This is a genomic window from Streptomyces sp. URMC 127, assembly GCF_051386535.1.
In the GTDB taxonomy this organism is placed as follows: Bacteria; Actinomycetota; Actinomycetes; order Streptomycetales; family Streptomycetaceae; genus Streptomyces.
The window spans coordinates 1-45,311 of record NZ_JBPQTW010000035.1 but is presented as its reverse complement, the minus strand read 5'-3'; the positions used below and the strand labels follow the sequence as shown (position 1 = coordinate 45,311).

Sequence of the window (45,311 nt, the reverse complement as noted above, 5' to 3'; positions counted from 1 at the left end):
GGGACGCCCCCGGGCACGCCGTACGGCCAGCAGCCCCCGGCACCCCAGCAGCCCTGGGGCGTCCCCCCGCAGCACCAGCAGCCCGGCTACCCGGGCGGCCAGTACCCCCCGCCGGTCCCGCCCCAGAACGGCGGCGGCAAGGGCAAGGCGATCGGCATCACGATCGGCGCGGTAGCGGTCGTGGGCGCGCTCATCGCGGGAGCGGTGTACTTCATGGGCGGCGGCGGTGACGTAAAGCCGTACACGATCGTCCTGCCGGACAAGCTGCTGGACGGGAAGTACACGAAGAACAGCGTTCCTTCGTCGGCCGCCAAGCAGCAGTCCGACACGAAGGACCTCGCCGACAACACCAAGGCCAAGGAGCTCGGCATCTCCAACGGCACGGGCATTTCAGGCGCCTACGCCAGCCCCGAGAAGCAGATGCTCTCCATCTCGGGCGTCTACGGAGAGATCTCCGACCCGGAGAAGACCCTCGACGCCGTCATCGCAAAGATGGAAGAGGACCAGAAGAAGTACGAGTCGTCCTCCCAGGGCATCAAGTACGAGACCGTCGCCCCGTGGGCGAACTTCACCCCGAGCGGCTTCGACGGCGCAGCCATGAAGTGCGCGACCAAGAAGACGACGTACTCCATGGGCACCATCTCGGGCGGCACGGAGGCCACCACGTGCATCTGGGCCGACTCCAGCGCCGTGGCCTCGGTCCGGCACGCGGTCTCGAAGTCCAATAGCCCCTACGGGGGAGAAACGGCATCCTCCGGCAACGTGATGTCCGCGAAGGAGATGTCCGAAGCGACGGTCAAGGTCCGCAACGACGTCCGCAAGGAGAAGTAGGAGCACTGGGTGGCGGCCGCGGTGCGGCCGCCACCCGTCCCCCTCGGTTTACCTCCCCCACCTACTGGCGGCGTTGGCGGCCTGAACGTGGCGCTGAGCAGCTCGGCCTCGGTGGCGGGCCGGACCATGCCGGGGTCCGCTTCCCAGTCGCTGCCACCGGAGAGCGCGCGCAGCAGGAGCTGCGAGCCGGCGTTGCGCATGACTTGCCCGACGCTGCCGTCGCTCTTGTCCACGGCGAACGCACCGATGGTGGGGCGTGGTTGATGTGCTCGGTCGGAGCAGGTGCTACGAACCACACGAACCGCGTAGTGTGCCGATGTGATCGAATTCGTTCCCGACATCCCGCGCTGGCGTCAGGTGGCCGATGTGATCCGACAACGCATCAAGGACGGCACCTATCCACCGCGTTCACGCGTCCCGTCCGTCAATCAGCTCACCGAAGAGTTCGGCATCGCGGCGGCGACGGCCCACAAGGTCCACCGCGGACTGCGAGCTGACGGCCTCATCTACACCGAGCCCGGCATGGGTTCGTACGTCTCCCCGCCGTCGTAAACGAGCCGCCCTCAGCTCATCTCGGTGCCGTTGATGTAGTAGACCTCCACCGTCGCCGTGCCGTGGAGGAACTGCTCGACGAGGGCGCCCGTGCGGTCGCCGCGGTCCCAGGCGGCCTTCGCCTTCGGGCTCAGTTCGCGAAGGCCGAGGCCCTGGCTCGCCGGGCGGATGAGGAGGTCCGCCCAGCCGGCGCTGCGCAGGTACTTCTCCAGCTCCGAGCCGGCGCTGACCTTCGACTCCAGGTACCGGTGCGGCGGCAGGCCGTCGCGGTTGCCGATCGGCCTTCCGGCGAGGGCGTTCGACAGCACCGCACGCGAGGCCGTGTTCCAGCCGATGTTGCCGTGCTGGAGGGGCGACCACGTGGCCTTCTTGCTGGTCGCGATGGTCAGGTCGGTGTTGCTGATGCTCTTGAGGATGAAGTGGCCGGCCATGTCCTTCTCCTGAAGGTCGCAGGGTTCGTCGTTCCGAACCCCCGCATGCTCGCCCACCCCGCCGGACCCCTACCAGAGCCCGAACCGGCCACCGGGCCCCATCCGGCCGCCATACACGCATGGTTGACGGTTCGCCCCTTCTTGCCGCGACGCACCGCGCCCAGCGGCTACCAGAGCAGCGCGTCCTCGACGTCGCCCTGCCAGTACGTCACCGCCGCCTTGCTGTCGACCCACGTGCCCTCGGGGAGCTTCACCGTGCGGGCGCGGCTCTGCGTGCCGTCGCCCTCGTCGAAGCTCACGCGCAGGACGCTCGCGTAGCGCCCCTCCGTGCCGGAGCCGTCAGCCGCGGACAGGTTGATGCCGGCGTAGGCGGACTGGCCCGGCTCCAGGGTGACGACGGCCTGCGGGATGGAGTCCTCCACGACCGGCACCACGTGCTGCGCGGCGTCGAAGGCCAGGTGCGGGTGGCCGTAGGCGAAGCACCGCTCGCTGCCGGTGTTGGTGACCGTCAGCAGCTGGTGGTTGATCGGGCGGGGCACGTTCTGCACCGTCGTCTTGGTGTTCTCAACGGAGCAGGCCGGGACGGGCGCCGCCTCCGCGGTCTGCGCCGCAGCGGTCGTGGCGGCGGTGCCGGCGAGGAGCGCGGCCGTGAGGGTGAGGCCGGTGGCGGCGAGGCGGGCGGTACGCATACGGGTATCTCCAAGGTTGCGGAATTCACCCTTGGGGCGGGATTCCCCAGGGCGTGCCGCCAGCCTCTCCAGGGGCCCTCGCCACCCACAAGCCCCACCGTCCCATTCGGGACACCGGAACGCTCCCACCCCTCTGACCTGCGGAAACGCCCCGCCCCTGGAACGCCCCGCTGGAACGGGACGCTACTCCCCGCCCCCTCCGCCAGCGTCTCCAGTACGCCCACCGCCTCCTCCGCCCGCTCGTACGGTACGAACAGGTGGTCGTGGTGGTAGCCCGCCACGACGTTGCAGCTGAGGCCGGCCTGGGCCAGGGCCTGGGAGACGGCCGCCGTCAGGCCGACCGCTTCCAGCGCGGAGTGGACCCGCAGGGTGATCCAGCCCGCCACGTACTCGTACGGCAGCCCGGCCGCGTCGGCCTCCTCCTGGCTGACGACGAGCGTCAGACCTTCCGGCTCCCGCACCGTCACGACGGGGGCGACGCCCTCCGGGGCCTCGCCGTCCACCGTCGCGTACACGTACCGCCCCGCGTTGAGCACCGGCTTCATGCCGCTGAGCAGCTTCGTCAGATCGCGTTCTCCTGCCATGCGGCCACCCTACGCACGGGCATACGGAAGGGCGCCCGGCACTCGTCCGGACGCCCTCTTCTACGGTACCGCTCGCCGCTCAGCTCTCTTCGACGAAGATCTCCTCCGCGCTGTCGACCGAGAATGCCCGGTCCAGCCAGCGCCCCAGAGTACGCAGGTCGGTGCAACTCGTGATGCGCTCCCTTGTCACGTCCTGCATGGCGATGCCTCGCTTATCCAGGACGCGCAGCACATTCTGGGCGCGTTCCTCGGCTCGGCCTTCCGCCTTGCCCTCCAGGTACAGCGTCTCGACGGCAGTGCCCCGGCCCGGGAAAATGGTGCGTGAGCTCATGAGGTTCCTCCAGATCTCCTGTGCCGGGGTCTTATCCCCCAGAGCGATTTCCAGCATGTCCGAGTAGTAGGAGAAGACCTCCTCATCGACCGTGTCCAGTGCACGCGCCAGCGCCTCCAGTATGGCCGGAGCCTCGTGATGCCTGCCATGCGCCATGGCCGAGAAGGTTGCCAGTGTCAGATCCCGAGCGGCTTCCTCCTCGTCGGTGATCATGGGTAGGTTGCCGGGACCCACCACCAGCGGGTGCAGAGACAGCGCCGCCCACCCGTCCGGGCCGAGCCGGAACGGGCCGACCGCCCAGTCCGCGGTCGCCTTGTCCTGGCAGATCACCAGGAGGAGTGCCGGACACTTGTACTTCGCCTTGAGATAGGCCAGGTAGTACGCCCAGCTGACGACCTTCTCCTCGGCTCGCTTCCCTTGCGCCTCGATGGCGAGCATCAGCCGCTCACCGCCCGGCCGCCCGACCCGGAGCACGGTGTCCACTCGCCGTTCCAGCGGTCTGATTTCCGTGACGTCCGCTGACAGAATCTCGACGTCGGCGTTTTCCGGCAGAGGCACGCCCAGGATCCGGAACACCGGCGCAAGCAGATCCGGACGCTCCTGGAAGATCCGGTGCGATGCCTCGTGTTGCGATGTGACCATGGTCCGACCGTAGGAGTGCAAGCCGCACCCCATCCGGCAATCCCCAGCCGATCACTCGTTCGACACCCGGGCCGTTCGTCCGTTCGACGAACTCGCGGCAGCAAAAAGGGCGCCCGGCACAATGCCAGGCGCCCTCGAAGCTCAGCTCAGCCTCGAAGCTCAGCGCAGCGTCTACGCGCTCTTCTCGTGTCGCTCGTCCTTGCCCACGATCCGCGGCTCCCGCGGCACCAGCGTCGGGTTGACGTTCGAGTGGACGACGTCCGCGGTGATGACGACGCGAGCCACGTCCTTGCGGGACGGGACCTCGTACATCACGGACATCAGGACTTCTTCCATGATGGCGCGCAGGCCGCGCGCGCCCGTGCCGCGCAGGATCGCCTGGTCGGCGATGGCCTCCAGGGCCGGGCGGTCGAATTCCAGCTCGACGCCGTCGAGTTCGAACAGGCGCTGGTACTGCTTCACCAGGGCGTTGCGCGGCTCGACGAGGATCTGCAGGAGCGCCTCGCGGTCCAGGTTGTGCACGCTCGTAATCACCGGCAGCCGGCCGATGAATTCGGGGATCATGCCGAACTTGACCAGGTCCTCCGGCATGACCTCCTGGAACTGGTCGCTGGCCTCGATCTCCCGCTTGGAGCGGATCGTGGCGCCGAAGCCGATGCCCTTCGCGCCCGCCCGCGACTCGATGATCTTCTCCAGGCCGGAGAAGGCGCCGCCGACGATGAAGAGCACGTTCGTCGTGTCGATCTGGATGAATTCCTGGTGGGGGTGCTTGCGGCCGCCCTGGGGCGGAACGGAGGCGGTGGTGCCCTCCAGGATCTTCAGCAGGGCCTGCTGGACGCCCTCGCCCGAGACGTCCCGGGTGATCGACGGATTTTCGCTCTTACGGGCGACCTTGTCGATCTCATCGATGTAGATGATGCCGGTCTCGGCCTTCTTGACGTCGTAGTCCGCGGCCTGGATCAGCTTCAGCAGGATGTTCTCGACGTCCTCGCCGACATAGCCGGCCTCCGTCAGGGCCGTGGCGTCGGCGATGGCGAAGGGGACGTTCAGCATGCGGGCCAGGGTCTGGGCCAGCAGCGTCTTGCCGGAGCCCGTGGGGCCCAGCAGCAGGATGTTGGACTTGGCGAGCTCGATGCCGTCGTCGCGGTTGTGCGCGCCGGTCTCACCGGCCTGCACCCGCTTGTAGTGGTTGTAGACGGCGACGGAGAGGGCCTTTTTCGCGGCTTCCTGGCCGACGACATAGCCTTCGAGGAACTCGTAGATTTCGCGGGGCTTGGGAAGCTCTTCCCAGCGCACCTCGCTCGTCTCCGCGAGCTCTTCCTCGATGATCTCGTTGCAGAGGTCGATGCACTCGTCGCAGATGTACACACCAGGACCCGCGATGAGCTTCTTCACCTGCTTCTGGCTCTTGCCGCAGAACGAGCACTTGAGCAGATCGCCGCCGTCACCGATGCGTGCCACGAGGTGCTTCCCCTTCGCCTGGGATCCGCCTTGCACTGCGAACCCGGGTGCTTGCCTATCGACGGTACCTTGCCGGGCCCCCCGAGCGGGCCCCCCTTGCCCTTACTCGGTCAGTGCAAGGGGGATACCAGCGGCACGGCGATCAAACGTTTACGGAACTCTTGCGGGTAGAAACGATCTGGTCGACCAGGCCGTAGGCGAGCGCGTCCTCGGCCGTGAGGATCTTGTCGCGCTCGATGTCGTCCCGGATCTTCTCGATCGGCTGGGTGGAGTGCTTGGCCAGCATCTCCTCCAGCTGGGTGCGCATCCGCATGATCTCCTTCGCGGCGATCTCCAGGTCGGAGAGCTGCTCGCGGCCCGTCTGGCTGGACGGCTGGTGGATCAGCACGCGGGCGTTGGGCAGCGCCATGCGCTTGCCCGGGGTGCCGGCCGCGAGGAGGATCGCGGCGGCGGAGGCGGCCTGGCCCATGCAGACCGTCTGGATGTCCGGCTTCACGAACTGCATCGTGTCGTAGATGGCCGTGAGGGCCGTGAACGAGCCGCCCGGGCTGTTGATGTAGATCGAGATGTCGCGGTCCGGGTCCATCGACTCCAGGCACAGCAGCTGCGCCATGACGTCGTTGGCGGAGGCGTCGTCGATCTGCACGCCCAGGAAGATCACGCGCTCTTCGAAGAGCTTCGCGTACGGGTCGTACTCGCGGACGCCCTGGGAGGTGCGCTCGACGAAGCGCGGGACGACGTAGCGGGAGTCAACCTGGGGGCCGGTGTACAGGCCGCTCGGGGACGAGATGTTCATGCGGTTTCTTCACCATCCTGGTGGCGGTCGGTGGGCCGGGAGGGGCAGTCTTCCCGGCCCGGGTGCGGGCTGTCTGGCGGTACGTACTGCGCCGGGGCGTCAGGCCCCGGTGCCGCCGCCGCCCGGAACGCCGGAAGCGTGGGTGATGATCTCGTCGATGATCCCGTACTCCTTGGCCTCCTGCGCGGTGAACCAGCGGTCGCGGTCACCGTCACGGATGATCGTGTCCACGGTCTGGCCGGTGTGGTGCGCGGTGATCTCGGCCATGCGCTTCTTGGTGCGCAGCAGCTGCTCGGCCTGGATCTTGATGTCCGAGGCGGTGCCGCCGAGGCCCGCGGACCCCTGGTGCATGAGGATGTCGGTGTTGGGCAGCGCGAAGCGCTTGCCCGGGGTGCCGCCGGTCAGCAGGAACTGGCCCATCGAGGCCGCGAGGCCCATGCCGATGGTGACCACGTCGTTCGGGATGTACTGCATGGTGTCGTAGACCGCCATGCCGGCCGTCACCGAGCCGCCGGGGCTGTTGATGTAGAGGTAGATGTCCTTGTCCGGGTCGGCGGCCAGGAGGAGCATCTGCGCCGTGATCTTGTTGGCGATGTCGTCGTCGACCTGCTGGCCGAGGAAGATGATCCGCTCCCCGAGCAGCCGGTTGTAGACCTGGTCGCCGAGGCCACCACCGATGGCGATCTCACCGGCGGCGGAAGGCATCAGATTCGTCACGTATCCACCTGCTCGTCTCTGACGGCAACGGGCCGTCTCCGCGTCTTCTCCGGGGACCGGGGTACGGACGGCGCGGCCGGAGTGCTTCCGGCGGTCGCCAAGTGGTCCCCTGCCCTCGTATCTACGGACCCTAACGCGCTGTTCGGCGGGCGCCATCCCGCATCAGGAACTGTTCGCTCTGAGCGCAGGTTCACTGTGCTCCTGGTGCGGGACCGGCACGGGGATCCGCAGGTCGCGCAGGCGCGGGCGGCGGGCCCGGGGCATGCCCGGCGGCGGGCCCGGGGACACAGACGGGCCCGGACGTGCGAACACGTCCGGACCCGTTCTGCAGCTGCCTCACGGGCGCCGTGCGGCGCCTGCGCGGGCGACCGGGGCTCAGGCCTCGGTCGTGCCCTCGGCGGCCTCGACGGCCTCGGTGGCGGCCTCGACGGTCTCGCCGTCCTCGTCCTCGTCGTCCAGGCTGATGACCTCGCCGGACGCGTCCTTGACGGTGGCGGCCTCGACGACGGTGGCGAGCGCCTTGCCGCGGGCGACCTCACCGACGAGCATCGGGACCTGGCCGCCCTCGACGACCGCCTGGGCGAACTGGTCGGGGCTCATGCCGGAGGACTGGGCACGGCGCATCAGGTGCTCCGTGAGCTCGTCCTGGCCGACCGAGACCTTCTCCTTGTTCACGATCTCGTCGAGGATGAACTGGGTCTTGATGCCCTTCTCGGCCTGCTCCTTGAGCTCGGCGTCGAACTCCTCGGCGGTCTTGCCCTGGATCTCCAGGTACTTCGCCAGGTCCAGGCCCATCTGGCCCAGCTGGTGGTGCTCGAGGTTGTGCTTGCGGGTGTTGACCTCGTCCTCGAGCAGCTTCTCCGGCATCGGGACCTCGACCAGCTTGATCAGCTCGTCGAGGACCTTCTCCTGGGCCTGCGTGGCCTGGTCGAACTTCTTCATCCGCTCAAGGCGCTTGCGGCTGTCGGCGCGCAGCTCCTCAAGGGTGTCGAACTCGCTCGCCAGCTGGGCGAAGTCGTCGTCGAGCTCCGGCAGTTCGCGGGACTTGACGGCGGTGACGTCGACCTTGACCTCGGCCTCCTTGCCCTCGGCGGAGCCGCCCTTGAGCTCGGAGGTGAAGGTGGCGGTGCCGCCGGCCTCCAGGCCGGTGACGGCCTCGTCGATGCCGTCGAGCAGCTGGCCGGAGCCGATGGTGTAGTCGACGCCCTTGGCGACGCCGTCCTCCAGCACCTCGCCGCCGACCTTGGCCTCCAGGTCGACGGTGACGATGTCGCCCTCGGCGGCGGCGCGCTCGACGGGGGCGGTGGTGGCGAAGCGGTCGCGCAGCTGCTCGATCGACTTCTCGACGTCCTCGTCGGTGACCTCGACGGAGTCGACGGTGACCTCGATGCCGGAGTAGTCCGGGATCTCCAGCGTCGGGCGGACGTCCACCTCGGCGGTGAAGGCCAGCAGCTCGCCGTCCTTCAGCTCGGTGATGTCGACCTCGGGCTGGCCCAGCGGGTTCAGCTCGGCCTCGTTGATCGCCTCGGTGTAGAACTTCGGAAGCGCGTCGTTGACGGCCTCCTCCAGCACCGCACCGCGGCCGAAGCGCTGGTCGATGACACGGGCCGGGATCTTGCCCTGACGGAAGCCCTTCACCGTGACCTGCTGGTTGATCTTCTTGTACGCCGCGTCGAGGCTGGCCTTGAGCTCCTCGAAGGGCACCTCGACAGTGAGCCGAACCCGAGTCGGGTTCAGGGTCTCCACGGCGCTCTTCACGGTTCGGTCTCCTTGGGGCTGACTTCTGGTGATTCTGCTGAGGTTCAGCGGATCGCGCCCGGTAGGCAGACTCGAGTAGTGCAGACACACGGGCACGCAGCTTGCATAGTAACCGCAAGCAGGATGAGCCCCACAATGTGATCTTGACCGTGGCCCGCGGTTCCGGCGGGAACCGCGGCCGTTCGTGTGGTCCGTGCGGATCGTGTGGATCCTGTGGTCGGGGTGGCCGGATTCGAACCGACGACCTTCCGCTCCCAAAGCGGACGCGCTACCAAGCTGCGCCACACCCCGTAAGTGCGAGACGTAGGGTACATGCCCGCGGAGGGGGCGGCGTCCGCACGGACGGCGGCGCCCGGGAGCGCGGGGCGGCGCGGGACCGGCGCACGGATAAGGCGCACGGACAAGAGGGGGGCCGAAGGGGTGACGTGCGGCGGACCGCCCGGACCCGCTACGATGCACACCGTGCCGTACGGCCCGTCCGGGTTCGCGGCGCGCGCGGGCGTAGCTCAATGGTAGAGCCCCAGTCTTCCAAACTGGCTACGCGGGTTCGATTCCCGTCGCCCGCTCCACCGACGCCTCCGGCCCAGCCGGAGGCGTTTGTCGTATGCCGTACGGTCCGGCAGTGGTCACCGTCCCGGAACCGGTCGCCGGCCCGTAAGGGCGCTCTCAGAACTTGATGCCGTTTATCGTTTCGGCGATCGAGTTCAGGAACCTCTGGATCGACGGTGCCATTCCCGTCGAGGCGAGGAAGAAGCCGAAGAGGATGGCGACCAGGGCCGGGCCGCCCTTGATGCTGCCGGAGCGGAAGAGCACCACCAGCACGATCGCCAAGAGCAGCACCACTGACAGCGAAATGGCCACAACTGATCACACCCTCGGTCGGATACTCACCGGTCCACCCACTGGTCGGCCCGGGAGACATGCTCCCCGCGGCCCTCGCCCGTCAACCATCGTGCCACCAACTTGCCGGTTTCTGTGGGCCCATGACATTTCATCGGCACTTCGTCCGGAAACTGTCCGCAAAGCCGTGGTCAGTGGATATCGGGCGACTTGCCGGGCCGCGTGGCGGTCGCGGCGCAACGCCGCTAGGGTGCGTCGGATGTCCCCCGCTGTCACACCTCCCGCCCGCGCGGTGATCCCCCCGGGGCAGCCCGGCCCGGCGGCCGCATCCGCCGCCGCCCCGGCACAGCGCGACCCCTTCTTCGACAACGCGAAGTACCTGGCGATCGTCCTGGTGGCGCTGGGGCACGCATGGGAGCCGCTCTCGCATTCCAGCCGTGCCGCGATGGCGCTCTACATGACCGTGTACACCTTCCACATGCCGGCCTTCATCCTGATATCCGGCTATTTCTCCCGCGGCTTCGATATGAGCCCGGCCAAGCTCAAGCGGCTGCTGACGGGCGTGGTCGTGCCGTACCTGGTCTTCGAGGTCGCCTACACGTACTTCCAGCACTGGGCGGAGGACGCCCCGCCCGAGCCGATTTCCCTGCTCAACCCGTGGTACCTGAACTGGTTCCTCGCCGCGCTCTTCGTCTGGCGGCTCACGACGCCGGTCTGGAAGCTGATCCGGTGGCCGGTTCCCGTCGCCTTCGCGGTGGCCGTGCTGGCCGCGGTCTCCCCCGAGGTCGGCGGCGACTTCGATCTGCAGCGCGTGCTGCAGTTCCTGCCGTTCTTCGTGATCGGCCTGCACCTGCGGCGCGAGCACTTCGAGCTCGTGCGGCGGCGGTGGGTGCGGATCGCGGCGGTGCCGGTGTTCGCGGCGGCGGTGGCGGTCGCGTACTGGCAGGCGCCCACGCTGGACACCGGCTGGTTCTACCGCAACAGCGCCGTCCAGGACCTGCACGAGCCGGTCTGGACGGCGCCGGTGATGACCCTCGCCCTCTTCCTCTGCTCCGCCGTGCTCACGGCGGGGTTCCTCGCCTGGGTCCCGCGCCGGGCCGTGTGGTTCACGTCGCTGGGCGCGGGGACGCTGTACGGGTACCTGCTGCACGGCTTCCTGATCAAGCTCTCGCGCTGGTGGGAGTGGTACGACGTGGCGGCGTGGGTTCGTCAGCCGGTCGGCGAGGTGCTGGTCACCGTGATCGCGATCGTGGTGATGACGGCGCTGTGTACGACTCCGGTGCGGCGGGTGTTCCGGTGCGTGATGGAGCCGCGGATGGAGTGGGCCTTCCGCACTCCGTCCGCGGGCAGCAAGCCCCGCTGACGTTGCGGCGGGCAGATTTCTCCCGCCGCAGCGGCGACCAGCCACGACGGTGCAGCCCGGCGGTGCCGGACCCGGCCGCGCCCCTACGCCTCGATGCCCAGCAGCGCCCGCATCCGCGCGTACTTCGCCGCCAGGCGTTCCCGCGTCGGCTCGTCCAGGGCCGCCGCGCGGGCCGGGTCCGCGTTGTGGGCCAGGTCCGACTCCTTGACCAGGAGGGCGCCGGGCGTCGCCAGGATGCGGGCCGCGTACTCCTCCGGGGCCTCGCCGGGGCGCTTGGTCACCGCGAGGATCATGTCCTTGACCGCCTGCGGCAGCTCCGACTCCGCCAGCCGCTCCTCGCTCACCGCGCCGTCCTCGACGGCGTCGTGCAGCCAGGCCGCGGCGACCTGCTCGTCGCTGCCGCCGCGCTGCCGCACGCCCGCGGCGACGGCCGCCAGGTGCTCGGCGTACGGGCGGCCCGCCTTGTCCGTCTGACCGGCGTGGGCGCGGCGCGCCAGTGCCTCCACGGCGGCGAGATCCAGCGTCATGGTTCCCCTATCAGTGCTCAGTGCCGGCAGATCAGCAGCAGGGCGCGGTCGTCGTTGACGTCCTTCGCTACGGCCTCGATCAGGTGCCAGGCGGCGCCCTGGAAGCCGGCGGAGACGTAGCGGTCGGCCTCGCCGGTGAGGCGGTCCATGCCCTCGGTGAGGTCCCGCTCGGCGGTCTCGACGAGCCCGTCGGTGAAGAGCATCAGGACGTCGCCGGGCCGCAGACTGCCCTTTATCGGGTCGAACTGGGCGCCGTCGTAGACGCCGAGGAGCGGCCCTTCCGCGCCCTTCTCCTCCCAGCGCCCGGTGCCGGCGCAGAGCTGGAGGGCGGGCAGGTGGCCCGCGGAGAACATCTCGTAGTCGCCGCTGTCGAGGTCGAGGACGAGGTGCACGGAGGTGGCGAAGCCCTCGTCCCAGTCCTGGCGGAGGAGGTAGCCGTTGGCGGCGGGCAGGAAGTCGTGGGGCGGCAGGGAGCCGAGGAGGCCGCCGAAGGCGCCGGAGAGCAGCAGGGCGCGCGAGGCGGCGTCCATGCCCTTGCCGGAGACGTCGGTGAGGACGACCTCCAGGGTGCGGCCGCCGTTCGTGCGGGCGGCGACGACGAAGTCGCCCGAGAAGGACTGGCCGCCGGCCGGGCGGAGCGCCATCTCGCGGTGCCAGCCGCGCGGCAGCTTGGGCAGCTTGCTCTGGACGCGGATGCGTTCGCGCAGGTCGAAGAGCATGGTGCCGCCGCGCCGCCAGGGCACGCCGACGCGGCTGCGGAACTGGGCGATGAGCAGCCCGAGGAAGCCGACGGCGGCGACGACGAGGATCGTGCCGGGCGTGACGCGGACGCCGTCCCCGCTCGCCTCGGCGTTCAGCACGCCGGCCTCGGCGATGAGGGCCACGGCGGAGGCGGCGTAGAGGGCGAGCAGGCTGGCGGGGCGCAGCAGCAGCCCGCCGGCGACGATCGGCAGGACGAGGGCGGTGGGCACGCACCAGGCGGGCAGCGCGATGGTGGTGAGGGCGAGCGCGGGGACGGTGAGGAGGAGGGCGGCGAGGGCGATCCAGTCGGAGCCGTCGCCGCGGAAGTAGTCCACCCCGGCTTTGCGCACGCTTGTGCGGGCCCGGTGCCATGCTTTGCGCATCCGTGCCGTCGGGGTCTCCGCACCGCCAGTCATTGCATCGTGACCTTATCCACCCATTCGGCGGTGCGTCGACTCACGCCGCGCCGACGCGGCCGGGAGCGGTACGTCCCGTGCGGCAGGGTCGGCCCCATATGTGAAATTCCTTCGCGTACGGGGCCGGAACGCTGCTAGGGATGGGGCATGACGACGGAGTTGCGAGTCCTGCGCGATGCCGATTTCGACGCCTGGTACGCCACCCTGGAGCTGGCGTTCGGCGGTGTTCCCGAGGCCCCCGAGGAAGCCGCCCTCTGGCGGGAACTGGCCGGGTTCGACCGGTCGATCGGGGCCTGGGACGGCGCGGAGGCAGTGGGTACGACCGGGGCGTTCGCGTTCCGGATCACGGTCCCGGGCGGGGAGCAGGTTCCCGCCGCCGGGGTGACGATGGTGTCCGTGCGGCCGACGCACCGCAGGCGGGGCCTGTTGCGGCGGATGATGCGGCGGCAGCTGGAGGACGTACGGGCCTGGGGTGAACCGCTGGCCGTCCTGACGGCCTCCGAGCCGGACATCTACGGCCGGTTCGGCTACGGCATCGCGACCCACTCGCTGAGCGTCCGTATCGATACGGCCCGGGTGCGGCTGTCCGTCCCGCCGGGCACGGAAGGGGTGCGGCTGCGCTTGTCGGAGCCCGGTGCGGCGCGCGACGCCTGCGAGGCGGTCTACGCACGCCGGGTAGCCGCCCGTCCGGGCATGCTCGCGCGGCAGCCGGGCTGGGAGGCCCTGCCGCTGCTGGACCCGGCGGGCAGCCGCGAGGGCGCGTCACCGCTGCAGTGCGTGCTCGCCGAGGAGGGCGGCCGGACCGTGGGGTACGCCCGCTATGCCGTGCGGCCGGACTGGGGCGACTCGGGCGCGAACGGGACGGTGCTGCTGCGCGACGCCGAGGCGCTGACCCCTGCCGCGTACGCCGCCCTGTGGCGCTATCTCCTGGAGACCGACCTGACGTCGCACCTGACCGCGCACAACCGGCCGGTCGACGATCCGCTGCTGCACCTGGTCAGCGACGTCCGCCGGTGCGAGGCGCGGGTCAAGGACTCGCTGCACGTGCGGCTGGTGGACGTGGGGGCGGCGCTCGCCGCGCGGAGGTACCGCAGCGCGGTGGACGTGGTGCTGGAGGTCGCCGACGACTTCTGCCCCTGGAACGCGGGGCGCTGGCGGCTGACGGGCGATCCGAAGGGTGCGTCCTGCGAGCGTACGGAGGACGCGGCCGAGCTGGCCCTGTCCGTGCGGGAACTGGGCTCGGCCTATCTGGGCGGGGTGTCGCTGGCCGCGCTCGCGGGGGCGGGCCGGGTGCGGGAGCTGCGCGAGGGCGCGCTGGAGGAGGCGTCGGCGGCGTTCGGCAGCGACGTGGCGCCGTGGCTGCCGCACGGCTTCTGATCTCCTCTTCCGGCTCCGACAGGCGGGTGACGGGCTGTCAGCGCTGCTGGCAGCCCGGGCACCAGAAGAGGTTGCGGGCGGCGAGGCCGGCGGTGCGGATCTCCTCGCCGCAGACGTGGCAGGCCATGGCGGCCCGGCGGTAGACGTACACCTCGCCGCCGTGGTCGTCGACGCGCGGCGGGCGCCCCATGGCCTCCGGGGTGTGCTCGGGCCGCACGGTGTCGATCCTGTTGTTGCGCACGCCCTCGCGCATCAGGGCGGCCAGGTCCGCCCACATGGCGTCCCACTCGTGGCGGGCGAGGTCGCGGCCGGTGCGGTACGGGTCGATGCCGTGCCGGAAGAGGACCTCGGCGCGGTAGACGTTGCCGACGCCCGCGACGACCTTCTGGTCCATGAGCAGGGCGGCGATGCTGGTGCGGCTGCGGGATATGCGCTGCCAGGCCTTGCCGGGGTCGTCGCCGGGGCGCAGCGGGTCGGGGCCGAGCCGGTCGTGCACCGCCTGCTTCTCGGCGCCGGTGATCAGGGCGCAGGCGGTGGGCCCGCGGAGGTCGGCGTACGACTCGGGGTTCGCCAGGCGCAGCCGGACGGTGTCGGTGGGCGGCGGCACGGGGGCGCCGCCGAGGGTGTACTTGCCGAAGAGGCCGAGGTGGATGTGGATCCAGTCGCCGCCGCCGAAGCCGAGGAAGAGGTGCTTGCCGTGGGCCTCGGCGGTTTCGAGGACGCGGCCGTCTATCAGCGCGGCGCCGTCGGAGAACTTGCCCTGGGGGCTGGTGGCCCGTACGGGTCGCCCCGCGAACAGGTCGCGGTGGTCCGCGGCGAGGCGGTGGATCGTATGCCCCTCGGGCACGGTCGTGTCTCCTGTGCGTGCGCTGTCGTCTGCGGGCGGCTGTTCTCGTGATCGCGCTGAACGCGCTCGTCCTCGAACGCCGGACGGGCTGGTCTTTCAGCCCGTCCGGCGTTCACGACGTGAGGTCAGCCCTCCTGCGGGTGGTGCGCCGGGATCGGCGGGAGCTCGCCCGTCTCCTCGTAGCGCGCCAGCATCTCGATGCGGCGGGTGTGCCGCTCCTCGCCGGAGTACGGCGTGGCCAGGAAGATCTCGACGAACTTGGTCGCCTCCTCCTGGGTGTGCATGCGCCCGCCGATGCTGATGACGTTGGCGTTGTTGTGCTCGCGGCCGAGCGCGGCCGTCTGCTCGCTCCAGGCCAGGGCGGCCCGGACGCCCTTGACCTTGTTCGCGGCGATCTGCTCGCCGTTGCCGGAGCCGCCGATCACGATGCCGAGGCTGCCCTCGTCGGCGGCGGTCCGCTCCGCAGCGCGGAGGCAGAACGGCGGGTAGTCGTCCTGGGCGTCGTAGATGTGGGGACCGCAGTCGACGGGCTCGTGGCCGTGGGCCTTGAGCCACTCGACGAGGTGGTTCTTCAGTTCGTAGCCGGCATGGTCGGAGCCGAGGTACACGCGCATGCGTCCGAGTGTGGCACGTCCGGGGACGGTGATCGGACAACAGGTGGGTGGTAACGCTGAGTGAACACAACGAATTGGATTCGGGTCTTCCTAAAGTCACCTTCGAAAAGTTCTAATGCGGGAACTCGTAACCCGAGAACCTAAGGAACAACCCGAAGGAACGTGCACATGAGCGCGACACCGCCGACCATGACGAAGGGGTCGACGACCGGCGATCCCGGCCACGCCCCGGAGGCGGGCGGGGACGGCCTGAAGGCCGGGCTCAAGAACCGCCACCTGTCCATGATCGCCATTGGCGGTGTCATCGGAGCGGGCCTCTTCGTGGGTTCGTCGTCCGGCATCGCCGCCGCCGGCCCCGGCATTCTCATCTCCTACGCCCTCGTCGGCGCGCTCGTCGTCTTCGTGATGCGGATGCTCGGTGAGATGGCCGCGGCCAACCCGACGTCCGGCTCGTTCTCCGCCTACGCGGACCGCGCGCTCGGCCGCTGGGCCGGCTTCTCGATCGGCTGGCTGTACTGGTTCTTCTGGGTCGTCGTGCAGGCGGTCGAGGCGACGGCGGGCGCCGCCATCCTCAACGGCTGGATACCGGACGTCCCGCAGTGGGCCTGGGCCCTGATCGTCATGGTCGTGCTGACGGCGACCAACCTCGCGTCGGTCAGCTCGTACGGCGAGTTCGAGTTCTGGTTCGCGGGCATCAAGGTCGTCGCGATCGCCGGCTTCGTGGTCATCGGTCTGCTGGCCGTCTTCGGCCTGCTGCCGGGCTCGGACAACCCGGGCGCCGGGCTGGACAACCTCACCGCGCACGGCGGCTTCCTGCCCAACGGTGCGGGCGCGATCCTCACCGGTGTGCTGATGGTCGTCTTCTCCTTCATGGGCAGCGAGATCGTCACGCTCGCCGCCGGTGAGTCCGAGGACCCGCAGCGCGCGGTCCGCCAGGCCACCAACAGCGTCATCTGGCGCATCGCCGTCTTCTACCTCGGCTCGATCTTCGTCGTGGTCAGCCTGCTGCCCTGGGACAGCAAGGAGATCGCGGAGAAGGGCAGCTACGTCGCGGCGCTCGACTCGATCGGCATCCCGCACGCCGGCCAGGTCATGAACGTCATCGTGCTGACCGCCGTGCTGTCCTGCCTGAACTCGGGCCTGTACACCGCCTCCCGCATGGCCTTCTCGCTCGGTCAGCGCGGCGACGCGCCGAAGTCGTTCGCCACGGTCAACAAGCGGGGCGTCCCGCAGGTCGCGATCCTCGCCTCGGTGGTCTTCGGCTTCCTGTCGGTGATCTTCAACTACGTGTGGCCCGACACCGTCTTCAAGTTCCTGCTGAACTCCTCGGGCGCGGTCGCCCTCTTCGTCTGGCTGGTGATCTGCTTCACCCAGCTGCGGATGCGCGGGATCATCCTGCGGGAGATGCCGGAGAAGCTGACGGTGAAGATGTGGCTCTTCCCGTACCTGACGTGGGCCACGATCGGCATGATCACGTTCGTGCTGGGCTACATGCTCTACACCGGTGGGGACAACCGCCAGACGGTGCTCGCCTCCTGCCTGGTGGGCGTGGTCGTCGTGGCGATCGGCCTGGTGCTGGACCGCCGTCACCGCGCGATGCAGCGCTAGCTCGCGCATAACGCAGCGGCCAGGGCCAGGTACGGCACGCCGACGGCGTAGATGATCGCCGAGCCGAGGGCCATCGTGCCCGCGGTGCGCAGGACCGAGCGGTCGGCGCCGCGGCGGGCGAGGGCGCCGACGACGGTCGCGGCGAGCAGCATGCCGAGGACGTAGCCGAAGGAGGGGAACGCGGCGCCGGAGCGGGCCTCGGCGAACCACGGCATGCCCGCGATGCCCGCGACGGCGTACAGGGCGAGCGAGAGGAAGCCGCGGCGGGCGCCGAGGGCGGTGCCGACGAGCAGGACCGCGAAGGTCTGGCCGCTGACCGGGACCGGGGAGCCGGGCACGGGGACGGCGATCTGCGCCGCGAGGCCGGTGAGGGCGGCTCCGCCGAGGATCAGGGCCGCGTCGCGGACCCGGGCGCGCCCGTCGGTCGCGGCGGGGAGCAGATCGGCGAGGACCGTACCGGTCCGGGGAACAGAGGCAGCGGCGGTGGCCATCGTTACTCCGCAGGTGGTGGGGACAAGTGACTTTGTGACGTTAGCCGAGGGCTCCCGGCCGGACAGCGCGCGGCAATGACAAAGGCGGGCCGTCCGCCTTGGAGACTTCCCAGCGCGGTTCCCGCCGCAGACGGAATTACGCGTGATGCTTGTCACTGGAATCCCTTGAGGCTTGGCTCCGGGCGCCTCCCCGGGAGAATGTGGAGTCACCTATATCTCTTTGCGCCCGCTTCTCGCGGCCGTGCGAAGACCCCCAGCGCTTTTCGCGCGGATCCGAGAGTACGAGCCCATGCACGACGCACCCCCCGCCGCCGATTCGCTCGCGGCCGAGAAAGAACCCCTGTCGGCCGGGCTCAAGCAGCGGCACCTCACGATGCTCGGACTGGGCGGCGTCATCGGCGCCGGCCTCTTCGTCGGCTCCGGGGCCGGCATCGCGGTCGCGGGCCCGGGCATCGTCGTGTCGTACCTGATCGCGGGCGCGCTCGCGATGCTGGTGATGCGCATGCTCGGCGAGATGTCCGCGGCGATGCCCGCCTCGGGCGCGTTCTCGGTGCACGCCGAGCGGGCGCTGGGCCGCTGGGCCGGCTTCACCGTCGGCTGGCTGTACTGGTTCCTGCTGGTGGTCGTGCTGGCCGTGGAGGCGACGGGCGCGGCGCAGATCGCGAACGGCTGGGTGCCGGGCGTCCCGCAGTGGGCCTGGGTGCTGATCTTCATGGTGGTCTTCACGGCCGCCAACCTCTCGGCGGTGAAGAACTTCGGCGAGTTCGAGTTCTGGTTCGCCGCGCTCAAGGTCGGGGCGATCGTCCTCTTCCTGGCGCTGAGCCTGCTGGCGATCTTCGGCGTGCTGCCGGACACCGAGGCGGTGGGCTTCTCCAACCTCACCGGCCAGGGCGGCTTCCTGCCCAACGGCGTCAGCGGCGTCGTCTCCGGCGTGCTCGCCGTCGTCTTCGCCTTCGGCGGCCTGGAGGTCCTCACGATCGCCGCGGCCGAGTCCGACGACCCGGCGCGCGCCGTCGGCCGTGCGGTGCGCAGCGCCGTGTGGCGCATCCTCTTCTTCTACGTGGGCTCGATGCTCGTCATCGTGACGCTCCTGCCCTGGTCGTCGATGCAGCCGGGCCGGAGCCCGTACGTGGCCGTGCTCGACCACATCGGCATCCCGGCCGCCGGGCAGATCATGAACATCGTCGTGTTCGTGGCCCTGCTGTCCGCGCTCAACGCCAACCTCTACGGCTCGTCGCGGATGGTCTTCTCGCTCGCCGAGCGCGGCGAGGCGCCCGCGGGGCTTTTGAAGGTGGCGGGCAACGGCGTGCCGCGGCGGGCCGTGATGGCGTCGGTGGCGTTCGGTTTCGCCTCGGTGATACTCAATCTGGAGTGGCCGGATTCGATCTTCCGGTACTTGCTGAACGCCGTGGGTGCGGTACTGCTCTTCGTCTGGGGCCTGATCGCGGTCTCGCAGCTGCGGCTGCGGCGGCGCATCGAGCGCGAGATGCCGGAGAAGCTCGCCCTGAAGATGTGGGCCTTCCCCTATCTGACCTGGGTCGCTCTGGCCGGGATGGCCGGCGTGCTGGTGCTGATGGTCACCGACGAGGGGGCCCGGCCGCAGCTGCTGTGGTCGGCCGCGGCGACCGCCGCGGTGCTCGTGGTGGCCTGGGTGCGCGAGCTCCGGCTGCGCCGTACGGCCTGACGGCCGGGCGGGAACGGCTCGTTCTCATCGCCTTCTGGCGAGATGTCAGGCACGCACAGTCATACCTGCGTCTGAATATCGGACAGCTCTGTCACAGGTGTTGTCCTGGGCGAACATGACCCCCACACTGAGGCCACTTTTCCGCTCTCACCCCACGGGACACACACGACCATGACTCGGACTTCTGCGACCTCCGCGCCCGAGCGCGCGGTCAGCGGCCAGGCGCCGGGCGGCACGGATCTGTCGCACGGCCTCAAGCAGCGCCACCTGTCGATGATCGCCCTCGGCGGGGTCATCGGTGCCGGCCTCTTCGTCGGCTCCGGGGCGGGCATCGCCGCCGCCGGTCCGGCGATCGTGCTCGCGTACGCGGCCTCCGGGCTGCTCGTGATGCTCGTGATGCGGATGCTCGGCGAGATGGCCGCGGCCAACCCGGCCTCGGGCACCTTCTCCGTCCACGCCGAGAAGGCGATCGGCCCGTGGGCCGGCTTCACGGCCGGCTGGATGTTCTGGGTCGAGCTGTGCGTGGGCATCGCCGTGGAGGCGATCGGCGCGGCGCACATCATGCAGTCCTGGTTCCCCTCCACGCCCTCGTGGATGTGGGTGCTGATCTTCATGGCCGTCTTCTGCGGGACGAACCTCGCGGCGGTCGGCAACTTCGGCGAGTTCGAGTTCTGGTTCGCGACGCTCAAGGTCGCGGCGATCGGCATCTTCCTCGTCCTGGGCGTGCTGGCGATAGCCGGCGTGCTGCCGGGCACCGAGGCCCCGGGCGCCGACAACCTCACCGGGCACGGCGGCTTCGTCCCCAACGGAGCGAACGGCCTGGTCGTCGGGTTGCTCGCGTCGGTCTTCGCGTACGGCGGCCTGGAGACGGTGACGATCGCGGCCGCGGAGTCCGAGCAGCCGGTCAAGGGCGTCGCCCAGGCCGTCCGCACGGCGATGTGGCGGATCGCCCTCTTCTACGTCGGCTCGATGCTGGTCGTCGTCACCGTCCTGCCCTGGAACGACAAGTCGCTGCTGACCGACGGCCCCTACGTCGCGGTCCTGAAGTACCTGGACATCCCGGCCGCCGGGCAGATCATGAACGTGATCGTGCTGGTCGCCCTGCTCTCCGCGATGAACGCCAACATCTACGGCGCCTCCCGGATGTCGCACTCGCTGGTCATGCGCGGCGAGGGCCCCCGCTTCCTGGCCCGCGTCAGCAACGGCGTGCCGCGGCTGACGGTGATCGCCTCCTCCGCCTTCGGCTTCTTCGCCGTCCTGCTCAGCTACTGGTGGCCCGACACGGTCTTCAAGTGGTTGCTGTACATGACGGGCGCGGCGGTGCTCGTGGTGTGGGGCTTCATCGCCGTCACACAGATGCGGATGCGCCGGCAGCTGGAGCGCACGGCGCCGGAGAAGCTCGTCGTGAAGATGTGGCTCTTCCCGGCGCTGACCTGGGTGGCCCTCATCGGCATCGTGGGCGTGCTGGCCCTGATGCTGCGCGAGGAGGACACCCGCGTGCAGCTGTACTTCACGGCCGGGCTCACCGGCGCCCTCGCCCTGATCGGCTACGTGCGACAGCGCGTGACGGCCGGGAAGCACTGACCGAGCGCTTTCGGTCACGCCACTGACCATCACCACACCCCCCACGAGGCGGGCTGGGTCCTGATCTTCAGGACCTAGCCCGCCTCGGTCTTTAGTCGGAGATCCACCGGGATGACGCCCCCCTTACGGCGCGTCAGATGCTCTTGCTGGTAACGTCCACTTGCAAGCTAATTGCAATAAGTCGGAGGGCTCGGCATGGCCATCTACACACTTCCTGAACTCCCCTACGATTACGCTGCGCTGCAGCCGACGATCGACGCGAAGATCATCGAGCTGCACCACGACAAGCACCACGCGGCGTACGTCAAGGGCGCGAACGACACCCTGGAGCAGCTCGCCGAGGCCCGTGACAAGGACCAGTGGGGTGCGATCAACGGCCTGGAGAAGAACCTGGCCTTCCACCTTTCCGGCCACATCCTGCACAGCATCTACTGGCAGAACATGTCCGGCGACGGCGGCGGCGAGCCCCTGGACAAGGACGGCGTGGGCGAGCTCGCGGACGCCATCGCCGAGTCCTTCGGCTCCTTCGCCAAGTTCAAGGCCCAGCTGAGCAAGGCCGCCGCGACCACGCAGGGCTCCGGCTGGGGCGTGCTCGCCTACGAGCCGATCAGCGGCAAGCTGATCGTCGAGCAGGTCTACGACCACCAGGGCAACGTCGGCCAGGGCTCGGTCCCGATCCTGGTCTTCGACGCCTGGGAGCACGCCTTCTACCTGCAGTACAAGAACCAGAAGGTCGACTTCATCGACGCCATGTGGGCCGTCGTCAACTGGCAGGACGTCGCGAAGCGGTTCGAGGCCGCCAAGCAGCGCGGCAACCTGCTGCTCGTTCCGTAAGGAACGGCTCCTGTCGTCCTGCTCGTGATCGTCTTCTCACCCTTCACGTGGCAGGCGGAGCAGGCCCCCGCCTCGCGGGGGCCTGCTCGTTTCGCGGCTCACGCGTGGCCGAACGCCTCGCCCGTCACCGTGAACCCCTTCGCGAGCCCCGCGTCGTGCAGCCGGGCGAGCCGCCCCGCGTCCCAGCACGCGAGCACCGCGAAGCGGTAGTCGGCCGTGGCCGTGCCGCCGGCCGCGACCCGTACGGTGCCGGTGAGCCGGTACGCGAACGCGGGCAGCACCCGCCGCCAGTCGGCGCTCCCCCACGCCCTGGGGAGCCTCACCTCGCGCCAGCCGCTGTCCGCGGGGTAGGCGGCGGCCGTTCCGGGCCCGTCGCGCCACCGCTCCAGCGCCTCGGCCCGCCAGCGGTCCAACTGCTCCGCGGCCGCGGAGCGCACGGCCGGGAGGGCCAGCAGTGCGTCCGCGTCCACGCGGTAGGGGGCGCCGGTGCCGCGCAGGTAGTGGCGCAGGGCGCCGGCCGAGCGGCGCCGGCCGAGCGCGGCCCGCGCGCCGGCCAGGGCCTGCCCGTACGCGCGCAGCAGCAGGTCGTACGGGCGTACGGGCCGCTCGGCGAACCTGCTCGCGAGCGGTGCGTCCGCGTCCGCCCGACCGCCGTCCCAGCCGATCGGCGACGTGACTCCGGTCTGCCCCATACCGGGACATTAAGGGAGACGGGGCCCATGCGCGCGTCGGCCGGCGCGCATCGCGCCCCGTCAGGGGCGCGGGGCTGTGCCGATCTGCGGCTCCGCCGCGTGGGCGCGACCAGCCACCGACGGCCCGCAGTGACAGAACCGCGCGCCGAGCAGGGCACTGCACTCAGTCGAAAATCGGGCCCTGGGTCCGCGTGCGCTTGATCTCGTAGAAGCCCGGCGTCGACGCCACCAGCAGCGTGCCGTCCCACAGCCGCGCCGCCGCCTCGCCCTTGGGGGCCGGGGTGACGACCGGGCCGAAGAAGGCGATCTGCCCGCCGTCCGCGCCCGGCACCGCGATCACGGGCGTGCCGACGTCCTGGCCGACCTTCGAGATGCCCTCGGCGTGCGAGGCGCGCAGCTCGCCGTCGAACGCGTCCGAGTGGGCGACGTCCGCGAGCTCCGCGGGCAGGCCCACCTCTTCCAGCGCGGCGACGATCGTCTCGCGGTCCCGCGGCAGGCCCTGGTTGTGGAAGCGGGTGCCGAGCGCGGTGTAGAGCGGGCCGAGCACGTCCTCGCCGTGCTTGGCGGCGGCCGCGATGCACACGCGCACCGGGCCCCACGCCTCGGTCCGCATGATCGTGCGCATCCGCTCGTCCATCGTGTCGAGCTTGTCCTCGTTGAGGACGGCGAGGCTCATCACGTGCCAGCGCACCTCGACGGGGCGGACCTTCTCGACCTCCAGCATCCAGCGGGAGGTCATCCAGGCCCAGGGGCACAGCGGGTCGAACCAGAAGTCGGCGGGGGTCTTCTGGGCAGCGGTCTTCTCGGCGGCGGTCACGCGGGTCTCCTCGGAAGGGCGATTCGTTCGCCGTTTCAACAAACACACCCCGTGCCATGATTCCGCTGTTGCCCGACACACACCATCCAGCTGAGGGAGTCCCGACGTGCCCGGTGAGAACCTGACCCGCGAGGAGGCCCGGGAGCGGGCCCGGCTGCTGACGGTCGACGCCTACGAGGTGGCACTCGACCTGCGGTCCGCGGTGGGGGCGGGACCGGACCACCGCACCTTCCGCTCGGTGACGACCGTGCGCTTCCGCTGCGCCGAGCCCGGCGCCGCCACCTTCGCGGACCTGCTGGCGCCCGCCGTGACGGCCGTCACGCTGAACGGCCGCGCACTGGACCCGGCCGTGGTCTTCGACGGCGCGCGGATCGCCCTGGACGGCCTGGCCGCCGAGAACGTCCTGGTCGTCGACGCGCAGTGCGCCTACAGCCGCACCGGCGAAGGCCTGCACCGCTTCGAGGACCCCGAGGACGGGGAGGTCTACCTCTACACCCAGTACGAGCCGGCCGACGCCCGCCGCGTCTTCGCGAACTTCGAGCAGCCCGACCTCAAGGCGCCGTTCTCGCTCACGGTGACCGCCCCGGCCGGCTGGACGGTCCTGGGCAACGGCGCGCAGGAGGGCGAGCCCGAGCCCGCCGGGGCGGACGCCGCCACCTGGCGGTTCGCGCCGACCCTGGCGATCTCGACCTACATCACGGCCGTCGTGGCCGGCCCCTACCACGTGGTCCGTGACCACTACAGCCGCAAGCTGCCGGACGGCACGGCCCTGGAGATCCCGCTGGCCGCGCTCTGCCGCAAGGGCCTGGCCCGGCACTTCGACGCGGACGACGTCTTCACCGTCACCAAGCAGGGCCTGGACTTCTTCCACGACCACTTCGACTACCCGTACCCCTTCGGGAAGTACGACCAGGCGTTCGTGCCCGAGTACAACCTCGGCGCGATGGAGAACCCGGGCCTGGTGACCTTCCGCGAGGAGTTCGTCTTCCGCGGCAAGGTGACGCAGACGGCCTACGAGGGCCGGGCCAACGTCATCCTCCACGAGATGGCGCACATGTGGTTCGGCGACCTGGTGACCATGGAGTGGTGGGACGACCTGTGGCTCAAGGAGTCCTTCGCGGACTTCATGGGCACCTTCTCCATGGTCGAGGCGACCCGCTTCACCAACGGCTGGATCACCTTCGCCAACCGCCGCAAGGCGTGGGCCTACCGCGCCGACCAGCTGCCCTCCACGCACCCGGTGACGGCCGACATCCACGACCTGGAGGAGGCCAAGCTCAACTTCGACGGCATCACGTACGCCAAGGGCGCCTCCGTCCTCAAGCAGCTCGTCGCCTACGCGGGCCGGGACGCCTTCCTGGAGGGCGCCCGGCGCTACTTCAAGCGGCACGCCTTCGGCAACACCCGGCTGTCGCACCTGCTGGAGGTGCTGGAGGAGACCTCCGGCCGGGACATGGCCGCGTGGGCGCGCTCCTGGCTGCAGACCGCGGGCGTCAACTCGCTCACGCCGCTCGCCACGTACGACGCCGCCGACCGGATCACCGAGCTCGCAATCCTGCAGGAGGCCTCCCCCGAGCACCCCGAACTGCGCCCGCACCGGGTGGCCGTGGGCCTCTACCGCCGCGAGGGCGCGGACGGCGCGCTCGTGCGCTACGCCGGCACCGAGGTCGACGTCGACGGGCCGCGCACGGTCGTGACCGGCCTGGCCGGGGCCGAGCGCCCGGAGCTGATCCTCGTCAACGACGAGGACCTCACCTACTGCAAGATCCGCTTCGACGAGACCTCGCTCGCCACGCTGCGCGCCCGCCTGGGCGACGTCGCGGACCCGCTCGCGCGCGCCCTGTGCTGGTCGGCGCTGTGGAACCTCACGCGCGACGGGCTGATGCCCGCCCGCGACTTCGCCGGCCTCGTGGAGCGGTTCGCCGGCGCCGAGAGCGAGGTCGGCGTGCTGCAGATGCTGCAGGCGTGGGCCCGCACCGCGCTGGTGCACTACGCGTCGCCCGAGTGGCGCGAGCAGGGCGGGCGCGAGCTCGCCGAGGGCGCGCTGCGCGAGCTGCGGCGCGCCGAGCCGGGCAGCGGCCACCAGCTGGCGTGGGCGCGCTTCTTCGCCCAGCTGGCCTCGGACGCCTCCCACCTGCAGCTGCTGCGCGGCCTGCTGGACGGCACCGCGCAGATCGACGGCCTGGAGGTGGACCAGGAGCTGCGCTGGGCGCTCCTGGCCGCGCTGGCCGGGCAGGGCGCGGCCGACGAGGCGGCGATCGCCGCGGAGCTGGCCCGCGACAACACCGCCTCCGGCGAGCGGCACAGCGTGCGCTGCCTGGCGTCGCGGCCGTCCGCAGCGGTCAAGGAGGAGGCGTGGCAGGCGGTCGTCGGCTCCGACAAGCTCTCCAACGCCCTGGCCGAGGCCACGATCGCGGGCTTCGACCAGCCGGGTCAGCGGGAGCTGCTCGCGCCGTACGCCGAGCGCTACTTCGCGGTGATCGAGGGCATCTGGCGCGAGCGGTCCATCGAGTACGCGATGGCCGTCGTGCGGGGGCTCTTCCCGGCTCTGCAGGACGACTCCCGCACCCTCGGTGCGGCCGACGCCTGGCTCGCGGAGCACGCGGAGGCGCCGGCGGCGCTGCGGCGGCTCGTGCTCGAAGCGCGCGACGACCTTGCGCGTGCGCTGCGGGCGCAGGAGTGCGATCGCGCCGCGGAGTAACTCCGCGGCGTACGGGGTACGGTCCGGCTGCGGGGTGGTCCCGCGGCCGGGCGTTCCGGTTGCGGCGGGCCGGGCTTGGTCCGGCACCGCCGGACACGTTGCCGGGGGCTTCTCGCCGTTGCTGCGGGCACGAGATGCCGCCTGCAGCGGCACGAGCGGGGCGGCGCCCGGAGCTGCGGAGCCGGGGCACCGCCGTCGAACAACCCGTACTTCAGGGCCGCGTTGTCCGGAATTGTCGACGGGGCTGTAACACCGGGTTAGGGGCCGCCGCGGACGCGGGAACCTGCCGGGCATGAACTCCGACACTCCTCTCTCCCCGCGCCCCCTGCACCACCTCTCCGACGTCCGTCACCGTGTCATGACCGCACGTCAGCTGCGCGACCACGGTGTGTCCGGACCTGCCGCCGGGGAGCGCTGCCGCCCCGGCGGGCCCTGGCAGCAGCTGCTGCCCGGCGTCTTCCTGCTCCGCACGGGGCCCGCCACCAGCGAGGAGCGGCTGCACGCCGCCCTGCTGTACACGGTGCCGCGCACCCCCGGCTCGCCGGGCCCCGGCACCACCACCGCCGCGGCCCGGGAGGCGGCGGCCGGCCCGTACGGCCCCGCGATGATCACAGGGGCCGCGGCGCTGGCCCTGCACCGCTTCACGTCCGTGCCCCCGCTGCTGGCCCTCGACCACATCGACGTGCTCGTGCCGCGCACCCGCCGGCTGCGGACGACGGGCTTCGCCCGGATCGTGCGGGCCCACTCCCTGCCGCACCCGCAGCTGCTGACGGGCGTGCCCGTCGCGCCGGTGGCCCGGGCGGTCGCGGACGCGGTCGCGCAGCTGACCGACGCCTCCACGGTGCGCCGGCTGCTGGCCGAGGCGGTGCGCGGCGGGCACTGCGAAGCGGCTGCTGTCGTGAAGGAGTTGACGCAGGCGCGGCTGCTGGGCCGCTCCCACGTGGTGGACGCGGTGGACACGCTGCTGGCCGAGGGGCGGGCCGTCGCCGAGGGCCGGCTCTACGACCTGGTGCGCGACCACCAGCTGCCGGTGCCGCTGTGGAACGTGGACCTGAGGCTGCCCGGCGGCCCGCACCTGGGCCGGGTGGACGCGTTCTGGCCGGAGCACGGCGTGGCCGTGGAGATCGACGCGCGGACGCCCCGGCAGGACGACGAGGCGGTGTGGTCGGCGCAGTTCCGCAAGCGGGAGCACCTGGAGCGGCTCGGGATCATGGTCGTGCACGTCACGCCGAAGAAGCTGCGCGAGTCGCCGCAGCAGCAGGCCGCGGTGGTCCGTACCGCCCTGATGGCGTCGGCCGACCGCGACCCCGCCGCGTATCTGGTGGTGCTGCCCCGTTGAGGCCGTCTCAGCGGCGGGACAGCAGGAGTTCGGTGTTGCGGTCGGCGGGCGCGCCGCTGAGGGAGGTGTCGGATCCGGGGGCGTTGAAGGCGAGTTCGCGGTAGAGGGAGGCGAGACCGGTCTGGGAGAGGTCGCCGAAGTCGGTGCGGTAGGGGGCGGCGGACTCGATGAGGGTGGTGAAGAGCGAGACCGTCCCGTCGTGGTTGTCCGCGACCTCGATGACGCGCGCGAGCTGCGGGTAGTCGACGTGCGAGGCGGTGGCGATCTCCCAGAAGGTGCCGCGGGGGCGGATCCGGTTGCGGTGGCTGTGGCCGTTGATCCAGGCGAGGACGTTGCTGTGGTCCCGCAGGACGGCGATGAGCTCGTTGCCGTCGTGGCGGTCCTCGCCGGGTCTGGCGGGGTCGGGGGTGAGGTTGTCCATGCTCCAGCTGGGGTGGTGGCTGAAGACGAGCGCGTACTTGTCCTCGTAGCGCTTCAGGGTGCGCTCCAGCCAGCGCAGCTGACCGGTGCCGAGCGAGCCCTGGTAGTGGCCGCCGGGGTCGGTGGTGTCGAGGCTGATGCCGATGACCTTGTCGGAGATCTTGAAGGAGTAGTAGAGGTCGCCGGTGTCGAGGTTCTCGCGGGTGTAGCCGTGGCCGAGGGGGCCGCGGCCCTTGTGGCGCGGGTCGAGGTGGGCGGCGACGTACTGACGCGCTGTCAGCGGGACCCGCCGGGGGTCGGGCGTGACGGTGCGCATCTCCTTCTTGTGCTCCTTCAGCAGTTCCTCTATGCGCCGTCCCTTGGGGTCGACGCCCTTGGACTCGCCCTCCATCAGCCATTTGGCCTGGGCGGCGGAGACGATCTGCAGCTTCTTGTTCCCGGTCGCGGCCTCGGCGATGAAGCTGCCCGCGGCCGGGTAGCAGCCGCCGGAGAGGCCGTCGTGGTTGCCGTAGGTGGAGTACCAGGGGACGTTGAGGCCGGGGCTGTTGACCTGCCGGACGGCGGCGGCGAGGTAGCCGGGGATGCGCGGGAAGCCGGCCTGCTTGTCCTGGTCGCGCACGGCGCTCTCCGGCTGCCAGAACAGCTTCAGGCCGCTGTTCTGGACGCCCTCGTAGTGGCGCGGGTCACCGGTGTTGGGGGTCATGCGGCCGCCGCTCATGGCGGTCAGGAACCACTCCACCTCGATCTTGGCGTTCTCGTCGCCGTTGTCGCCGGTGGTGATGACGAAGGACAGCGGCGCGCCCGTCGCGGGGCCGTGCCGGAGCCGGTTGACGCGCTCGATGAGCGAGACGACGCCGGGCAGGGTCAGCGCCTCGTGCGGCCGCCACGCGCCGGGCTCGCCGGCCCGGAAGAACTCGTAGCGCAGCGGGTGCTGCACGTCCGTCAGGTGCAGGTCGGTGAACTGCACGAAGGACGCGAGCGTCGTGCGGCGGTCCTCGCGGCCGCGCTGGGGCTCGGCCAGCTCGGAGCGGACCTGCCGGGGCCAGCCGGGGCCGTCGCCGAGCCGCCGGTAGCCGCCGGTGCCGCGCGGGGCGGCGACCGACACGAGGGTGGTGCCGGCGCCGTTCGGGCCGTAGACGGACGCGGCCTCCGCGCCCGCGGAAGCGGCCGCCGCCGCTCCGGGCACCGGGTCGGCCGGCTGCGCCGCGGCGGGCAGGGGGTCGCCGCCCAGGGCCAGGCCGATGCCGGTGGCGGTGGTCACGGCGCCCGCTGCCGCGAGGAACGTACGGCGGTCGAGGCGGGCGTCTGCGGATCTGTCGGATCTGCGGTGCATAGCGGTCTCCCCGAGTGCGAACGCGAAGCGGGCTACGGGCTGCGGTGCGTGCCGGCAGCGATCCTTCCTACCGAGGATCGTTGGCAGCGGGGGTGACCTGGGCGTGAACGCGGCCGCAACGGCCGCCGCCGATCACCGCACATCGATCTTGGCGAATGCGAAGGGACATACAGCACTCGTCCCCTGGCGGGCTGACGCTCACTCAGCGTTCACCCTCGGGGGGAACACTGGGCAGGTTCTGGGGCCGCTGCTGTAGTCCGTTTGCCCTACAGCCTCTGAGCTGGGAGAACGCCCCTGACCGCTTCACGGCCTCCGTCACGCTTCCTCCCGAGTGGCGCATGGCGGGTTTACGCCATCCTTACCTTCCCGCTCCGACAACTCTCCCCAAACCCCCGTCACTTCCATAAAAGTGATCGGTCATCCGGCTCCGATTTCCGGACGTCCGCTGTTCAGCGGTGCCTTCACGTCAATTTCCAGCCAGGGATGGTCATGACCCCCGAATCCCGCACCCCCCGCTCCGGCGGATCCAGACGCACGGCTCGAATAGCCGTCGCGGCCTCCCTCGTGGCCGCGCTCTCGGCCGCGGGCGCCGTGCCCGCCTTCGCCGACGACCCGCTGCCCGCCCCGGGCCCGGTGAAGTCCCCGGCGGACAAGCTCGGTTCGCAGGACGCCGCCCTGCTCGCCGGCGCCAAGGCCGGCGGCGACAAGACGGTCACCATGATGATCGCCACTGCTCCCGGGCAGACCGGCCAGGTCACCGGCAAGCTCGGCGCCATCAAGGGCGCGTCCGTGGGCCGCACGGACGACAAGCTCGGCTACGTCCGGGCCACCGTGCCCACCGGCAAGGCCGACGCCGCCATCGCCGAGGCGCAGAAGCTGGGCTCGGTGCACGGCATCGACCTCAAGCAGAAGATCAAGCTGCCGGACCCGACGCCGCGCGCGGACGCGGCCGAGGGCGCCCGCGGCGCCAGGGCCGGCAGCTACCCCGGGCCCGGCAAGGACACCCCGGCGAAGAACCCCTACCAGCCGGCCTTCGAGACCGGCGCCGTGGACTTCGCCGAGGACCACCCGAAGGCCGACGGCCGCGGGGTCACCATCGGCATCCTGGACTCCGGCATCGACCTGGGCCACCCGGCGCTGCAGAAGACCACCACCGGCGAGCGCAAGATCACCGACTGGGTCACCGCGACCGACCCGCTCACCGACCAGGACGGCACCTGGCTGCCGATGACGTCCGACGTCTCCGGCCCGTCCTTCTCGTTCAACGGCCGCAGCTACACGGCGCCCGGCAACGGCGCCTACCAGGTCGCCCTCTTCCGGGAGAACGTGACCGCCGGCGGCGACATGAAGGGCGACCTCAACCGGGACGGCGACACCACCGACTCCTGGGCGGTCCTCTACGACAAGGCGAAGGGGACCGTCCGCGTCGACCTCGGCGACGACGGGAACTTCACCGACGACGAGGAGCTGAAGCCCTACAAGGACGGCTTCCAGGTCGGTTACTTCGGCAAGGACGACCCGAAGACGCCGATCGCCGAGCGCATCCCGTTCGTCGTGCAGATCCGCAAGGACGTGCCGATGGACCCCAAGGGCGGCGACTGGATCGGCAAGAAGGCCGACTTCGTCAACATCGGCGTCATCGAGTCCGAGCACGGCACGCACGTCGCGGGCATCACCGCGGCCAACGGCCTCTTCGGCGGGAAGATGAACGGCGCGGCGCCCGGCGCCAAGCTCGTCTCCTCCCGGGCCTGCACCTGGAGCGGCGGCTGCACCAACGTCGCCCTCACCGAGGGCATGATCGACCTCGTGGTCAACCGCGGCGTCGACATCGTCAACATGTCGATCGGCGGCCTGCCCGCGCTCAACGACGGCAACAACGCCCGCTCCGAGCTCTACACGCGCCTCATCGACACCTACGGCGTCCAGCTCGTGATCTCCGCGGGCAACAGCGGTCCCGGCGCCAACACCATCGGCGACCCCGGCCTGGCCGACAAGGTCATCAGCGTCGGCGCGTCCGTCTCCAAGGAGACCTGGGCGGCCAACTACGGCTCGGAGGTGAAGACCAAGTACGCGATGATGCCCTTCTCCTCCCGCGGCCCGCGCGAGGACGGCGGCTTCACTCCGACGATCACCGCCCCGGGCGCGTCCATCAACACGACGCCGACCTGGGAGGCGGGCGCGCCCGTCAAGGAGGCCGGCTACGACCTGCCGCCCGGCTACGGCATGCTGCAGGGCACCTCGATGGCCTCCCCGCAGGCCGCCGGCGCCTCCGCGCTGCTGATCTCGGCCGCGAAGCAGAAGGCCATGAAGCTCACCCCGGCCGACCTGCGCACGGCGCTGACCAGCACCGCCAAGCAGATCAAGGGCGTGCAGGCCTACGAGCAGGGCGCGGGCCTGATCAACATCGAGGACGCGTGGGAGGCGCTCCGCCACCGCGCCACGGCCCACGACTACACCGTGAAGGCCCCCGTCTCCACCGCGCTGTCCGGTGCGCTGAAGACGCCGGGGTACGGCACCGGCATCTACGACCGCGAGGGCGGCCTGAAGACCGGCGAGACCCGTACGTACGACGTCACGATCACCCGCACCTCCGGGCCGGACAAGGCCGTGTGGCACGAGCTGAAGTGGCGCAACAACGACGGCACCTTCAAGATCGAGGGCGACGACGAGGTCAAGCTGCCGCTGAACAAGCCCGTGACCGTCAAGGTCAGGGCCAAGGCGAAGACGGCCGGCCTGCACAGCGCGATCCTCACCGTGGACGACGACCGCACCGAGGGCATCGACAAGCAGGTCCTCGCGACCGTCGTCGCCGCGGAGCCCGTCGCCGCCCCCTCGTACGTGGTCAAGAAGACCGCCACGGCCGTGCGCAACGCCTCCACCTCGTACTTCGTCAGCGTGCCGAAGGGCGCGAAGACGCTGGAGGTCGCGCTCGGCGGCCTGGCCAAGGACAGCCAGACGCGGTTCATCGCGATCAACCCGTACGGCGTGCCGGTCGACCCGACCTCGACCGTCAACTGCTACCCGAACTACCCGAACCCGGCCAACACGTGCCGCCCCGACCTGCGCAGCTACGCCAACCCGCTGCCGGGCGTCTGGGAGATCGAGGTCGAGTCGCGGCGCACCTCGCCGCTGCTGGAGAACCCGTACACCCTGACCGCGACCGCGCTCGGCGTCACCTTCGACCCGGCGACGCAGACGGTGCCCGAGGCGAAGATCGGCACCCCGGCGGCCGTGTCCTGGAAGGCCGTCAACGGCTTCGCGGCCCTGGACGGCAAGCTCAAGGGCGGCCAGCTCGGCTCCTCGAAGATCGCCCGTCCGGTGATCAAGGAGGGCGAGAAGCAGGTCACCAAGGTCACGCTCGGCGCGGGCGTCAGCCGCTTCGACGCCGCGATCGGCGGCACCGCGGACGCCAAGGCCGACCTCGACCTGACCGTCTACAAGGACGGCAAGGCCGTGGGCTCCTCCACCAGCGGCGGCTCCGACGAGCTCGTGAGCCTGACCAAGCCGGCGGCGGGCGAGTACACCATCGAGGTCACGGGCTACTCGGTGCCCGCGGGCTCGACCGCCTACGACTACCGCGACGTGTACTTCGCGCCCTCGCTGGGCGAGATCAAGGTCGGCGACGGTGCGGCGGTCAAGCTCGGCGCCGGGCAGTCCGCGCAGGTCACGGCGGAGGTCGTGGTCGCGGGGGCGGCTTCCGAGGGGCGGTCCTTCTTCGGTGACGTGCAGCTGGTCAACGCGGCCGGGACGGTCGCGGGGAACGGCAGCGTGAAGATCGAGAAGGTCACCGGCTAGCCGTACGCACAGAGGGGAGGGGCGGGCGCACGGTATGGGCGCCCGCCCCTCGCGCGCTTCGAGTGCCCTTTCTTGCACCTCTGGGCGCTCCTACCGTGGCCCGCCTTCCGGGAGCAGATTCGTACGCCGGGTGCGCTTATGCCCCATTCGATGCGGTCTGCGGACCTCGCCGTCGAAGGGACGGACACGCCATGGCACAGGACCCCCACTCCCCCGTCTCCAGCGAACCTCCGGCGGGCCTGCTGCCCGCCGACGGACAGCCCGTCTTCCAGCCGCCCGGCGCGGGCGAGGGCGGCGAGCCCGCCCCGGGCAGCTCGACGGGCACCGAGCCCGTCGAGGGCTACCGGCTCCCGGAGGCGCCCGAGGCCGCCGACGGCTTCGGCGGCCCCCTCCCCGACATCGGCGAGGCCTCCTTCGGGCCGCTGACCGGCCCCGAGACCGTCCACCCGCCGGACGACCGGGTGCAGATCACCAACACCTGCCTCTACCCCTGGCGCGTGCACTGCTTCCTGGAGATCACGGCCGCCGACGGCAGCGCCTGGCTCGGCACCGGCTGGTTCATCGGACCGCACACGATCGCCACCGCCGGGCACGTGGTCTTCATCAAGAACAGCGGTGTGCCCGGGCGGGACGGCTGGGTCCGCAGCATCAGGGTGTGGCCCGGGCGCAACGGCAGCACGATCTGCTACGGCCCGGTCGTCAGCACGAGCTTCCGGTCGGTGACCGGCTGGACGGCGAACGGCGACGAGAACTACGACTACGGCGCGATCATCCTGCCCACGGACCTGGGCGCGCAGACCGGCTGGTTCGGCTTCGGCGTCTGGTCCGACGCGGACCTGCTCCAGGTCACCGGCAACATCGCCGGCTATCCGGCCGACAAGCCGTACGCCACGCTCTGGTACGACGCGCGCCGCATCGACTCGGTGGGCCCGCGCAAGGTGTACTACGACATCGACACCTTCGGCGGGCAGAGCGGCAGCTCCGTCTACCGGATCATCGGCAACGACCGGTACGGGGTCGCCGTCCACGCGTACGGCGGGGCCCGGGTGAACTCCGGGACCCGGATCACCACGCCGGTCTACAACAACTTCGTGGCCTGGAAGGCGTGACCCGACCCGTATGACCGAGCGCTCATGAGCATCCCCTCCGCGCCCGCCGGCGTGATCCGCGGCACGGTCCGCGACGCCGCGGGCGCGCCCGTCGCCGGCGCCCGCGTGGCCCTCACCGGCGGGCCGGTGCCGGTGCCCGACATCGCGGCCGTCACCGGCGGCGACGGCCGCTTCGCGCTCACCGCCCCGGCCGCGGGCACCTACACCCTCGTGTGCCGCGGCGACGGCGGCACGGCGACCGCCCGGGTGCGGGTCCCCGCGGCCGCCGCCGCCCGCCCGGCCGAGGTCCGGGTGGAGCTGCGCCCGACCTGACGGCTCCCCGCACAAAGGATTGGACTTTTGGGGCGGGTCTCATCACATGATGGAACCGGCGCGCCCGGGCGGCTCGTCCCTGGCAGCAGGTTGCATGTGATGTACATGAGTAGGGAGCCCTCATGAGGATCGGAATCGTCGGAGCCACCGGGCAGGTCGGCGGAGTCATGCGCAAGATCCTCGCCGACCGGGCCTTCCCGGTCAGCGAGCTGCGCCTGTTCGCCTCGGCGCGCTCCGCCGGGTCCGTCCTCCCCTGGCAGGACAAGGAGATCACGGTCGAGGACGCCGCCACGGCCGACTACTCCGGCCTGGACATCGTGCTCTTCTCCGCCGGCGGCGCCACCTCGCGGGCCCTGGCCGAGAAGGTCGCCGGACAGGGCGCCGTCGTGATCGACAACTCCTCGGCCTGGCGCATGGACCCCGAGGTGCCGCTGGTCGTCTCCGAGGTCAACCCGCACGCGGTCAAGGACCGCCCCAAGGGCATCATCGCCAACCCGAACTGCACCACGATGGCCGCGATGCCCGTGCTCCGCCCGCTGCACGAGGAGGCCGGCCTGACGGCCCTCGTCGCCACCACCTACCAGGCGGTGTCCGGCTCGGGTCTGGCCGGCGTCGCCGAGCTCGACGGCCAGGTCCGCGCGGTCGGCGAGCGGGCGCCCGAGCTCACCCACGACGGCGAGGCCGTCGCCTACCCCGAGCCCGGCGTCTACAAGCGCCCCATCGCCTACAACGTGCTCCCGATGGCCGGCTCGATCGTGGACGACGGCCGCTTCGAGACCGACGAGGAGCAGAAGCTCCGCAACGAGTCCCGCAAGATCCTGGAGATCCCGGGCCTGAAGGTCTCCGGCACCTGCGTCCGCGTCCCCGTCTTCTCCGGCCACTCCCTGCAGGTCAACGCCCGCTTCGAGCGCCCCATCGGCGTCGAGCGCGCCTACGAGCTGCTGAAGGACGCCCCGGGCGTCGAGCTCTCGGAGATCCCCACCCCGCTGCAGGCGGCCGGCAAGGACGCCTCCTACGTGGGCCGCATCCGCGTGGACGAGACCGTGGAGCACGGCCTCGCGCTCTTCCTCTCCAACGACAACCTCCGCAAGGGCGCCGCGCTGAACGCGGTGCAGATCGCGGAGCTGGTGGCGGCCGAGCTGCGCGGCTGACGCCGGCGGGCACCCCGTCCGGGGCCGGGCACCCTCCGGGGTGCCCGGCCCTTCGCGCTGGTCCGGTGACCTTGGAGCACCCCTCGTGGAAGGATGGCCGGAAAGTCGCGAAGTTAAGGAGATGCCCAGGTGCCTGGAACGAATCTGACCCGCGAAGAGGCGCAGCGGCGGGCGGCGCTGCTGACCGTCGACTCGTACGAGATCGACCTCGATCTGTCCGGCGCGCAGGAGGGGGGCACCTACCGCTCCGAGACCGTGGTGCGCTTCGACGCGGCCGAGGCGGGCGCGGAGACGTTCATCGATCTGGTGGCGCCCGCGGTGCACGAGGTCGTGCTGAACGGGACCCCGCTCGATGCGGCCGAGGTGTTCGCGGACAGCCGGATCGCGCTGACCGGCCTGGTCGCCGGCCGCAACGAGCTGCGGGTCGTCGCGGACTGCGCGTACACCAACACCGGTGAGGGCCTGCACCGCTTCGTCGACCCGGTCGACCAGCAGGCCTACCTCTACACGCAGTTCGAGGTGCCGGACGCGCGGCGTGTCTTCGCCTCGTTCGAGCAGCCCGACCTGAAGGCCGTGTTCACCTTCACCGTGAAGGCGCCCGAGGGCTGGACGGTCATCTCCAACTCGCCCACCCCCGAGCGGCCGGACGACAACGTCTGGCGCTTCGCGCCGACGCAGCGGATCTCCACGTACATCACGGCCCTGATCGCCGGCCCGTACCACAGCGTGCACAGCACGTACGAGAAGGACGGCCGCAGCATCCCGCTGGGCATCTACTGCCGTCCCTCGCTGGCCGAGTTCCTGGACGCGGACCACATCTTCGAGGTGACGCGGCAGGGCTTCGACTGGTTCGAGGAGAAGTTCGCCTACGCCTACCCGTTCCCCAAGTACGACCAGCTGTTCGTGCCGGAGTTCAACGCGGGCGCGATGGAGAACGCCGGTGCGGTCACCATCCGCGACCAGTACGTCTTCCGCTCGAAGGTGACGGACGCCGCGTACGAGACGCGGGCCGAGACCATCCTGCACGAGCTGGCCCACATGTGGTTCGGCGACCTGGTCACCATGGAGTGGTGGAACGACCTGTGGCTGAACGAGTCGTTCGCCACCTTCACCTCGATCGCCTGCCAGGCCTCCGCCCCCGGCTCGCGCTGGCCCCACGCGTGGACGACCTTCGCGAACTCCATGAAGACCTGGGCGTACCGGCAGGACCAGCTGCCCTCCACCCACCCGATCATGGCCGACATCCGCGACCTGGACGACGTGCTCGTCAACTTCGACGGGATCACCTACGCCAAGGGCGCGTCCGTGCTCAAGCAGCTCGTCGCCTACGTGGGCGAGGACGCGTTCTTCCGCGGCGTCCAGGCGTACTTCAAGGAGCACGCCTACAAGAACACGCGCCTCGCGGACCTGCTCGGCGCGCTGGAGAAGACCTCCGGCCGCGACCTGACCACGTGGTCGAAGCTGTGGCTGGAGACCGCCGGCATCAACGTCCTGCGCCCGGAGATCGAGACCGACGCGTCCGGCGTCATCACCTCCTTCGCCGTCCGCCAGGAGGCGCCCGCGCTGCCCGCCGGCGCCAAGGGCGAGCCGACGCTCCGGCCGCACCGGATCGCGATCGGCCTCTACGAGCTGCAGGGCGGCAAGCTCGTCCGCACCGAGCGCGTGGAGCTCGACGTCGACGGCGAGCTGACGCCCGTCGAAGCCCTCGCCGGCAAGGCCCGGCCGGCCGTCGTGCTGCTCAACGACGACGACCTGTCCTACGCCAAGGTCCGCCTCGACGACCAGTCGCTCGCGACCGTCACCGCCCACCTCGGCGACTTCACCGAGTCCCTGCCGCGCGCCCTGTGCTGGGCCTCCGCGTGGGACATGACCCGCGACGGCGAGCTCGCCGCCCGCGACTACCTCGCGCTCGTCCTCTCCGGCATCGCCAAGGAGTCCGACATCGGCGTCGTCCAGTCGCTGCAGCGGCAGGTCAAGCTCGCCCTCGACCTCTACGCCGCCCCCGAGTGGCGCGCCACCGGGCTCGCCCGGTGGACCGAGGCGACGCTCACGCACCTTCGGTCCGCCGAGCCCGGCAGCGACCACCAGCTCGCGTGGGCGCGGGCCTTCGCCGCCACGGCCCGCACGGACGAGCAGCTCGACCTGCTGCAGGGGCTCCTCGACGGCACCCGCACGATCGACGGCCTCGCCGTCGACACCGAGCTGCGCTGGGCCCTGCTGGGCCGCCTCGCGGCGACCGGCCGCGCGGACGAGGCCGCGATCGCGGCGGAGCTGGAGCGGGACCGGACCTCCGCCGGCGAGCGGTACGCGGCGGCGGCGCGGGCCTCCCGGCCCACGGCCGAGGCGAAGGACGCCGCGTGGAAGTCGGTCGTGGAGTCGGCCGCCCTGCCCAACGCCGTGCAGGAAGCCGTCATCGGCGGCTTCGTCCAGTCGGACCAGCGGGAGCTGCTCGCGCCGTACGCGGAGAAGTACTTCGCGGCGGTCAAGCCGGTGTGGGAGAGCCGCAGCCACGAGATCGCACAGCAGATCGCGGTCGGGCTGTACCCGGCGCTGCTCGTCTCCCAGGAGACGCTGGACGCGACGGACGCGTGGCTGTCCTCGGCCGAGCCGAACGCGGCGCTGCGGCGGCTGGTGATGGAGTCCCGCTCGGGCGTGGAGCGGGCGCTCCGGGCGCAGGCGGCAGACGCGGCCGCGGGCGCGGCGAGCTGACGCTCGCTGCGCGACGGTTCCCCCGTCCGGGGGAGGTGAGGGGTGCCGGGTGCGCACCCCTCACTTCCCGCCGCGGCGGCGATCAGCCGAAGCGGCGGTATCCGGCGGTGCCGGGCGTCCTCCGGACCGGGATCGGGTCAAGGGTGCGGCGCACCCTTGGAACCGCCGCGACGGCGAGAAACCACCGCGGCGCGGTCCGGCGGTGCCGTACGGGCTCAGCCGAGTCCGGCACCGCCGGTCAACGCCGTTGTGGCTGATCGCCGCCGCGGCGGGGTCAAGGGTGCAGGCGCCCTTGACCCCTGGCCCGTCCGGAGGACGTACGGCACCGCCGGACCGCGCCGTTTCGGCTGATCGCCGCCGCGGCGGAATCAAGGGTGCGCCGCACCCTTGACCCCTGGCCCGTCCGGAGGACGTACGGCACCGCCGGACCGCGCCGTTTTGGCTGATCGCCGCCGCGGCGGGGTCAAGGGTGCGCCGCACCCTTGACCCGGTGGCCTCAGGCCTGCTCCGCGCGCGCCGCGCGTCGGGCCAGGAGCGCCGCGCGGCGCTCGTCGAACTTTGTCGCCTGGTCGTCCAGGCCGCTCATGAACAGGCCCAGTTCCTCCTGGGCGCGGAGGCCGTCCGGGCCCAGGCCCGTGATGTCCAGGACCTTCAGGAAGCGCAGCACCGGCTGCAGGACGTCGTCGTGGTGGATGCGCAGGTTGTAGATGCCCCCGATGGCCATCTGCGCGGCCGCCCGCTCGAAGCCGGGGATGCCGTGCCCCGGCATCCGGAAGCCCACGACGACGTCGCGGACCGCGGCCATCGTCTGGTCCGGGGCCAGCTCGAACGCCTTCCCGAGCAGGTTGCGGTAGAAGACCATGTGGAGGTTCTCGTCCGTGGCGATGCGGGCGAGCATCCGGTCGCAGACCGGGTCACCGGAGTGGCGGCCGGTGTTGCGGTGCGAGATCCGCGTGGCGAGCTCCTGGAAGGCGACGTACGCCACCGAGTGCAGCATGCTGTGCCGGTTGTCGGATTCGAAGCCCTCGCTCATGTGGGACATCCGGAACCGCTCCAGGGCGACGGGGTCGACGGCCCGCGAGGTGAGCAGGTAGTCCCGCATGACGATGCCGTGGCGTCCCTCCTCGGCCGTCCAGCGGTGCACCCACGTGCCCCAGGCGCCGTCGCGGCCGAAGAGCTGGGCGATCTCGTGGTGGTAGCTGGGGAGGTTGTCCTCGGTGAGCAGGTTGACGACGAGCGCGGTGCGGCCGATGTCGGTGACCTTGGACTGCTCGGGGGCCCAGGCCTCCCCGCCCATGACGCCGTCGAAGTCGCGGCCCTGGCTCCAGGGCACGTACTCGTGGGGCATCCACTCCTTGGCGGCCTTCAGGTGCCGGTTGAGCTCGGTCTCGACGACCTCTTCGAGCGCGTACAGCAGGCGGCTGTCGCTCCACACGGCCCGGGCATGGTGGCGGAGGGGGGCGATGGTCACGGACAGCTCCAGGGGAAGGATCGTACTTACGGCTGCGTAGGTTACGACACCGTAGGTTAAGCGGGCCGTAAAGCGAAATCCCTCCTTCCGGAAATGAGGCCGGAAACACACGCGGGAACACACGCGCAAAAGCCCGGTGCCCCCGGTCCTGGAGAGGACCGGGGGCACCGGGCTGAAGCGGAAGGGCGGGGCGGCTAGCGCGTGCGCGGGTGGTGGGTGTCGACGGTGTGCGGGTTGTCCGAGTGCCTGGCGGCGACCATCGTCAGGCCGGCGATCACCAGGAAGAGGACGATCGGCGCGGCGACGTAGAGGCCGAGCGTGTTGATCACGCTCAGGCCCGGACCCGGGTCGTCACCGTCGTCGCGGGTGAGCGCGAACGCGGGGGACGACATCAGCAGCATCAGCAGCGTGCCGGCCGAGATGGCACCGGCTCGCACGGCGTTCTTGTTCTTAGTGCTCACGGCCTCAAGATATCGGGAGCATAAGAGCCCCGCGCGCCCGGGGGTGGGGCTAAGCCCCGGGCCAGGCCCCCGCTCGCGCTCCCACCTCGGCCATCAGGGCCCGCAGCCGGGGCGAGGCCATCAGCTCCTCCAGGGACAGCGGGCGCCCGCCGGGCCCGGCGACGGGCAGCCGCCAGTTGGGGTACTCGTCCCACGTGCCGGGGACGTTCTGCGGGCGGCGGTCCCCGACGGCGTCCGGCAGCCAGACGCCTATCAGGCGGGCGGGGGTGCGCAGCAGATAGCGGTGGACGGCGAGCACGAACGCCTCCACGTACTCCTCGCCGCGATCACCGCGCCGCCCCTCCGGCAGGAGCCCGAGCCGTTCGAAGAGCTCCAGCCACTCCCCCACCTCGCGGGCGTCCTCCCGCTGCTCCTCGGCGAGCGGCCGGGTGAGCAGCCCCAGCCGGTGGCGCAGGCCCACGTGGTCGCCGGTGAGCCGGGCGGCGGTGCTGGGCAGGTCGTGGGTGGTGGCGGTGGCCAGGCACCCGGCGCGCCACCGGCCGGGCGGCAGGGGCGGGGCCGGCTCGGCGGCGTAGTCCCGCTCGAACCAGAGCACCGACGTGCCGAGCACCCCGCGCTCGGCCAGTTCCTCCCGGACGCCGGGCTCGACCGTGCCCAGGTCCTCGCCGACGACCGTGGCGCCCGCGCGGTGCGCCTCCAGGGCGAGGACGCCGAGCATGGCCCCGGGGTCGTAGCGGACGTACGTGCCGCGCGTGGGTTCCGCGCCCTGCGGCACCCACCACAGCCGGAAGAGGCCCATGACGTGGTCGACGCGCAGGCCGCCGGCGTGCCGCAGGAGGCCGCGCAGCAGCTCGCGGTAGGGGCGGTAGCCGCTGGCCTCCAGGGCGTCGGGGCGCCAGGGCGGCAGGCCCCAGTCCTGGCCCCGGGGGCTGAAGGCGTCGGGCGGCGCGCCGACGGACATGCCGGCGGCGAAGGCGTCCTGCTGCGCCCAGGTGTCCGCGCCGGAGGGGTGGACGCCGACGGCGAGGTCGTGGACGAGGCCGACGCGCATGCCGGCGGCACGGGCGGCGCGCTGGGCGGCGGCGAGCTGCTCGTCGGTGAGCCAGGCGAGCCAGCGGTGGAAGCCGATGGGGCCGGCCAGCTCGGCGCGGGCGCGGGCGGTGGCGGCGGAGCGCGGGTCGGCGAGCCCGCCGGGCCACGAGCGCCAGTGGGGGCCGTGCACCTCGGCGAGGGCGTTCCAGGTGCAGTGGTCCTCCAGGGCGCGGCCCTGCTCGGTGACGAAGGCGTCGTAGGCGGCGCGGCGGGCGGGGGCGAGCGGCACGGAGCGGACGAGCTCCAGGGCGCGCCGCTTGAGCTCCCAGGTGGCGTCGCGGTCGATGAGCTCGCCCTTGTCGAGCACGGCGTCGCGCAGGGCGGCGGCCCGGCCGAGGAGCGCCCCGGCGCGCTCGCGCGTCTCGCCGGTGAGCAGGGCGAACTCGGGCACGTCCGTGACGCGCAGGTGGACGGGGTCGGGGAAGCGGCGGGACGAGGGCCGGTAGGGCGAGGGGTCGGTGGGGGCGCCGGCGGCGCCGGGCACAGCCGCGTGCAGGGGGTTGACCTGGACGAAGTCCGTGCCGAAGGCGCGGGCCGACCAGGCGGCGAGCGCGGTCAGGTCGCCCAGGTCGCCCATGCCCCAGGAGCGGGCGGACAGCAGGGAGTAGAGCTGGACGAGGAAGCCGTGGCCGCGGACGGGCGGGGCGGGCAGCCGGTCCGGGGCGACGATCAGGGGCGCGGCGGCGGAGCGGCCGTCGGGGGCGTGGGCGCGCAGCAGGTGCGTGCCGAGCGGGAGCGCGCCGGGAGGCCGGGTGCCGTCCAGGACCAGGACGGCGCCGTCCTCCGTCTCCACGCACGCCTCGGTGCCCTGCGGCAGCGCCGGGAGCGCGCCGCGCCCCGCGCGCACGACGACCGTGGCGGGCAGGAGTCTGCGCCGGTCCGCTTCCTCGCGCGCGGCGAGGGCCTCCCGCGCGGCGGCGGGCGTGGCGGCGTCGACGCCGAGCGCGGCGAGGACGGCGACGACGGTGTCCTCGGGCACCTCCACGGTCCGGCCGGGCGCGGGGGCGTAGGACGTCGCGATGCCGTGCAGTGCGGCGAGCCGCGCCCTGGCCGTGAGCACGTCGGCCATCACCACCTCCGCAGGTGTCCGTGCCGAAGGCCGTACCCGCCGCCGGGCGGCGGGACACCACTCGAATTTCCGTTCACCCGCGGACGTCGGGCTTTCGGCGTCGACGCGCCGGGCAATACAGGCACTTCGGTCAGGTGCGTTGACACGTTCAGCGGCTGGTGATGGGCTCGCCCCCGTCCGGAGTACCGCGAGGCGAGGGAGACGGCCGTGCACTTCCGGGGCAGCGACTCCTCACCCGGCGGCCACGGGCCCGTGCGCCCCCGCCGCGCCGGGGTGACCGTCCTGGCGGCGGCCCTGCTCAGCGGCCTGCTGGCGGGCGCGCCCGGGGCCTTTGCGGCGCCCGGCCCGGGTGATGCCGCCGCTGCCGCGCCCGACCCGCAGAGTGACGGCGCGCTGCCGCCGGTGTGGCCGCGGCCCCAGGCGGCGCGCGCGCTCGGCTCGTTCGTCCCGGCCGGTGACGAGGTCACGCTGATGACGGAGCCGGGCACGGACCCGTACGCGGTCGAGGCGCTGCGCGACGTGCTGCGCGCGGCGGGCGCCCGTACGGTCGTGGACGCGGCCCCCGGCGGGACGCCGCCCCCGAGCGGGCTGATCGTCTACGCGGGCGGGCGGGGCGCCGAGGAGGCGCTGCGGGCGCTGGGCGCGCCGGAGGCCGGGGACCTGCCGGCCGGAGGCTACCGGCTGGCGGCGGGTCAGGTGGCGGGCCGGCCGACGGCGGCGCTCGCGGGCGCGGGCGACGACGGGCTGTTCCACGCGGTGCAGACGCTGCGTCAGCTGGCGGTGGAGCGCGGCGGCACGAAGGGCTTCGCGGGGGCGGTGGTCCGCGACTGGCCGGGGACGGCGGTGCGGGGCCTGTCCGAGGGCTTCTACGGCGAGCCGTGGTCGCGCGAGCAGCGGCTGGCGCAGCTGGACTTCATGGGCCGCACCAAGCAGAACCGCTATCTGTACGCGCCGGGCGACGACCCGTACCGGCAGGCCCGCTGGCGCGCCGCCTACCCGGCGGCGCAGCGCGAGGAGTTCCGGGAGCTGGCCGAGCGGGCGCGCCGCAACCACGTGACGCTGGGCTGGGCGGTGGCTCCGGGACAGGCGATGTGCTTCTCGTCGGCGGAGGACCTGCGGGCGCTCAAGCGCAAGGTGGACGGCATGTGGGCGCTGGGCTTCCGGGCGTTCCAGCTGCAGTTCCAGGACGTGAGCTACAGCGAGTGGCACTGCGGGGCGGACGCGGACGCGTTCGGGTCGGGGCCGAAGGCGGCGGCGAAGGCGCAGGCGAAGGTGGCGGGCGCGCTGGCGGAGCACCTGGCGGCGAAGGGAGCGGAGGCGGCCCCGCTGTCGCTGCTGCCCACCGAGTACTACCAGGACGGGCGGACCGCGTTCCGGCGGGCACTCGCCGAGCGGCTCGACCCGCGCGTGGAGGTGGCGTGGACGGGCGTCGGGGTGGTGCCGAGGACCATCACGGGGAGCGAAATCGCCGACGCCCGTGCGGCGTTCGGGCACCCTCTGGTGACGATGGACAACTATCCGGTCAACGACTTCGCGCAGGACCGTATCTTCCTCGGCCCGTACACCGGCCGCGAGCCGGCCGTCGCGGCCGGCTCCGCCGCGCTGCTGGCCAACGCCTCGTCCCAGGCCGCGGTCTCGCGGATCCCGCTGTTCACGGCGGCCGACTACGCCTGGAACCCGCGCGGCTACCGCCCCCAGGAGTCGTGGCGGGCCGCGGTCGACGACCTGGCCGGGCCGGACGCGCGCACGCGGGAGGCGCTGCGGGCGCTGGCGGGCAACGACGCGTCGTCGGTGCTCGGCGGCGACGAGTCGGCGTACCTGCGCCCGCTGCTGGACGCCTTCTGGGCCGCCCTGTCGGGGACGGACGCGGCGGCGCGGGACGCGGCCGCGGACCGGCTGCGGTCGGCCTTCGGCACGATGCGGGACGCGCCGCGGCGCCTGTCGAAGGACTTCGGCGACGAGGTCGGCCCGTGGCTCGCGCAACTCGCGCGGCACGGCGAGGCGGGTGCGCGGGCGCTGGACATGCTGCTGGCGCAGGCGCGCGGCGACGGCGCGGAGGCCTGGCGGGCCCAGCTGGACGTGCAGCGGCTGCGCGAGCGGATCAAGGACAGCCCGGTGACGGTCGGCAAGGGCGTGCTCACGCCGTTCCTGGACAAGGCGCTGGCGCGCGCGAACGGCTGGACGGGCGTGGACCGGCCGGTGCGCTCGGCGGGCGCGGCGACCGACGGCGACCCGGCCACCGCGTTCACGGGCGCCGCGGGCGAGCCGCTGACCGTACGGCTGGACGGGCCGCGGCCGCTGACGGCCGTCACGGTGCTCACCGCCCCGGCGCCGGGCGCGCGCGGCACGGCCTGGGCGCACGACGCCGCCAAGGGCTGGCAGCCGCTGGGCGCGGTGTCCGACGGCGGCTGGACGCAGCTGCCGGGCAAGGGTCTGAAGGCGGACGCGCTGCGGGTGGTGTGGGACGGGGAAGGAGGGGCCCCGCCGCCCGTCCACGAGATCGCCCCCTGGTTCGCGGACACGCCCTCGGCGGACGTCGAGCTCACGCGGAGCGAGGCGGACGCCGAGCTCGGCGGGGCCCCGGCGGCGGTGGACGTACGGATGATCAACCGGCGGCCGGAGCAGGTGCGGGAGAAGCTCGTCGTGCGGGCGCCCGACGGCGTGCGGGTCACGGCCCCGGCCGAGGTGAGCGTGGCGCGCGGCGGCGTCGCCACGGCCCGGATCGAGCTGGCGGTCCCGGCGGGCGGCCCGGCCCGCACCTTCACCGTGCCGGTGCGCCTGGGCGACCAGGAGCGCACGCTGACCGTGCGGGCCTGGCCGCGGGCCGGCGGGCCGGACCTCGCGCGCGGTGCGGCTCTGAGCTCCCCGGGCGGGGACGTCCGGCAGCTGGAGCTGGCCCGCCCCGTACGGCTGGGGCGGCTGGTGCTGCACTGGCGGGAAGAGCGGGACGGGCGGGGCGGCGAGGAGGCCGCCGGCTACCGCGTCCAGGTGTCCGCGGACGGCCGCACCTGGCGCGAGGCCGCCCGGGGCGCGGGGGCCGGCGGGACGGAGACCGTGCGCATGGACGCACCGGACACCCGCTTCGTACGCCTCCACCCCCTGCAGGGTGCCCCCGGAACCCC

34 protein-coding genes, 2 tRNA genes and 2 pseudogenes are annotated in these 45,311 nt (G+C 71.7%); 17 read left to right on the top strand and 21 right to left on the bottom strand.

All coding sequences use genetic code 11. The features are described from left to right. Positions 1-831: hypothetical protein (locus tag ACSNOH_RS11390; RefSeq protein WP_436721125.1), on the top strand; the 831-nt coding region annotated here is incomplete at its 5' end. A 318-nt stretch (positions 832-1,149) separates the two neighbouring features. Then, positions 1,150-1,383, top strand: coding sequence for a GntR family transcriptional regulator (locus ACSNOH_RS11385; RefSeq protein WP_436721124.1), 234 nt, complete (start codon positions 1,150-1,152; stop codon positions 1,381-1,383). 11 nt (positions 1,384-1,394) lie between these two features. Here the strand turns inward: ACSNOH_RS11385 and ACSNOH_RS11380 are convergent, their stop codons facing one another. The 9 genes and pseudogenes from ACSNOH_RS11380 to ACSNOH_RS11340 form a co-directional block, all read right to left on the bottom strand. Then, positions 1,395-1,814 (bottom strand): hypothetical protein, encoded by a 420-nt coding sequence (locus tag ACSNOH_RS11380; protein WP_436721123.1) that lies wholly within the window; start codon positions 1,812-1,814, stop codon positions 1,395-1,397. Positions 1,815-1,981: 167 nt separating this feature from the next. Further along, complete coding sequence (locus ACSNOH_RS11375) at positions 1,982-2,503, bottom strand: DUF4232 domain-containing protein (protein ID WP_436721122.1); 522 nt, start codon at positions 2,501-2,503, stop codon at positions 1,982-1,984. Between the two features lie 200 nt (positions 2,504-2,703). After that, a pseudogene (locus ACSNOH_RS11370) lies at positions 2,704-3,087 on the bottom strand (ACT domain-containing protein); the annotation flags it as partial. Between the two features lie 79 nt (positions 3,088-3,166). Then, positions 3,167-4,060: a hypothetical protein gene (locus ACSNOH_RS11365; protein ID WP_436721121.1), complete on the bottom strand. Its 894-nt coding sequence runs from the start codon at positions 4,058-4,060 to the stop codon at positions 3,167-3,169. A gap of 171 nt (positions 4,061-4,231) precedes the next feature. Next, a complete protein-coding gene (clpX, locus tag ACSNOH_RS11360; RefSeq protein WP_030366476.1) occupies positions 4,232-5,521 on the bottom strand; it encodes an ATP-dependent Clp protease ATP-binding subunit ClpX in 1,290 nt (429 codons plus the stop codon). Positions 5,522-5,663: 142 nt separating this feature from the next. After that, positions 5,664-6,317 (bottom strand): ATP-dependent Clp protease proteolytic subunit, encoded by a 654-nt coding sequence (locus ACSNOH_RS11355; RefSeq protein WP_030366475.1) that lies wholly within the window; start codon positions 6,315-6,317, stop codon positions 5,664-5,666. 99 nt (positions 6,318-6,416) lie between these two features. After that, positions 6,417-7,022 (bottom strand): ATP-dependent Clp protease proteolytic subunit, encoded by a 606-nt coding sequence (locus ACSNOH_RS11350; protein WP_436721127.1) that lies wholly within the window; start codon positions 7,020-7,022, stop codon positions 6,417-6,419. Between the two features lie 387 nt (positions 7,023-7,409). Next, the gene (gene tig / locus ACSNOH_RS11345) at positions 7,410-8,792 is read right to left on the bottom strand and encodes a trigger factor (protein ID WP_436721120.1); all 1,383 of its coding nucleotides are present in this window, start codon (positions 8,790-8,792) and stop codon (positions 7,410-7,412) included. Positions 8,793-9,006: 214 nt separating this feature from the next. Next, positions 9,007-9,083: transfer RNA gene (locus ACSNOH_RS11340), tRNA-Pro, on the bottom strand. A 204-nt stretch (positions 9,084-9,287) separates the two neighbouring features. On the opposite strand from ACSNOH_RS11340, the gene ACSNOH_RS11335 reads away from it, so the two are divergent. Further along, positions 9,288-9,361, top strand: a tRNA-Gly gene (locus ACSNOH_RS11335). A gap of 97 nt (positions 9,362-9,458) precedes the next feature. On the opposite strand, the gene ACSNOH_RS11330 is transcribed toward ACSNOH_RS11335, so the two are convergent. Then, on the bottom strand, positions 9,459-9,653 hold the full coding sequence (locus ACSNOH_RS11330) for a hypothetical protein (RefSeq protein ID WP_058044441.1): 195 nt from the start codon (positions 9,651-9,653) through the stop codon (positions 9,459-9,461). 238 nt (positions 9,654-9,891) lie between these two features. Between ACSNOH_RS11330 and ACSNOH_RS11325 the strand changes: the two genes are divergently transcribed. Next, entirely contained in the window at positions 9,892-10,995 is a 1,104-nt protein-coding gene (locus ACSNOH_RS11325) for an acyltransferase family protein (protein ID WP_436721119.1), read from the top strand. 83 nt (positions 10,996-11,078) lie between these two features. Here ACSNOH_RS11325 and ACSNOH_RS11320 read toward each other — a convergent pair whose 3' ends face one another. Both ACSNOH_RS11320 and ACSNOH_RS11315 read right to left on the bottom strand, forming a co-directional pair. Beyond that, on the bottom strand, positions 11,079-11,522 hold the full coding sequence (locus ACSNOH_RS11320; protein WP_436721118.1) for an HD domain-containing protein: 444 nt from the start codon (positions 11,520-11,522) through the stop codon (positions 11,079-11,081). A 17-nt stretch (positions 11,523-11,539) separates the two neighbouring features. After that, positions 11,540-12,679: a PP2C family protein-serine/threonine phosphatase gene (locus tag ACSNOH_RS11315; protein ID WP_436721117.1), complete on the bottom strand. Its 1,140-nt coding sequence runs from the start codon at positions 12,677-12,679 to the stop codon at positions 11,540-11,542. Between the two features lie 147 nt (positions 12,680-12,826). On the opposite strand from ACSNOH_RS11315, the gene ACSNOH_RS11310 reads away from it, so the two are divergent. Next, a complete protein-coding gene (locus ACSNOH_RS11310) occupies positions 12,827-14,056 on the top strand; it encodes a GNAT family N-acetyltransferase (RefSeq protein ID WP_436721116.1) in 1,230 nt (409 codons plus the stop codon). A gap of 37 nt (positions 14,057-14,093) precedes the next feature. Here ACSNOH_RS11310 and ACSNOH_RS11305 read toward each other — a convergent pair whose 3' ends face one another. Next, the gene (locus ACSNOH_RS11305; RefSeq protein ID WP_436721115.1) at positions 14,094-14,903 is read right to left on the bottom strand and encodes an Fpg/Nei family DNA glycosylase; all 810 of its coding nucleotides are present in this window, start codon (positions 14,901-14,903) and stop codon (positions 14,094-14,096) included. 125 nt (positions 14,904-15,028) lie between these two features. After that, on the bottom strand, positions 15,029-15,517 hold the full coding sequence (locus ACSNOH_RS11300; protein ID WP_436721114.1) for a ribose-5-phosphate isomerase: 489 nt from the start codon (positions 15,515-15,517) through the stop codon (positions 15,029-15,031). Positions 15,518-15,706: 189 nt separating this feature from the next. On the opposite strand from ACSNOH_RS11300, the gene ACSNOH_RS11295 reads away from it, so the two are divergent. Continuing rightward, a complete protein-coding gene (locus ACSNOH_RS11295) occupies positions 15,707-17,125 on the top strand; it encodes an amino acid permease (RefSeq protein WP_436721126.1) in 1,419 nt (472 codons plus the stop codon). 8 nt (positions 17,126-17,133) lie between these two features. On the opposite strand, the pseudogene ACSNOH_RS11290 reads toward ACSNOH_RS11295, so the two are convergent. Then, a pseudogene (locus tag ACSNOH_RS11290) lies at positions 17,134-17,616 on the bottom strand (biotin transporter BioY); the annotation flags it as partial. A gap of 289 nt (positions 17,617-17,905) precedes the next feature. Between ACSNOH_RS11290 and ACSNOH_RS11285 the strand changes: the two are divergent. From ACSNOH_RS11285 to ACSNOH_RS11275, 3 genes are all read left to right on the top strand, one after another. Beyond that, positions 17,906-19,300 (top strand): amino acid permease, encoded by a 1,395-nt coding sequence (locus ACSNOH_RS11285; RefSeq protein WP_436721113.1) that lies wholly within the window; start codon positions 17,906-17,908, stop codon positions 19,298-19,300. 171 nt (positions 19,301-19,471) lie between these two features. Next, positions 19,472-20,884 (top strand): amino acid permease, encoded by a 1,413-nt coding sequence (locus tag ACSNOH_RS11280; protein WP_436721112.1) that lies wholly within the window; start codon positions 19,472-19,474, stop codon positions 20,882-20,884. A 195-nt stretch (positions 20,885-21,079) separates the two neighbouring features. Continuing rightward, positions 21,080-21,718: a superoxide dismutase gene (locus ACSNOH_RS11275; protein WP_436721111.1), complete on the top strand. Its 639-nt coding sequence runs from the start codon at positions 21,080-21,082 to the stop codon at positions 21,716-21,718. A gap of 98 nt (positions 21,719-21,816) precedes the next feature. On the opposite strand, the gene ACSNOH_RS11270 is transcribed toward ACSNOH_RS11275, so the two are convergent. Beyond that, on the bottom strand, positions 21,817-22,410 hold the full coding sequence (locus tag ACSNOH_RS11270) for a hypothetical protein (protein ID WP_436721110.1): 594 nt from the start codon (positions 22,408-22,410) through the stop codon (positions 21,817-21,819). 163 nt (positions 22,411-22,573) lie between these two features. After that, the gene (locus ACSNOH_RS11265) at positions 22,574-23,227 is read right to left on the bottom strand and encodes a DsbA family oxidoreductase (protein WP_436721109.1); all 654 of its coding nucleotides are present in this window, start codon (positions 23,225-23,227) and stop codon (positions 22,574-22,576) included. A 106-nt stretch (positions 23,228-23,333) separates the two neighbouring features. On the opposite strand from ACSNOH_RS11265, the gene pepN (ACSNOH_RS11260) reads away from it, so the two are divergent. Both pepN (ACSNOH_RS11260) and ACSNOH_RS11255 read left to right on the top strand, forming a co-directional pair. Next, complete coding sequence (gene pepN / locus ACSNOH_RS11260; protein ID WP_436721108.1) at positions 23,334-25,928, top strand: aminopeptidase N; 2,595 nt, start codon at positions 23,334-23,336, stop codon at positions 25,926-25,928. 292 nt (positions 25,929-26,220) lie between these two features. Continuing rightward, positions 26,221-27,267, top strand: coding sequence for a hypothetical protein (locus tag ACSNOH_RS11255; RefSeq protein ID WP_436721107.1), 1,047 nt, complete (start codon positions 26,221-26,223; stop codon positions 27,265-27,267). Positions 27,268-27,274: 7 nt separating this feature from the next. Here the strand turns inward: ACSNOH_RS11255 and ACSNOH_RS11250 are convergent, their stop codons facing one another. After that, complete coding sequence (locus ACSNOH_RS11250) at positions 27,275-29,020, bottom strand: TIGR03767 family metallophosphoesterase (protein WP_436721106.1); 1,746 nt, start codon at positions 29,018-29,020, stop codon at positions 27,275-27,277. A gap of 489 nt (positions 29,021-29,509) precedes the next feature. Between ACSNOH_RS11250 and ACSNOH_RS11245 the strand changes: the two genes are divergently transcribed. The 5 genes from ACSNOH_RS11245 (at position 29,510) to pepN (ACSNOH_RS11225) (ending at position 38,096) form a co-directional block, all read left to right on the top strand. After that, positions 29,510-32,815, top strand: a complete 3,306-nt coding sequence (locus ACSNOH_RS11245) for a S8 family serine peptidase (protein WP_436721105.1) — start codon at positions 29,510-29,512, stop codon at positions 32,813-32,815. 191 nt (positions 32,816-33,006) lie between these two features. Further along, positions 33,007-33,924 carry a trypsin-like serine peptidase gene (locus ACSNOH_RS11240; protein ID WP_436721104.1) on the top strand — a complete coding sequence of 306 codons (918 nt, stop codon included), beginning with the start codon at positions 33,007-33,009 and terminating at the stop codon, positions 33,922-33,924. A 24-nt stretch (positions 33,925-33,948) separates the two neighbouring features. After that, entirely contained in the window at positions 33,949-34,236 is a 288-nt protein-coding gene (locus tag ACSNOH_RS11235) for a carboxypeptidase-like regulatory domain-containing protein (RefSeq protein ID WP_436721103.1), read from the top strand. Between the two features lie 122 nt (positions 34,237-34,358). After that, the gene (locus ACSNOH_RS11230; RefSeq protein ID WP_436721102.1) at positions 34,359-35,387 is read left to right on the top strand and encodes an aspartate-semialdehyde dehydrogenase; all 1,029 of its coding nucleotides are present in this window, start codon (positions 34,359-34,361) and stop codon (positions 35,385-35,387) included. A gap of 129 nt (positions 35,388-35,516) precedes the next feature. After that, positions 35,517-38,096, top strand: a complete 2,580-nt coding sequence (gene pepN, locus ACSNOH_RS11225; RefSeq protein ID WP_436721101.1) for an aminopeptidase N — start codon at positions 35,517-35,519, stop codon at positions 38,094-38,096. A 496-nt stretch (positions 38,097-38,592) separates the two neighbouring features. Here pepN (ACSNOH_RS11225) and ACSNOH_RS11220 read toward each other — a convergent pair whose 3' ends face one another. From ACSNOH_RS11220 to malQ, 3 genes are all read right to left on the bottom strand, one after another. Then, positions 38,593-39,567: an acyl-ACP desaturase gene (locus ACSNOH_RS11220; RefSeq protein WP_436721100.1), complete on the bottom strand. Its 975-nt coding sequence runs from the start codon at positions 39,565-39,567 to the stop codon at positions 38,593-38,595. 194 nt (positions 39,568-39,761) lie between these two features. Then, positions 39,762-39,968 (bottom strand): hypothetical protein, encoded by a 207-nt coding sequence (locus tag ACSNOH_RS11215; protein ID WP_078660181.1) that lies wholly within the window; start codon positions 39,966-39,968, stop codon positions 39,762-39,764. A gap of 109 nt (positions 39,969-40,077) precedes the next feature. Next, complete coding sequence (gene malQ, locus ACSNOH_RS11210) at positions 40,078-42,189, bottom strand: 4-alpha-glucanotransferase (RefSeq protein ID WP_436721099.1); 2,112 nt, start codon at positions 42,187-42,189, stop codon at positions 40,078-40,080. Between the two features lie 207 nt (positions 42,190-42,396). Between malQ and ACSNOH_RS11205 the strand changes: the two genes are divergently transcribed. Continuing rightward, a partial coding sequence (locus ACSNOH_RS11205; RefSeq protein WP_436721098.1) for a beta-N-acetylglucosaminidase domain-containing protein occupies positions 42,397-45,311 on the top strand: 2,915 nt, incomplete at its 3' end.

Bases quoted from the DNA above. Each gene is read 5' to 3' on its own strand.
- ACSNOH_RS11255 (WP_436721107.1), top strand. From the start codon at position 26,221: ATGAACTCCGACACTCCTCTCTCCCCGCGCCCCCTGCACCACCTCTCC.
- ACSNOH_RS11315 (WP_436721117.1), bottom strand. From the start codon at position 12,679: ATGACTGGCGGTGCGGAGACCCCGACGGCACGGATGCGCAAAGCATGG.
- ACSNOH_RS11285 (WP_436721113.1), top strand. From the start codon at position 17,906: ATGCACGACGCACCCCCCGCCGCCGATTCGCTCGCGGCCGAGAAAGAA.
- ACSNOH_RS11310 (WP_436721116.1), top strand. From the start codon at position 12,827: ATGACGACGGAGTTGCGAGTCCTGCGCGATGCCGATTTCGACGCCTGG.
- ACSNOH_RS11215 (WP_078660181.1), bottom strand. From the start codon at position 39,968: ATGCTGCTGATGTCGTCCCCCGCGTTCGCGCTCACCCGCGACGACGGT.
- ACSNOH_RS11320 (WP_436721118.1), bottom strand. From the start codon at position 11,522: ATGACGCTGGATCTCGCCGCCGTGGAGGCACTGGCGCGCCGCGCCCAC.
- ACSNOH_RS11240 (WP_436721104.1), top strand. From the start codon at position 33,007: ATGGCACAGGACCCCCACTCCCCCGTCTCCAGCGAACCTCCGGCGGGC.
- ACSNOH_RS11250 (WP_436721106.1), bottom strand. From the start codon at position 29,020: ATGCACCGCAGATCCGACAGATCCGCAGACGCCCGCCTCGACCGCCGT.
- ACSNOH_RS11350 (WP_436721127.1), bottom strand. From the start codon at position 7,022: ATGCCTTCCGCCGCCGGTGAGATCGCCATCGGTGGTGGCCTCGGCGAC.
- ACSNOH_RS11230 (WP_436721102.1), top strand. From the start codon at position 34,359: ATGAGGATCGGAATCGTCGGAGCCACCGGGCAGGTCGGCGGAGTCATG.
- ACSNOH_RS11295 (WP_436721126.1), top strand. From the start codon at position 15,707: ATGACGAAGGGGTCGACGACCGGCGATCCCGGCCACGCCCCGGAGGCG.
- ACSNOH_RS11365 (WP_436721121.1), bottom strand. From the start codon at position 4,060: ATGGTCACATCGCAACACGAGGCATCGCACCGGATCTTCCAGGAGCGT.
- ACSNOH_RS11235 (WP_436721103.1), top strand. From the start codon at position 33,949: ATGAGCATCCCCTCCGCGCCCGCCGGCGTGATCCGCGGCACGGTCCGC.
- ACSNOH_RS11325 (WP_436721119.1), top strand. From the start codon at position 9,892: ATGTCCCCCGCTGTCACACCTCCCGCCCGCGCGGTGATCCCCCCGGGG.
- ACSNOH_RS11245 (WP_436721105.1), top strand. From the start codon at position 29,510: ATGACCCCCGAATCCCGCACCCCCCGCTCCGGCGGATCCAGACGCACG.
- ACSNOH_RS11375 (WP_436721122.1), bottom strand. From the start codon at position 2,503: ATGCGTACCGCCCGCCTCGCCGCCACCGGCCTCACCCTCACGGCCGCG.
- ACSNOH_RS11280 (WP_436721112.1), top strand. From the start codon at position 19,472: ATGACTCGGACTTCTGCGACCTCCGCGCCCGAGCGCGCGGTCAGCGGC.
- ACSNOH_RS11380 (WP_436721123.1), bottom strand. From the start codon at position 1,814: ATGGCCGGCCACTTCATCCTCAAGAGCATCAGCAACACCGACCTGACC.
- ACSNOH_RS11300 (WP_436721114.1), bottom strand. From the start codon at position 15,517: ATGCGCGTGTACCTCGGCTCCGACCATGCCGGCTACGAACTGAAGAAC.
- ACSNOH_RS11270 (WP_436721110.1), bottom strand. From the start codon at position 22,410: ATGGGGCAGACCGGAGTCACGTCGCCGATCGGCTGGGACGGCGGTCGG.
- ACSNOH_RS11275 (WP_436721111.1), top strand. From the start codon at position 21,080: ATGGCCATCTACACACTTCCTGAACTCCCCTACGATTACGCTGCGCTG.
- ACSNOH_RS11355 (WP_030366475.1), bottom strand. From the start codon at position 6,317: ATGAACATCTCGTCCCCGAGCGGCCTGTACACCGGCCCCCAGGTTGAC.
- malQ (WP_436721099.1), bottom strand. From the start codon at position 42,189: ATGGCCGACGTGCTCACGGCCAGGGCGCGGCTCGCCGCACTGCACGGC.